The sequence below is a fragment of the Ruegeria sp. R13_0 genome, assembly GCF_017743995.1.
Taxonomy (GTDB): Bacteria; Pseudomonadota; Alphaproteobacteria; order Rhodobacterales; family Rhodobacteraceae; genus Ruegeria.
Genome location: NZ_JAGHRB010000002.1, coordinates 230,687 through 288,170, shown reverse-complemented (window position 1 = coordinate 288,170; position 57,484 = coordinate 230,687). Strand labels below are relative to the sequence as shown.

Genomic DNA, 57,484 nt, shown 5'->3' with positions numbered 1-57,484 from the left:
CTGACCGAAACCAACGTTCCGCGCACCGAGAATTTAAGCTATTTCGGCAATCGGAACGAGGCGCATGCGGTTTACAACTTTCCGCTGCCTCCGTTGATCCTGCACGCCATGCAGTCCGGCACGGCCCGGTACTTGCGCGATTGGCAGGCGGCCATGCCTCCGGCGCAATTGGGGTGTGCCTATCTGAACTTCACCGCCAGCCATGATGGTATCGGGATGCGGCCCGCAGAAGGGCTGCTGCCACCCGAAGAAAAGACGCGGATGATCGACACCGTGCGAAGGCTGGGCGGGCTGGTTTCCATGCGCGCTTTGCCGGATGGTCGCGAAGAACCTTATGAATTGAACTGCGCTTTCTTCGAGGCCATGCGCGCGACCTTTGACGGCGAAGATCAGTTTCACCTGGCCCGCTTCATCTGTTCGCAGACCATCGTCATGTCCCTTGAGGGTATTCCCGCGTTCTACATCCATTCCCTCCTGGCCACCCCGAACGACCATGAGGCGGTGGAACGTCGCGGGATGAACAGGGCGATCAACCGGCATCGCTGGCACTATCCGGATTTGTTGTCAAAGCTCGCCGACCCCGGATCGGATCAATCCCGAGTTTTGTCGGAGATGTCTCGCCGGTTGCGCATTCGCGCGCAGCAGTCGGCATTCCACCCGAATGCGACGCAGTTTACCTTGCGGCTCGACGAAAGGGTGTTTGGCATCTGGCGGCAGAGTCTGGATCGAAGCCAATCCATTTTCGCCCTTCACAACGTGTCTTCCGATCACGTTCAGATTAATCCGACAGAAGTGAACCTGATTGCCGAAGAAACATGGATGGACGCCCTGACCGGCGAGGTTTTTGGTGCCAACATGTCCGAATTCTCACTGGCACCTTACCAGTGTCGCTGGATCACGAACGCCCCTGCTGTGTGAACTCTTCCAGATCCAGCGCGACGGCTTCGCTCAGGTGGTGCAGGAACTCGGCATCTGCGGCATGGACCCGGTTCCATGTCGGGATAAACGGCGTCTCATGGGGGTTCTCCAAAAAGACCCGCCCGGCGCGGATGATGTTTTCGGCAAAGAGCTCGATCGACTTTTCCTCGGTATGGCGATCAAGCGCCAGGCCGTTCATCTTTGCATCGGTATAATACCCCTCGAGCAAATCCAGAGCCGAGCGATAATAGGTCGCCTTGAGGGTCCGGAATGTGTTGGTGGTGAACACTGTGCCATCTGCCGCCAGTTTGCGGAAGATGGCTTTGCAGATGTCGGTGGACATTCGGCTTAGCCCGGTGTTGGCATCCTCGGGCGACAGCTTCTGATGCTTGTGATCGTAATTGTCGGCAATCTCGACCTGGCAGACGGATTTGGGTGCGAGGTTCCTCCAGGCCTCAGATAGAACGCCGATTTCCAGCCCCCAGTCCGACGGGATGCGCAGATCGGGCAGGGTCGGTGTGCGAATAGCAAACTCGCCTGACAGTGGATAGCGGAAGCTGCGCAGGTAGTCGATGTAGTCCCGATCTCCGATCACCTTTTTCAGCGCGATTAGCAGAGGGCTGACCAGAAGCCGCGTGACACGGCCGTTCAGGTTGCCATTGCCGATGCGCGGATAAAAGCCTTTAGCCATCTGGAACGGGAAGGTTGGGTTGACTACGGGGTAGACCAGCCGATCGAGCATATCCCGTTTGTAGGTCACGATATCGCAGTCATGGATCGCCATGACCGAGCTGTCGGCGCAGGCCAGTAGGTAGCCGATACAGGACCAGACGTTTTTGCCCTTGCCGGGTTCCTGTGGTGCAAGGCCAAGGTCGCGCAGCCGTTCTTCCAGCTGCAACATCCGGGGGCTGCTGTTCCAGATCACAACATGCTTCTGGGGCAAACGGTCGAAAAACGCTCTGGCGCGTTGGTATTGTTCCGCGTCGGCCTGATCGAGCCCGATGATAATGCGATGCAGGTAGCTGACCTTGGACAGCTCGTCGATAATTCCCGCAAGGGCCGGACCTTCCAGTTCTGAGTAGAGACAGGGCAGGATCAACGTCACCTTGCGCGTTTCGGCAAAGACAGAGATTTCGTGCACCAGATGCTCGGCCGGGCGGCTTCGCAGGTTGTGAAGCGTGGTGATGTTTCCGTTCTGATGGAAGTCTGCCATTTGGGCTGCCTGTCTTGGTTAACTGTCTTTGTGATCGGGTGCAGTGAGGGTCAGAATGGCCTCGGCCCAGCCTTCGGAGCCTTCGCGTGTGGTTCTGAATATCCGCCGCTCGGCTTCGGGTGCCTGGAGTGGAATGGGTGCACCATACCGGTTTGCGACAACGACACCAGTGTCGGCGGCAAGGATCATTTCCAGATCGTTCGGTGCGTCGCCAAGCGCGATGGTTCTTTCCGGTTGCAACTGTCGGATCACGTCGGACATGGCGTCCGCTTTGGTCTTTCCGAACGACAAAGTAAGAAATCGACCGCCTTGCCTGGCCTTTAGACCGTACCGCCCGGCTTCGGAGATAAACGTACCTAGATCCTCTGGCGCGCCATCCCACACGCCCGGTTCGCTGAAATGCCGATCTTGGGCTTTCTCTGCCGCAACAAGATCAAGCCCGGTCCTGTCGCTCACCTCCTGCACGCTCATATCTGCGAAGCCACGAAAGCCGGGTGGGAGGTGTCGGAGGATATTCAGAATGTTCAGATATTCAGAGGGTCCGTCGGTTTCTGGGTGGCCGGGTGCCAGAATGCCAGCACCATTTTCAACGATCGACGGCATGTTCGAAAAGCCTATGGCTTGGCGAAACCCAACAATCTCGGCAGCGGTTTTGCTGCTGGCCAGCACAAGCCCCGCGCCAATGTCCCGAAGCCGTTTTAGCGCGGGTTGCGCCGCGTCCCAGCTATAGTCGTGATGGTTCAGCAGAGTACCATCGAGATCGGAGAAAACCAGAAGTGGCAGGCGTTGGAGCATGGCTTCTGACTAACATCCGAGACTGTGCGGCTACATCTCAAATCACAAGAAGATGCGAGTTTTTTGTTTAAAAAATCAGCATACATGCGAGAACGATTAAGAATTAGGCAAATTAGACCGGTAAAACCTGACTTAGCCCGCTCCCGAGCGCACTGGACGCGCGGGAAATGAAAACGGATAAAGCTAGGAAAGTGTATCCGGGCATCGAGCTTTGTGCCCGTTCCGGATCACCTGCACAAAAGCGCGAGCGAAGGAAGCCAACCATGCCCAGCAACGTAGAACCGAGCATTCGCCAGCTGAAAGCGCTTGAGGCGGTTGCCCGCACCGGCAGTTTCACGGCTGCGGCAGAAGAGTTGGGCGTCTCTCAACCCACGGTTTCCAACCTGATCGTCGCCTTGGAGCGGCAAACCGAGTGTCGCTTTTTGCGGCGGGGCAACAAGGGTATTGAAACCACCGAAATGTTTGAAACACTGCGTCCGCAGATCAAGGCTCTGCTGGCGTTGAAGTCTGAGGTCGATCTGGCGATTGGCGCGCGGAAAGACCTGAAGTCGGGCAGCTTTTGGGTGGGTTATTCAACCTATCAGATCGCCATGCCGCCTATTGCCCGATTTATCCAGACCTATCCAGGCGTCACCCTGAATGCGCGTGCCATGGCCAGCCTCGACCTGCTGCCTTTGCTGCGCACCGGTGATCTGGATGTCGCCTTTGTCACCGCGCGCGAACCGCTGGAGACGATGCATTGCCAAAAGGTCTCCTCGTTCCGGATCGGCATCGTCGCCCAAAGCGAAGGCGCGTTGCGGGACGTCGAAAGCCTCAGTTGGGCCGATGTCGCGAAACTGAGGCTGATACAGCGCGAGCCGAATGCCGGTACGCGTCAGGTGTTTGAACGCGCAGCTTCCGAGGCTGGTATCGCGCCGGATACCATTTTGGGCCTCGGCTCCTGGGGGTCGATCACCTCGCTGGTTCGGGCTGGCGTCGGCGAGGGGGTAGGCTTCGAATCGGAGTTGGTGACGGCCGACAAGGACCTGAAATTCATCCCGATTAACGATCAAAAACTAAGCGCTCATCAGTTTTTGGTTTCGATGCCCGCAATGGCTGCGTCGGCCACCGTCCGGCAATTCTATGAAATTACCCAAGAAACTTTGGCGAGCGTTAGCGAATAGCCGTACCATAGTTTAAAGCTATAATCTCGCATTTATTATTAAACTGTTACAATAGCCCCTTAAGCGGATCGTCGAACAAACCTGGAGGTTGTCATGACGATCCGTCATATCCTGATGTCCACTGCCGCAACAATGATTGCGGTTCCCGCGCTGGCAAATTGCCCGGTCGCCACCGTCGCTGATCCAATGGGGGTAGAGCCCGCGTTCCCGCAGCAGCTGGAACTGGCCGAGCTGCAATCGACCGCATCCTGCACCCTGGAATTCTCGGAAAACCCGGCGATTGCGGAACTGAACGGCAAAATCCTTGGCAACGCCGACCTGGCCGTTGTTGCAGACCGCTTGCCCGCCGAGCCTCTGGTTGTGATGCCCTATGAGAGCATCGGCCAATATGGCGGCGCGATCACCGGCATCTCGAAAGCGACGGAGTCGGGCACGTCGGACCTTCTGTCTGTGCGCCATGTGAACTTTGTGCGCTATGCGGATGACTTGCAGACGGTTGTTCCCAACGTCGCCAAGGCGTGGGACTGGAACGAAGACAAAACCGTTCTGACGATCACGCTGCGTGAAGGTCACAAATGGTCTGACGGCGAACCCTTCACCGCCGAAGATGTTGCCTTCTGGTACAATGACCTGCTGCTGAACACCGACATTCTGGAAAAAACTCCGGATCGCTGGCTGTTTGCAGGCGAGCCGATCAAGGTTGAGGCGGTTGACGACGTGACCGTCCGCATGACTTTCCCGGTGCCGACGCCGGGCATCCTGAACCGTTTTGCCGTCGACTATGGCCAACCGTTCCAGCCCAAGCATTTCCTGGGCCAGTTCATGCCCAAGTACAACGAAAACGCCGATGCGCTGGCGCAGGAATACGGTTTCGCCAACGGTGCCGAAGCGGTTGATTTCTACTATGGCGGTTCGGACTGGAAAGACGTTCCATCGCCGCTGCTGAAAGACGCCGACAAAGCCGCTGCCATCGGCCGTGCGGTTGTGCCGACCCTCGAAAGCCACATCGTTGTCGAAGAGACCTCGGAAGGCCGCAAGCTGGTGGCGAACCCGTATTTCCACCAGGTCGACACTGCAGGTAATCAGCTGCCCTATATCAACGAAATCGTTGAGAGCTATGTCAGCGACAAGGAAGTTCAGAACCTCAAGGTCATGAATGGAGAGGTTGTCTGGAAACAGCAGGCGATCTTCCTGGAGGACTTCCCGCTGCTGAAAGAGAACGAAGCCAAGGGCGGCTACACAATCCAGTTCGCGCCGACCCTGGGTGAAAACGTGTTCTTCTCGTTCAACCGCACCCACAACGACGAAGTACTGCGCGAAATCTTCAACGATGTGCGCTTCAACCGCGCCATGTCGCTGGCGATGAACCGCGACGAGATCAATGAGATCGTCTATCTGGGTCAGGGCACTCCGATGCAGGGTGTTCCGGCCGAGCCCAAGACCGTATCGTTCATCTCGGACGACGTGCTGACCAAGGACATTGCCTATGATGTCGAGGGCGCCAAGGCCCTTCTGGCCGAAATGGGCCTGAGCGACAGCGACGGCGACGGCACGTTGGAGCGCCCGGACGGCAAGCCTCTGGTCATTCGCCTGGTCTATTCCTCGCAGGGTGTGCCGGTGAAAATGATGGAGCTGGTGCGGGACTACTGGACCGCCGTGGGCGTGCGCGTCGATCTGAAAGAGGTTACCTCGGACGAATACCGCGCATCGGGCAACAACAACGATCTGGACCTGACGACCTGGAAGTATGACGGTAATGCCGGCCCGACCATCTCGCAGGATACCACCGTTTTCGTGCCGCCCTTTGGTGACTTCTTCAACCCGGGCACCGGTGCCAAATGGGCCACTTGGAAACAGACCGATGGGGCCGAAGGCGTCGAACCCCCAGCCGATATCCAGAAGCTGTGGGAGCTGAGCGAGCGCTTCATCCAGGCTGAGTTCGGCTCGGACACCAGCAACGAAATCGGTGCGGAAATCGTCAAGATCCACACGGACAACATGCTGAAGATCGGCACTGTCGGTGACATCGTTGCCCCCTTCCTGTGGCGCAACGACCTGCAGAACGTCAAACCCATCAAGTCGAAAACCTACGACTTCTACTGGACCTACCCCTACCGCCCCTCGCAGTGGTGGCTGGAACAGTAACCCCCATACGGGTTTGACACTTTCCTCCGGGGCGTTTGCAGCAGACGCCCCGGAGTTTGCAGTCCAAGCTGCAATTTCGGGACAGACGCATGCTCAGATTCACCGCCGAACGACTAGTAGGAATGGCCATCACGATGCTTCTGGTGTCGATGATGGTATTCCTGATCATGGAAATCCCGCCCGGAGACTACGCCGACCGCTACGCGTTTCGGAAATACTCGGGCACCGGGGTCAACGTAACCGAGGCCGATGTGCAAGCCATCCGTCAGGAGCTGGGTTTGGACAAGCCCATGTTGCTTCGGTATTTCGACTGGATTGGCGGTATCGTTCTGCGCTGGGATTTTGGGCAGGCCTTCGCCTTTGAAACCTCGGTCACCAAGGTGATCGGTGACAAGGTTTGGCTGACCGCGGGCATCCTGTTTGCAACGCTGATCCTGACCTATCTGATCTCAATCCCCGTTGGGATCTATGCGGCCGTGCGGCGCGGTTCGGCCATTGACTATGGTCTGACGATTTTCTCGTATCTGGGGCTCGCGCTGCCGAACTTTCTGCTGGCGCTGGTTATGCTGTATTTCGCCAACCGCTGGTTCGGGGCGGATATCGGCGGCTTGTTCTCGGCCCAATATCAAGACGCCCCGTGGAGCGCGGCCAAGGTCTGGGACATGCTGAAACACCTGTGGTTGCCCGCGGTGGTTCTAGCTTGGTCGGCAGTGGCCTACCAAATCCAGACCGTGCGCGCGACCATGTCGGATGAGCTGAACAAACTGTCTGTCACCGCAGCCCGCGCGCGCGGTGTGCCCGAGCGGAAGCTGCTGATCAAATACCCGGCCCGGCTGGCGATCAACCCGGTCGTCTCGACCATCGGGTTTGACGTGAACCGGATCTTTTCCGAGCTGCCGATCGTGGCCGTGGTTCTGGGCCTGACCGAACTGGGTGAGCTGCTGCTGAAAGCGTATCTCGACCTCGACATGAACGTGGCGGGTGCGATCCTGCTGATGCTGACCTTTGCCATCGTGTTCATGAATTTCCTTTCCGATCTGCTGTTGGCGTGGCTGGACCCGCGCATCAAGCTGGGGGCGTGACATGACCGATATGACAGATCCCGAAATGACCCCGGCCCAGCGTCGGGCTGCGGAAAAAGAACGTCAGCAGCTGCTGAAATACTATTCAGCCTCGCAATGGACCCTGATCTGGTGGCGCTTCAAAAAGCACCGCGCCGCGATGTATGCCTCGATCGTGTTGGGGCTGATGGCGCTGGCCGGATTGTTTGCCGAATTTGTCGCCCCCTATGGCCCAGTCACGCGCGATACCTCCTATATCGAAGGACCGCCGCAAATCCCGCGCTTTTGCGACGATAACGGATGCTCTGTCGTGCCCTTTATCAACGGCACCAAGACCGAGCGTGATCCGGTGACCCTGCGGGCCGTCTCGGTGCCCGACCCTGAGGTGCGCAACTATTTGGGGCTGTTCGTCAAAGGAGAACCGGTTAAAGCTCTGGGATTTATTCCAACCGACCGCCACCTGATCGGCTTGCAGAACCCCGACGCCAAAATCCATTTCTGGGGCACGGATGATCTGGGGCGGGATGTGTTCTCACGCACCATCTATGCCACGCGCACCTCTCTTTCGATTGGTGTGATCGGGGTGCTGATCTCCTTCGTGCTGGCGCTGTTCATCGGCGGGATTGCCGGGTATTTCAGCGGCCTCATCGACAACGTCATCCAACGTGTGACCGAGGTAATCCGGGTGGTGCCCATCATCCCGCTTTACATGGGACTGGCGGCCGCCATGCCCAAGGAGTGGTCGACCACGCAGGTCTATTTTGCGATGACATTGATCCTTGGCCTCTTTGGCTGGCCGACACTGGCACGGCGCATCCGGTCTCAGCTTTTATCGATTCGGAATGAGGACTACGTGGTCGCGGCCCGACTGGCCGGCGCACGCCCCAAGCGCATCATCGGTCAGCACATGCTGCCCAGCTTCACTAGCTTCATCATCGTCGATCTTGTGATCTCATTCCCCTACATGATCCTGTCGGAAACCGCGCTGTCTTTCGTTGGACTGGGCCTGCGCCCGCCGTCGGTCTCGTGGGGTGTTCTGCTGCAACAGGCGCAATCGGTGCGCGCGATCGAGCAAACCCCATGGCTGTTCATTCCCGCCGTGTTCGTGGTGGTGGCAGTCCTGGCCTTCACCGTGATCGGCGACGGGCTGCGCGACGCGGCTGACCCCTATGCGGAGGCAAAGTGATGGCAAACATCCTCGAGGTCAAAAACCTGACCCTGTCTTTCCGCACCGATGAAGGGCTGATTCAGCCGGTTCGCGATGCTTCGTTCTCGCTGGAGAAGGGTAAGACGCTTGGCATCGTGGGTGAAAGTGGCTCGGGCAAATCCGTGTCGACCAAGGCGGTGATGCAGCTGCTGCCCGGCATTGCCAGCATCGATCAGGGGTCCGAGATCAACTACGTCATGAAGGACGGCAAATCCGTCGATCTGGCCAAGGTGCGCCCCCATGATCCACGTATGGGCGTGATCCGCGGCGGTGAGATCGGGATGATCTTTCAGGAGCCGATGGCCAGCTTTTCGCCGATCTACACCATCGGCAACCAGATCATGGAGGCGATCCAGCTGCATCGCGGGCTGAACAAACGGCAGGCGCGCGAGTTGGCGATTGAGATGCTTGACAAGGTCGGCATCACCAACCCCTCCGCCCGCGTGGATCAATTCCCGCATGAGATGTCGGGTGGCATGCGCCAGCGGGCCATGATCGCGCTGGCCCTCTCGGCTGGTCCGCAGTTGCTGATCGCGGATGAGCCGACGACCGCTCTGGATGTGACCATTCAGGCGCAGGTTCTGCAACTGATGCGTGACCTGCAGGCCGAGCTGGGCATGAGCATGGTTTTCATCACCCACGATCTGGGTGTGGTGGCCCAAGTCGCGGATGACATCGCGGTGATGTATAAGGGCGAGATTGTCGAGCGCGGCACCGTACGCGAGGTCATCAACAACCCGCAACAGGCCTATACTCAGCGCTTGCTGGACGCGGTTCCGAGGTTGGACAAGGTCGTCCCGCCCGCGCCACTGAAGAAGGTCCGCAAGCTGATTGACGTTCACAATCTGGGCGTCGCGTTCGAGGTGCGAAAGAAGAAACTTTTCCGAACCGAGGTTGAAACGGTCCGCGCGGTCAGTGACATCACTTTCGACATCCTCAAGGGTGAAACCGTGGGTCTCGTTGGCGAAAGCGGATCGGGCAAAACCACCGTTGGCCGCGCGATGCTGCGCGCCATTGATCCCAGCGAAGGCGAGGTGATCTTTCACCGCAAGAAAAAGGGCGATATCGACCTTGCCCACGCCTCCGAGGCCGAGCTGCGCGCGGTGCGCAGCAAGATCAACATGGCGTTCCATGAAGGCCCGGTTCAGTTGCACACCCTTGGTGGCAACTTGCTACGCAGCTTCCGCCCGGAAATGAGCCTTGTTTTTCAGGACCCGTATTCCTCACTGAACCCGCGCATGACGGTGCGCGATATCATCGCCGAACCGCTGGTGGCTTCGGGTTTGATGACGGACCGGGACCAGATTGATGAACGGGTGCGCGAGATCGCGGCGCGTTGCAAGATCGACCTAGAGCATCTGCGCCGCTTCCCGCATGCGTTCTCCGGTGGTCAGCGGCAGCGGATCTGCATTGCGCGCGCTCTGGTGTCCAAGCCCAAATTTGTTGTCTGTGACGAATGCGTCTCGGCGCTGGATGTGTCGATTCAGGCCGAGATCGTCGCGCTTTTGAAGGACGTGCAAGCCGAACTGGGTGTCAGCTTCCTGTTCATCGCGCATGATCTGGCCGTGGTTGCACAGATCTCGCACCGGGTGGCGGTGATGTATCGGGGGCGGTTCATGGAATATGGCCCGACCGACAAGATCTTTTTCAACCCGCAGCACCCTTACACCAAGGCGTTGCTGTCCGCCGTACCGCATCCCGACCCCGACGCCGAATTCAAGCCGATCCGCTTTGAGGGCGACATGATTCATCCCGTTGCCTCGAATGGCCCGGACGGGGTGTCGCTGCGCATCCCGGATCAGCCTTCGGATGAGCCGATCCAACTGGTGGAAGTGGATGAGGGGCATTTCGTGGCCTGTCATCTGGATCAGCACGTGACCGCAGAAAGGATCAAGACGCTGGAACCCGCGTAGCCGGTCGAAATGCCCTTGCGGGGGTCACTGGAAAACTGTAGCCAAGCCATAGCTCAAACCTATGTTATGGATTCCTTCATATAGAAGATGAATGACATGATTGATCACACCCAAAAACTGCCCTCGCCGCATTTCGGCGAACCGTATCTGTTGACTCCGGGGCCATTGACCACGTCTCTGTCAGTGAAAGAGGCGATGCTGCGCGACTGGGGCAGCTGGGACGCCGATTTCCGCGCCATGACGGCCGAATTGCGTCGTCGCCTGTTGGATATTCTGGGGCAGGACAAAGACCGCTATGACTGTGTGCCTTTGCAGGGCAGCGGCTCTTACGTGGTCGAGGCGATGCTGGGTAGCTTTGTGCCCAAGGACGGCAAGGTTCTGGTGTTGTGCAACGGCGCCTATGGCAAACGGGCGGTGCAGACGTTGGGCTATCTTGGCCGCGACTGTGCCGTGATCGACATGGGGGACTATCTGCCGCCGCGCGGGAATCAGGTGGCCGCGGCTTTGCAGGCCGACCCCGCGATCACGCATGTGCTGGCCATCCATTGCGAGACAAGCTCGGGCATCCTCAACCCGCTGCAAGAGATCTCGGACGCCACGCAGGCGGCGGGCCGCAAGCTTCTGATCGATTCCATGTCGGCCTTCGGTGCTGTCCCGCTCGAGCCGCATGTGATCCCGTTTCAGGCCATGGTCAGCTCGGCCAACAAATGCATCGAAGGCGTGCCGGGCTTTGGGTTCGTGATTGCCGAAACAGATGCGATCAAGGCGGCGGAAGGCAACAGCCATTCGCTCAGCCTGGATGTTTACGCCCAATGGGCCGCGATGGAGAAGACAGGCCAGTGGCGCTTTACCCCGCCCACACATGTGGTCGCGTCCTTCATCGAAGCGCTACGCGCACATGAGGCCGAAGGCGGCGTCGCTGCACGGGGCGCGCGGTATCTTGAGAACCGCAAGACGCTGGTCAAAGGGATGCGTGAACTGGGCTTTGTCACGTTGCTGGACGATGAGTGGCTGTCGCCGATCATCACCACCTTCTTCTGCCCGGATCACCCGCGTTTTGCCTTCCCGGACTTCTACAACCGCATGAAAGCGCGCGGATTTATCCTGTATCCCGGCAAACTGACCGCAGCCGATAGCTTTCGGATCGGCCACATCGGACAGGTCGATGCGCATGTGATGCAAGCGGTCGTTGATACCTCAGCCGAGGTGCTGCGTGACATGGGGGTCGACAGTGCCAGCCCCTCGGACGAAACACTCAAACAGAAACAGGTTGAACCTGCCTGACGAAAGGAAAGACAATGAGCAAATTCAAAGCCGCCGTGTTTGATTGGGCGGGGACAATGGTCGATTTCGGGTCATTCGCGCCGATGGGCGTGTTTGTGAAGGCCTTCGCCAAGTTCGACATCGAAGCCACGATCGAACAGGCCCGCGCACCGATGGGCGCGCCCAAATGGGATCACATCCGCTCCATGATGGATATGCCCGAAATCGCCGCCCAGTGGGAGGCAAAATACGGCAACGCGCCCTCCGATCAGGATGTTGACAAGGTTTATGAGATCTTTGTGCCGATGAACGAAAAAGTCGCCGCCGACTACGCGGATCTGGTTCCGGGTGGCAAAGCTGCGATTGATGATCTGCGGTCCATGGGTCTCAAGATCGGGTCGACCACGGGCTACACCCGCTCAATCATGGAGAACGTCCTGCCGGTTGCCGCTGCTCAAGGCTATGAGCCGGACAATCTGGTCTGTTCCGACGACCTGCCCGAAGGCCGACCCGGGCCGCTGGGGATGTATAAATGCATGGTCGATCTGGTGGCCTACCCGCCTGCGGCGATCATCAAGGTCGATGACACCGAACCGGGCATCAAAGAGGGTGTCGCCGCTGGCTGTCTGACAGTTGGCGTATCCCTGTCCGGCAATGCGGTGGGCAAGACACCGGAGGAACTGGAGGCGCTATCCGCGGAAGAGGTTGACGTGCTGCGCCAGCACGCGACCAAGATTCTGAAGGACGCCGGTGCGGACTATGTGATCGACACGGTTGCCGATCTGCCCGCGCTGATCCGTAAGCTGGACAGCGCAGAGGCCTGACCACATGCTGAAGAAGGCTCCGCGCAATTTTCTGTTCATCGTCATCGATCAGTTCCGCGCGGACCTTCTGACGGGCGCTTTGGGGCGACATGTGCCGCTGCCCAACATTCGCGCTCTGGCCGCGCGGTCGGTGCATTTTCGCAATCATCATACGGTTGTGGTGCCTTGCGGTCCGGCCCGTGCAAGCCTGCTGACGGGCCAATACGCCATGAACCACGGATCGGTTCAGAACGGCGTTCCGCTGCGGCGCGATATCCCCAACCTTGCAACGGCGCTGCGGACCATCGGGCGAGAGCTGTTGCTGTTCGGCTATACGGACACGCAGCCCGATCCCAGGAACCTACACCCGAATGACCCGGCGCATCTGTCCTACACAGGGCCGATCCTGGGCATCACCGAGGTCACCGAGATGCGCGAGGAAGCTTGGGAGTGGCTCGCCCATCTCAGATCGCGTGGCTATGACGTGCCGGATGCGGGCGACCTGACGGCGCTTTACAGACCTCAGAACGACACTCTCGGAGGGCCGGCGCTTTATGATGCGCGAGACAGTGATACCGCGTATCTGACCGACCGGGTTTTGGCTCATCTTGACGTTCGCAAATCACAGCCATGGTCTGCCATGGTCACCTATATCCGGCCGCATCCTCCGTTTGTTGCCCCCGCGCCGTATAACGATTTGATCAACCCGCAGGACATCCCGCCTCCGGTTGAGGCCGCTTTTGAGCATCCGTTCTTTGAAGCCTATCATTCCCGCCCAAGCGGCACGGATATGTTCTGGGGTTTTGACGGGCAGCAAAATGCCATGGCGCCCGAGCAGATCGCGCTGTGCCGGTCCACATATCTGGGGCTGGCCGCCGAGGTCGATCACCATATCGGTCGACTTTTTGAGTGGTTGCGAAATGTGGGTCAGTTGGACGACACGCTGATCGTGTTGACCGCCGATCATGGAGAGATGCTGGGCGATCTTGGCCTTTGGGGAAAACAGACCCCGTTCCGCGCCGCGTCCCACGTGCCCCTAATGATCGGGCATCCGGATATTGAGCCCGAGGATATCGACGCATTGACCCAGTCGATTGACGTGGCCCCAACGGTTCTGTCGGTGCTTGGGGCTGCTTCGCCCTCCGAGATGCAGGGCTGTAACCTTTTGGCGCCAGACCGAGCCTACGGGCAAGAGGCCATGGTCGAGCTTGAGCTTGGATCAGAAAACGGCCAGGGGCGCTTTGAAACCGCATGGCAGTGCCCACCCGATCATTGCCGCGCTCTTGCGTTTGAGAAAGACGGATACCGGCTTGCGCATTTCGCGACGGATATTGAGCCGATGCTTTTTGATGTCGAAAATGATCCCGATTGCACCCGGAACCTCGCGCGGGAAGATCTGCCCCGACTGCATCACCTTCGGGCTGAGGCGCTGTCACACAGAATGAGAAAAGGCTCGGTCTGAGGTGACCTCGGGTCTAGACACCCAAAGCTCAAAACGGTTGGAAAAGCGAAGAAATTAACTCTGAGGTGGGGAATTCCGAAGCTTTTCAGAGATGCTTGCCGCAGTCTCAACAACTGACGCGGCCAAGGTTTCAAGCTTGTTGTCGGGGAATCTGGTGATGGGCCCAGACACTGAAACGCCAGCAACGACATTCTCCAACGAGTCGAAGACAGGCGCTGCAATACAGCGCAGGCCCGGAAAACGCTCTTCATCGTCGATCGCCCATCCTCTTTGCCTGGATGTCTGCAGCTCGTCTTTGAGCTGTTGTTTGTCCGTGATCGAATTGGGCGTCTGCTGAACCAGTGTCAGAGGGGCCAATAGCTTTTCCAGCGCTGCCTCGTCCATATACGCCATAATGGCTTTGCCGACACCGGATGTGTGAAAGTAGGCTGCAGTTCCATTCTTGATCGAAGCGCGGATCGGGTTTTCGGATTCGACTTGGATCAGGTAAAGCAGCTGCCCACCTTCCTCGATGGCGAGATTTACGGTCTCTCCGGTTTCCTTGGACAGCTTGCGCATCGCCGCTGGTGCGACCTCCAGCAAATTCGAGGCTTCCTCAAACGTGTTGCCGATCCGATAGGCCTGCGGTCCGACGCGCCACTTACCATGTTCGGCATCGTTAACCACCATTCCTCGCTGTTGAAGCGTGGTCAGAAGCCGGTGCGCCGTCGCCGTTGGAATGCCTGTCGTTCTTGCGATGTCGACAAGCGTCGCGCCCCGGGCATCTGCAATGGCAATCAGGACACGAATCCCACGATCCAGCGCCCCGACCAGAGAACCTGCGGGCTTTTCTTCATTCGCTTTCAGGCGTGGGCGCCCGCGTCTTGCAACTGTTTTTGGTTCGTTCATTTTTGGCGCGTTTGTCATCTGGCTTGTTGTGAAAAGAGTCTAGCTTGTTCGCAAGTGCAAAAAAATGAAAATAATAAATGGATTAAAAACAATAAATTGCGCCTATTTTGACGCTCAAAATGAAAGAGTTTCCAAAATATTTTGAAAAATCGCGAATCTGGCTTATCGTAGATTCTATCCGCTGGAGGGCGGGTTTGGTGCCAATGCCGAAGGGATATCGGCGACGGCCCAGTCTAGGGAGGAAACATGACAAAATCTTTGAACCGCAGAAACTTTCTGCGCGGCTCCGCTGTTGTAGGTGCTGGTGCGCTTGCTGCTCCGGCTGTCCATGCGCAGGAAGGAACGACAATGAAGATGCAGGCAGCCTGGGGCGGCGGCATCTTTCTTGAGAACGCGCAATCCTACGTCAACCGAGTCAACGAAATGTCCGGTGGCAAACTGACGATCGAACTTCTGCCTGTGAATTCGGTTGTGAAAACCAGCCAGATGCAGGACGCGGTCCACCGCGGCGTTCTGGACGCGGCGCATTACGTTCCGGCCTACTGGTACTCGAAATCCAAAACAGCATCGCTATTTGGTACGGGTCCGTGCTTTGGGTGGTCTAGCCAAGAGGTTCTGGGCTGGGTGAACTATGGCGGCGGTCAGGAACTGTTTGACGAGCTGATGGGCATCCTTGGCCTGAACGTTGTTTCATTCTTCAACTCGCCCATGCCCGCACAGCCATTGGGTTGGTTCAAAGAGGAAATCACAAGCTCGGATCAGATGAACGGTCTGAAGTACCGTACAGTTGGTCTTGCGGCAGATGTTCTGCTTGAGATGGGCATGTCCGTTGTGCAGCTGCCCGGGGGCGAGATCCAGCCCGCGATGAAGTCCGGCCTGATTGATGCGGCCGAGTTCAACAACCCCACATCCGACCGCGACTTTGGTATGCAGGACGTGTCCAAGCACTATCACCTGGCCTCGTTCCACCAGAGCCAGGAGTTCTTCGAGGTCACGTTCAACAAGGACAAGTTCAACGCGCTTGCGCCCGAGCTTCAGGCGATCCTGAAATACGCGTCCGAGGCCGAGAACTCGAACTTCTACTGGAACAACACCAAGCGCTACGCCGACGATCTGGTAACGCTGGCCGAAGAGCAGGGTGTCAACGTGTATCGCACGCCTGACAGCGTGATGCAGGCTCAGCTCGAGGCTTGGGATGTTGTGGTCGAAAGGATCTCGAACGAAGATCCGTTCTTTGCCAAGGTCGTCGACAGCCAGAAGGCCTATGCGAAGACTGTCATGAACTACCTCAACCTCAACCAGCCTGACTACAAGCTGGCGTATAAGCACTACTTCGGCTGAGGCCTGACACCTCATTGAAAACGGAAGGTCGCGCCGGTGCGCGGCTTTCTGAACTGCGGGCGGAACAGGCGAGGAACTGACCTTGATCAAGACAATCCACGCCATCGAAGGGCTAAGCCAATGGGTCGGCAAAGCCTTCGGTTGGTGCATCCTAATTCTGACACTTTCGGTGTCCTACGAAGTGTTCGTCCGGTACGTGCTGAACAAGCCGACCGTCTGGGCGTTCGATATGATGGTTCAGATGTATGGCGCCCTGTTCCTGATGGCCGGGGCCTATGCGCTGGCGCAAGACGCGCATGTGCGCGGCGACGTGCTGTACCGCCTTTTCTCGGTCCGCTGGCAGGCGCGGGTCGATTTCGTTCTGTATATCATCTTTTTCTTCCCCGGCATGTTTGCCCTGTTCTGGTACGGCTGGGAAATCGCCAAGGACAGTTGGCGCTATGAAGAAGTCAGCTGGAACAGCCCCGCCAGAATTCAGATCTATTTCTTCAAAACCCTGATCCCGGTCGCTGGTGTGTTGCTAATGCTGCAAGGGCTTGCCGAGATGGCAAGATGCTGGCTGGCGATGAGAAATGGCGTCTGGCTCGACCGTCTGGATGACGTGCGCGAGACCGAAGACATGCTGATGGAATCAACCGTCGATCGAATTCAGACAACAGGCACCAAGCAAGGAGGTCGCAGCGATGACTGACCCACAAGTCGCCATCCTGATGCTCAGCCTCTTTATTGTGCTGGTGCTGTTGGGCTTTCCGATTGCGTTCACACTGCTCGCCATGGGCGTCGCGTTCGGGTACTACGCCTATTACCAGTCCGCGCCCGAGAGCATTACGGACATCTTCAACAACAACATCTTCTACCTGCTGAACCAAAACACCTATTCGGTGATGGAGAATGACACGCTTGTTGCCATCCCCTTGTTCCTGTTCATGGGCTACGTTGTCGAAAGGGCGAATATCGTCGACCGGCTGTTCTTTTCGCTCTATATGGCAGCCCGCAACCTGCCTGGGTCTCTGGCGATTGCGGCGCTGCTGACCTGTGCGGTGTTCTCGACGGCGTCGGGGATTGTTGGTGCAGTTGTCACCCTGATGGGATTGTTGGCCTATCCGGCAATGGCCAACGCGGGATATCAGCGCAGTTTTGCCTCGGGCGTGATCTGTGCTGGTGGCACGTTGGGCATCCTGATCCCGCCGTCGATCATGTTGATCGTCTACGCCGCCATTGCCGAACTTTCTCCGCTGCGCCTCTATGCAGCGGCGGTCTTTCCGGGCCTCATGCTGGCGGGTCTCTACATCGTCTACGTCATGGTGCGCGTCTGGCTGAACCCGTCGCTTGCCCCCAAACCACAGGAGGATGACATTCCGCCAAAGCGGCAGATCTACATGGACCTGCTGATTTCGTTCGTGCCGTTGACGGTTTTGATCCTGCTGGTGCTTGGCTCAATCCTCGGCGGTCTAGCAACACCGGCCGAAGCAGCCGCGATGGGCGCATTGGGCGGGCTTGTGCTGGCAATGCTCTACCGGTCGCTCACCTGGGACAAGGTCAAGCAAAGCGTCTTCCTCACGGCCAAGGCCACCGCCATGGTGTGCTGGTTATTCGTGGGCTCGTGGACCTTTGCGTCGATCTTTTCATATCTCGGCGGGCATGACGTGATCGAGCATTGGGTTGTTGGTATGAACCTTCAGCCCTGGCAGTTCCTGGTGCTCGCGCAGCTGATTATTTTCCTGCTGGGCTGGCCGCTTGAATGGTCCGAGATTCTGATCATCTTCGTGCCGATCTTCCTGCCCATGCTCGAGACGTTTGGCGTCAACCCGTATTTCTTCGCGATGCTGGTTGCCTTGAACTTGCAGACCTCATTCCTGACACCACCGATGGCCATGTCGGCCTACTATTTGAAAGGGGTCCTCAAGAACCAGATCCAGCTGATGGAGATCTTCCGAGGTCTGATGCCCTATCTGGCCATCGTGATCCTGTGCATGGTGCTGATGTATCAGTTCCCGGGCATCGCGCTGTGGCTGCCTGACTACCTGTTCGGGGTCTGGGTGCCATGACCAAACACGATCTGTCATTGTTCTCGGCGGTTCAATCCGCCGAGGGCATTCGGGACGGGCGTATCTTGTCCGAAGCACTGGTTGAGGACTGTCTCAAACGCATCGAAGAGACCGACAGCACCATCGGCGCTTGGGCTTATCTGGATGCAGGCGTAGCGCTGGATCAGGCGCGTGAGCTGGATCGCATTCGCAAGGCCGGACGGGCGACAGGCCCCTTGCACGGCGTGCCCGTGGGGCTGAAGGACATTGTTGACACAAAAGACATGCCCACGCAGCGGGGCACACCGATCTTTTCGGGCCGACAGCCGGAGGCAGATGCAAGGCTGATTGAATGCCTGCGCGAGGCTGGCGCCGTCATCATGGGCAAGACCAAGACGACCGAGCTTGCCTTCATGCATCCGACCGATACCACCAACCCTTTTGATGCGAGCAGAACACCGGGCGGCTCGTCCAGCGGATCGGCCGCGGCCGTTGCGGCCAGACACGTGCCTCTGGCCATCGGCACTCAGACTGGTGGCTCGGTCATCCGTCCGGCCTCATACTGCGGCGTCTATGGTTTCAAACCCACGCGTGGAATGATCTCGCGACATGGGGTTTTCAGGACGTCGGTCTCTTTGGACCACGTTGGGGGGTTCGCCAACACGCTGGAAGATATCGCTTTGCTGACAGACGTGGTCGCCGGATATGACCAGCGCGACCCCGCCAGCTTTGCCCGGCCGCGAGCAGATATGCTAGCAGGTGCGCAGGCGGAGGTTCCGGTCGAACCGAACATTGCCTGGCTCGATTTTCCGTTCAACGGCCGCCTTGATGCAGATGCGCTTGAGGGGCTGAACGCCGTTATCGAGGGGCTTGGTGGAAGGGTCGAGCGTTTTTCGGTATCGCCGCAACTGGCCGATCTGATCACCGTTCACAAAACGATCTATGACTTTGAGATTCGCCAAAACATGGCCGAAATCTCGAACGCGCATTGGCCGGAGCTCAGCCCTGAGATGCAATCCGCAATCACCCGCGGCGGAGATATCAGCGAAGCGCAATATCAAGACGCCTTGGCCGTCATGGCGTCCGCTCAGGGCTTCTTTGCCGAGTATTTCAATGAATTCGACGCAATCCTGGCCCCGGCAGCAACCGGCGAAGCCGTTCCGCTGAGTGCGGGCCATACCGGAGATTCCGTTTTCTGCCTCACCTGGACGCTGGCGGGATTGCCCTGCCTCACGCTGCCTTTGTTGGTGGGGCAGAATGACCTGCCCATTGGTGTCCAACTAATCGGCGCGGTCGAAGAAGACGATCGGCTTCTTCGGACAGCTTTATGGGTTCAAAGAACCCTCAGAACGCAAGAATAGAAGGGAGAGCAATCCTATGTCACGACTGACAAATATTCTCATGGGCCTCATTGGCACCGGCCTGATGATGGTGTTCGTTCTCGGCCTTGCCCACAGTATCTCGACCGGTTTTGCCGGGTTCTGGGGCGGGTTTCCATTCTTGTGTATTGCGGTCTTCGTCATAGCCCTTGCGCTGTACAATTTCTGGGAAGACGCGATCAAAAAGGACTGACCCCATGAGCGATAGACCCGTACTCTGGCTACCGCGTCGGGTGTCCGATGCCACGATTGCGCGCGCGCGGCAAGGCTATGACGTGATCCTGAACGAGGCCGACACGCCGGGCACGGCAGACGAGATCATCGCCATGAGCGCGAAGGTCGACGCGATGATGCCCTGTCACTCGGAACATTTCTCGGCCGAGGTCGTCTCAAAGCTCGATCCACGGCTGAAGATTGTGGCGAACCATTCAGTGGGCGTAGATCATTGTGACCTTCCAGCCCTAGCGGCGAAGGGGATTGTCGTGACAAACACGCCCGACGTCCTGTCGGACGCCACGGCCGAGCTTGCTATGTTGCTGATGCTGGGTGCCGCGCGGCACGCGGTTCGAGGGGACCGCCTTATGCGCACCGGTGCCTGGGACAGTTGGAGCCCGTCCTTCATGGTCGGTAAACAGCTCACCGGCGCTCGGCTTGGGATTGTCGGTATGGGCCGCGTGGGCCGCGCGTTCGCAGAAAAGGCGCGCGGTTTTGATATGGAGGTTCACTATTTCAACCGCAGCCGCCTGTCGCCTGAACAAGAGCAAGGCGCGACATATCACGACAGCATCGACACGTTGTTGACGGTGGCGGATTTCTTGTCACTGCATTGTCCTGCAACACCGGAAACCGTGAACCTGATGGATGCCGAAAATCTGGCAAAACTGCCTGACGGAGCGGTTCTGGTGAACTCGGCGAGGGGCGCGCTTGTTGACGAAGACGCTTTGCTGGGCGCAATCGAAAGCGGCAAGCTGGCTGCTGCCGGGCTTGATTGTTTCAAGACCGAACCGGGTGGAAACCCAAAATTTGCAGCGCATGAAAACATCTTCATGTTGCCGCATATCGGCAGCGCCACAACCAAAACCCGAGACGCGATGGGCTTTCGTGCTTTGGACAATCTGGACGCCTTTTTTGCGGGTCAAACACCGCGAGACCTTTTGTAGTAGAGGATTTAACCAATGGCTAAACTTGCTTTTCTCGGCCTGGGCGTGATGGGCTATCCGATGGCTGGCCACTTGCAGGCCGCAGGCCACGACGTGACGGTTTTCAACCGGACGGCTGCCAAAGCCGAAGCCTGGGTTGCCGAACATGGTGGCTCGATGGCCGCAACCCCGCGCGAGGCGGCCGAGGGGGCAGAATTTGTCATGACCTGTGTGGGGAATGATGATGACCTGCGCAGCGTTTGCACGGGTGCGGACGGAGCGTTCTCCGGGATGTCGCAAAGCACCACGCTCGTGGATCACACGACCGTTTCAGCGAAAGTCACACGCGAGTTGTATGCGGCGGCGAAGGATCTGGGTTTGGGCTTTGTGGACGCGCCGATTTCGGGCGGTCAGGCCGGGGCCGAGAACGGTGTCCTTTCGATCATGTGCGGTGGGGATCAAGCTGTATACGACGCGGCCGAGCCGATCATGCAGGTCTATTCGAAGATCTGTCGTCGGATTGGCGAAAGCGGTGCGGGTCAGATGACGAAAATGAGCAACCAGATTGCGATCGCCGGTCTGGTTCAGGGCTTGAGCGAGGCCTTGCATTTCGCCGAGAAAGCCGGTCTGGACGGGCGCGCGGTCGTCGAGGTTATCAGCCAGGGCGCAGCCGGAAGCTGGCAGATGGCCAACAGGTACGAGACGATGCTGGAAGACCATTTTGACCACGGTTTTGCGGTGGATTGGATGCGCAAAGATCTGGGAATTTGTCTTGATACTGCAAATGAAACCGGGGCAAGCCTCCCGGTGGCGGCGCTGGTCGATCAGTTTTACAAGGATGTTCAGAAACTCGGCGGCGGCCGCTGGGATACCTCGTCTTTGCTAAAGAGACTTCGGGCCTTGGATTGAACAAAACGCCTGCGATTTCGAGGCCTACCGGCTGAACGCTTTCAATGCAAACCGAGATAGGGCGGCGATTTGCTTGAAATGCCGTTCAAGCGCCAGATGGTTCGCTAGCCCAGGCGCTTTTTGAACCTCAGCGTTGCTGCCAGCAATCCAAAAATGGCAAAGCCGATCATCCACAGGATCTCCGCGCGCAGATCATAGAGAGAGGCATCGCGCAGAACCACGCCCCGGATCATTTCCATGAAATGCGTGGCCGGCAACACCTGTGCGATGATCTGAACCGGTTGAGGCATGCCGTCGAACGGAAACATGAACCCGGACATCAGGATGGACGGCAGCAGGATAAAGAGGGTCATCTGCATCGATTGAAGCTGGTTCTGGGCCAGCGTGGAAATCACCAGCCCCAGCGAGAGGCTGGCGATGATGAACAGCAGCGTCACCACCAGCAGTGTGCCCAGCCCTCCGTTAATGGGGACGTCAAACAGAAGATGCCCGAGCCCCAGAATGATCGCGACCTGGATCAGGCCCAGAAAGATGTAGGGGATGATCTTGCCCAGCATCAACTCGATCGACTTGATCGGTGTGTTGATCAGCATCTCCATGTTCCCGCGTTCGCGTTCCCGAACGATCGCGGCGGAGGTGAACAGGATCATCGTCATCGTAAGGATCACCCCCACAAGACCTGGCACGATATTGACCGCGGATCGCTGTTCAGGGTTGAAGTACAGTGTCACTTCAAATGTCGGAACCTGCCGGTTGGCAGGTAGCCTCAGCAATTCGGTCAAGGGCATCGTTCGAAGGGATTTGATCGCGCTTGCAACCATCGTGTCCGAGCCATCTACGATCCAATGCGCAACGGGTCGACTGCTGGTTTGATCTGTTGAATTGGGCAAGCCCAGCCCGACAGACGGGCTGCGAGCAAGGCGCTGGCTGACGTCCCTGGGGATGATCAGCGCGGCCCGCACGCGGGATTGCGTGATCGCGCGCTCGGCCTCTTGTGGGGTTGTCAGGTGCTCGGTGACCGTCACGACCTGTGTGGCCTGAACCATCTGCGTCAACATGCGGGACAGCTCGGTTTGGGATTGATCGACAACAGCCACAGGCACGTGGCGCAGGTTGGTGTTGATCGCATATCCGAACAATAAAAGCTGGATCAGCGGGATCATGATGACCATGGCGAAGGTCATCCGGTCCCGCCGCAGCTGCAACAGCTCTTTCCTAAGGACGGCTGCGATACGGCGGGCCGAGATCATTGGTCTTCCCCCCGCGTGGCGCTGACAAAGACGTCTTCTAGATTTGGCCTCTGAGGTGTCAGGGACAGATCAGAGAACCCCTCAAGCCGGGCGCGCAGCATGTCCACCGGCTGAGGCTCGGCTTTGTCCACCAGAACCCGCAAGCGAGAGCCGACCTGAGCGGTCGACAATATCTTTGGCCTGCCGTCCAGCTCATGTTTAACCTTGCGCAGATCCGGGCCTTCGACCTCGACAACGTCAGCTTGAAGATCATTCATAAGCTGGCGCGGTGATCCGTCCGCTTTCTTGACACCATGCTGAAGGATGGCCAGACGGTGGCAGCGCTCGGCCTCATCCATGAAATGGGTGGAAACGATCATGGTGGCACCCTGATCGACCAGATCGAACAATTGCTCCCAGAACGTGCGGCGTGTTTCGGGATCGACGGCCGAGGTCGGCTCATCCAGAAATAGCAGTTTGGGTCGGTGCAAGATCGTGGCCGCAAGGGCCAGCTTTTGCCGCTGCCCTCCGCTCATGCTGCCGCTGAGTTGATTTACGTTTGTTATCAGGTCGTAGGTGTGTAGCAGCTCGTCGATCCGATCTTTCGCTGCTTTTGCCGGGATACCGTAGATTTCCGCCGCGAACCTGAGGTTTTCCAGCACGGTCAGGTCGCGGTAGTAGGAGAAGATCTGGGTCATGTACCCGATCTCATTCTTGAGCGGTTCTGCCGCTTCGGGCATGGATCGACCCAGAACCGAGATGGATCCGCTGGTCGGCGTCAGTAGCCCGGTCAGCATACGCAGGGTCGTTGTCTTGCCGCAGCCGTTAGGGCCAAGAAACCCGTAGATCTGGCCTGTTCTGATCTCAAGATCCAGATCGTTGACGGCGGTGTTTGTTCCGAATTGCCGGGTCAGGCCGCGTGTCGACACAACGACATCTGTCATGGCATGGGAACCTGCACTGGAACGCCGGCAGGCAGGTCCGGCGACGCGGTGGGCAGGTCAATCTCGGCCAGATAGACAAGCCGTGTCCGGTCATCTTGGTTCAACCCATAGTAAGGGGTGAAGGACGCGTCGTCACTGATCCACCGGACCACGCCGTCCAGCGGGGCATCCAGCCCATCAACATTCACCTCCAGCGTATCGCCGGGTTTCAGTTTCACGCGATGCGGTTCGGGTACATAGACGCGGGCATAGGGTGTCTGCCCCGTGACCAGAACGGCCACGGGGCTGCCGGTCGTCACCCGTTCACCAAGGTTCCAGGGCAGTGAGTCCAGGACGCCATCGCGCGTCGCGACAACGGTCAGATCCTCCAATACGGTCTGTTCCGCGTCAACCGACGCTTCGGCTGCGCGGACGTTGGCTTCGGCAACCGCAAGATCTTCGGGGCGAGTGCCGTTTTGAAGCTCTTTTAACGTTTCCTGAGCACCGACCAATTCAGCCCGCGCCGAGTCCCGCAAGGCCAGATCATTTGCAACCTGCGCCTCGGTCACGACCGAATTTTCCACCAAACGGGCATTGCGTTCATAGATTGCTTCGGCATCTGCCAATCGCGCGGTAGCTCCGGCGACCTTGGCTTCGGCAATCGCTATCTCTTCGTCGCGCGGTCCGACCTGCAGCTTCAAAAGGGTGGCTTTTGCTTTTTCCAGTTCCGCCTGAGCCAGGTTCAGCTTTGCGGTCTGCAACGTGGGATCAAGTTGAACCAGCGTGTCTCCGGCCACTACAAGCGAGCCTTCGGCAATGGGCAGATCGACGATGATTTCGCTGGCCGTCGCGGTCAATGCGACGCGGTCGCGGGCCAGAACACCAAGGGCCACGCTCGTATCCGAGGCAGAGCATCGGTCCAGAACCGCAGGCAGCATTGCCGCCAATATCAAAGGTACGGGGATCGACAAATTCAGCACGGGGTCCCTCCGAGTGTTAACCTCTGGTCGCGTTGGACGGTTCGTTGAACCATACAATCATGAAATCAGACTTGTATATATTTTCCAGTCTTCCACAGAGACCGCACCGATCATGCAGTGCGTCGCGCCGGATTCAAGCCTTAGGCTTGTCCTGACACACCATTTCCCTGCCATGCCATCGGCAGTGTTGGATCAATGGGGTTCTCAAGAGCATCAAAAGTCAAAACGCGCGCTGTCATAGCGGGCGAATAGAACGTCACAGTCATCAGACTCCGGTCGAATGGGTCTAGTGAAATCCAGAATTTCAAACCCGTTCTGACCCATGAAAGAGACCAGCTCTGAGAACCCGTATCCACCCAAATAGCGCCGTTTCACGTTCGCTTCGGCCAAGACAAATTCGGTTCGTTTAGCGGAAGAACGACCCTCAGCCCGCTTTGTCAGGCTGGCGGCGGCGTCCCGGATGCGCTCCGCCCCTTTTTCCCCTCGAATCACTCCGAAGAACATAATCGTGGTTGGGCTGCGATCCGGCATGGGGCGCGCCAGTGTGATCTCATGCGGTTCGTTCGACACGAGAAAACTTGGATGGGAAATCACATGAATGCGGCTCGGGTCAGCCCCGTATTCCGAGATCATGTGATCGCGGGCATGGGGGGCGTGAACGTGGATGGCGTCGGTTCGTTTGACCAGCGATTGGCGGGCCTCGCGAAATCCGTCAAGGTTGATCACATCGTGCGGTCGGGCGTTGTGAATGGTCCAGACCAACCGACCGCCACGCATGCATCGATACATCAGATTGCGCTGATAGAGGTTTCCTCCGGCAGTCGGAATGTACGGTATCCGAGCAGACTGTCAAGCGCAGGGGAGGTCGTATTCAGCTATGGCAATGTTGGCCGTCGAACAGGGGCTTTCGGTTTCCCTGGTGACGTTCAACAAGTTTCGCCATCCACTTGCCCTTTTCAGGCACCAATCTCGCGGTCAGCGGCTGAAAATCAATCGCTGCACATTCCGGGAACAGCTCTTTGATCTCTTGCCGCGCTTCGGGCGAGATGGCCTGCATGGTCAGTGGCCCCAGAAAGAGGCTTTCCGTGGGCGTACCGTTCGACCAGATGATCTCATGCTGATCGAACAGGATGTGATGATACCGAATTCCATCAGACAGGTCGTCCAGAACATCGACCCCGCTCAACGGCAGCAGTTTCTTCGCGGGCAGCAGGACATCCTGACAGTTGAACATGCGCTTAGCAATGGCTGAAGAAACCAGAATTCGGTGCTGAGGCGACACGATCAGATCGCGCCGAGGATAGCCCGGCCCCAACGCGTCTGCTCGGATCACAATGGGCTTGAGGTGCGGTTTGGCATCAAGCTGGGCTTCGCTCAGGTCACGAGCGCCAATCCAGCAAACCGGCCGCATCCCGTTGTCATATGTCAGAACCTGATCGCCGACTTTCAGGTCCTCAACCCGAACAAGCCCTTCTGACGTTTCGATCAGTGTTCCTGATGCAAAACAGGGCACATCCTCGAATTCACCGCTCGCATTGGTCGGGCCAGTTACGATCTGATCGATTTCGATGGTGTTGTCACCGTCATCGTTCCACGCGGACGCGATTGCGGCGGTGTTGACCGTCATGCCGTTGAACAATTCCAGCGGGACAAGGGCGCCATCGTTGGACTTCACGCCGAACAGAGCGATTGTCCCGTCCGGGTTCACTTCCAGCCGGACGATTGGATCTGTGTCCGAGTTTTGAAGCTGCCAGACGGCGGGCGTGTTCACCTCATACCGGTCGCCATCGGCAAATCGTACGGTTTGGCCAGCGGTTGAGGGTGCCTGAAACTGCAGTTCATTGGGTGCTCCGGCGGGGCCGCCGACAAAGAGATCCACACCGTTGATCTGCACGCTGAAACTGTTGTCGAGCAGCCGGAAGTCGATGACAAACCCCCCGCCGGGAGTTGTGTCGACAAACGTGGTGGAGGCACCGCCGTTGATACTGAAATCTGGCATTCAAGTCTCGTTTCAACCTGTAAGCTGTATTCCTTAGGTAGAGGCGCAAAACCTTGTCTCTTCAAGACAGAAATTCGTTCATTTTGTGAAAAATTCGCCCCTGACGTCAGGTCCTTTGGGTTTGGTATCATCTTTTGCTGATGTGGGAAACTGCATGTGGCGAATCCCGTCGCATAAGCTCGGCGGGCACGCGTTTGTCATGGCTTGCTGCTCTCAGTTGGCCTCGTCCAGAGTGCGTAAAATCCAATCTCTTACCTTTCGCGCATCATCGGACAGAGGGGTTTTCTTGGACCAGACCAGATAGAACCCTTTGCCCGTCGTCCATTGCCAATCGGATCGGGCGGCCAGAAGACCCTGATCGACAAGACGGTCAGTCAGGTGTTTCCAGCCGAAGGCAAACCCCTCACCGGCCATCGCCGCCTGCAGGACAAGCGCATAGTCATTCAGACGCAGCCCCGTGTTCGGAACTGCTGTCCTGATCGAGAAATTGGCGAACCAATCGCTCCAACTTGGACGCTGACGAATGGGTTCTTCCAGATGAATAAGGCGTTGGGACAGGAGATTGGGCAGGCTTCGCAGATCAACTGCGGCGGCCATGACGCGGGGCGAGGCGACGGGATAGATCGCCTCGGGCGCGATCAGGGCGCTTTCGCAATCCGCCCAGTTTCCATCCCCCAGACGCACCGCAAGGCTGATGTTTTCCGCGTCGATATCCGGTTCGCGGTCACTGGATTGCAGGCGCAAGTCGATCTTTGGGTGTTGGCTTTGCAGATCGGCCAGTCTCGGCATGATCCAATAGTTGTTGAAGGCCGTCGATGCGCTGAGGGTAACGTAGCCCGCCTGTTTGGTCTGTCTGATGGACTCAACCGATAGGGCCAATTGCTCGAATGCCCGTGAGACATCAGCCAGCAGCCGCTCGCCTGCTCCGGTCAGGACGACCTGACGGTGACCGCGGGTGAACAGAGGCGTTCCCAAGCCTTCTTCCAGTCTGCGAATGGCGACGCTGACGGCGGGTTGCTGCACATTCAACTCCTGCGCCGCGCGGGTAAAGGACTGAAGACGTGCAGCAGCCTCGAATACGACCAGATTGCGGGGGGAGCCAAGCTGTTTCCAGAGTTCTTGCATAATCTGTTTTTATGCTAAGCATTCAAATTTTCAAGCGTCACATGCGTTTTCTTGGTGATTAATATGCATCCAAAAAATGGAGTGCTTTTAATGGCTCGGCGCGTACGTCAATCCCGTTACCGCGGTTCCGAGGCCGGTTCTGTCCCGGCCTCCCCTTATATCCAACGAAAGTTGGCGTTCTTTGACCCTCTGAACGAGGAAGATCTGGTCCGCCTTGAGGCTCAGGTCGACTGGATTTTCCAGGACGTGGGCATCGCCTTCCGCGACGACCCCGAAGCGCTGGAGCTGTGGCGCCGTGAAGGGGCGCGGGTTGAAGGCGATATCGTACGGGCGGACGCGCAGTGGATTCGTAGCCTGTGTGCCCGGGCACCCAAAAGCTTCACTCAGGTGGCGCGCAACCCCGACCGTTCGGTGGTCATCGGTGACGGCAATCAGGTTTTCGCGCCTGTCTACGGTGCACCTTTCGTGCGTGATCTGGAAGGCGGTCGACGCTACGGCGATATCGAGTCGTTCGAAAAGCTGGTGAAACTGACCTACCTGCATCCGAACATGCACCATGGCGGTTTCGTGACCTGCGAACCTTGCGACGTGCCGGTCAGCAAGCGTCACCTCGACATGATGTTCGCCCATATGACCCTCAGCGACAAACCGCATCTGGGCGCCATCACCGAGATGAGCCGCGCGCAAGACAGCGTCGACATGGCCGAGATCGTCTTTGGCGCGGATTTCGTGGAAGACAACTGCGTCATCATGGGCAACGTGAACACCAACTCGCCGCTGCTGGTGGACCGCGTGGTGACCGAAGCAGCGCGGGTCTATTCGTCGCGCGGTCAGGGCCTGATCGTGGTTCCGTTCATCCTGTCGGGCGCAATGGGTCCGGTCAGCACCGCCGCCAGTGTCGCACAGGCCATGGCCGAGGCGATGATGGTCTGCGCCTACGTCCAACTGCTGCGCCCCGGCGCGCCCTTTGTTCTGGGCAACTTCCTTTCGTCCATGTCGCTGAAATCCGGGGCACCGACCTTTGGTATGCCCGAACCGGTGATCTCGAACTACGCCATCGGCCAATTGGCCCGCCGCGCTGGTCTGCCGCTGCGCTGCGGAGGCTCTCTGACCGCCTCCAAGATCGAGGACGCGCAGGCCGCCTATGAATCGGCGGATTCGATGCACTCGACCATGCTGGCCGGTGCAAACTTTGTTCTTCACTCGGCCGGTTGGCTCGAAGGTGGCCTGTGTACCGGGTTCGAGAAACTGATCATGGACGCTGACCGTCTTGGCTCGTACCAAAAAGTCCTCAGCCAGGGGCTGGACACCAGCGACGACGCCTTCGCTCGTGACGCCTATGAAGAGGTCGACGCAGGCGGTCACTTCCTGGGCTGCGCGCACACTATGCGCAACTACCAAACCGCATTCTACGAACCCAAGCTCAGCGACAGCGAAAACGTCGAAAGCTGGGAAGAGGGCGGTTCCAAGGACATGCGCTGCCGCGCCTATGAGCGCTGGAACCAGATGCTGAACGAATACCAGCCCCCCGCGATGGACGAAGCCAAAAAAGAAGAACTGGCCGCCTATGTGGCCAAACGCAAAGAAGAGATTCCGGACGCCTGGTACTAAAACCGGGATCCCTTCATCTGGCCAGAAATATCCTCGGGGGTGAATTGAGCCACAGGCTCAAGAGGGGGCAGACAGCCCCCTTCCCCCATCACCACAAGAAAACGACACAGGAAATTCTCATGCCTGAGATTCAAAAAGACGAAACCACGTCTGGTAAAAAGCTACCTTCCCACGCCAAGGTCGTTGTCATTGGCGGCGGCGTCGTCGGCTGTTCGATCCTCTTTCACCTGGCCAAGTTCGGCTGGAAAGACGTTGTCCTGCTGGAGCGTGACGAGCTGACATCCGGCTCCAGCTGGCACGCGGCGGGTCAGATCCACACGATCAGCTCGGACCCCAACATCTCGCGCCTGCAGAGCTATACCATTGATCTCTATAAAGAGATCGAGGAAACCTCGGGCCATTCGGTCGGCATGCACATCACCGGCGGTTTTTACGCGGCGTCGACCAAGGAATGGTACGACTACCTCAAGCGTGAACGCTCGAAAGCGCGCTACATGGGCCTGCATCAGGAATTCATTAGCCCGCAGGAACTGGCCGAGCGTCACCCGCTGATCGACCCCAAACACTATCACGCCGCGCTCTGGGACGAACAAGACGGCGACGTCGATCCCTCGGGCGCAACCTACGCTTTCGCGAAATCCGCCCGTCACCACGGTGCGCAGTATTTCACCCATTGCGGTGTAACCTCGATGAGCCAGCGCCCCGATGGCAGCTGGGATCTGACCACACCCAAAGGTGTCATCAACGCTGAGCAGGTTGTGAACTGCGGCGGCCTCTGGGCGCGCGAAGTGGGCCACATGTCAGGCATCCACCTGCCCGTACAGCCGATGGAGCACCACTACCTGATCACTGACGCGATCCCGATGATCAAGGACAGGATGGAGAGCATGGGCGAAGCCGGTCGTCTGCCCGCGGGCATCGACTATGAGGCCAACATCTATTTCCGTCAGGAACGCCACGGCATGCTTCTGGGCACCTACGAACCCAAATCGACCCCGTGGAAGGTCGACGGCACGCCATGGGATTTCGGCCACGAGCTTCTGCAACCCGATCTGGACCGGATTGCCGACCGCCTGGAAATGTCGTTCGAGCGTATCCCCGCCATCGGCGAATCCGGTATCAAGGACACCATAAACGGCCCGTTCACCTTTGGCCCCGATGGCAACCCGATGATCGGCCCGGTTCCGGGCATGAAGAATTACTGGGTCGCTGTGGGTGTCATGGCGGGCTTCTGTCAGGGTGGCGGCGTTGGCTTGACGATGGCCGAATGGATGATCGACGGCGAGCCCTCGATCGACGTCTGGGCAATGGACGTGGCCCGCTTTGGCGAGTTCGCAACGCCAGACTGGGGCACCATCAAGTCCTCGGAAAACTACGAGCGCCGCTTCGTGATGACCTTCCCGAACGAAACGCTGCCCAAAGGCCGGATGCAGAAAACCACCGCGCTCTATGACCGTCTGGTCGAAAAGGGCGCCGTGATGGGGCAAGGCTTTGGTCTGGAAAACGCTCTGTGGTTTGCCGACAACGCCGAAGACGCGCATGAAACGCCGACTTTCGAGCGGAACCGCAGCCACGATTATGTCGCGCGCGAAGTCAAAGCCGTGCAAGAGGCCGTCGGTGGTATCGAGATCGCGAACTTTGCCAAGCACGAGTTCAAGGGCGCCGGTGCGCGTGACTACCTGAACCGCACTCTGGCAGGTTACGTGCCGAAACCGGGCCGTCTGGCGCTGACCCCGATGCTGACCGAAAAAGGCCGCCTGTATGGAGACCTGACCGTGGCCTGTCTGGGCGACGATCACTTCATGCTGTTCGGCTCGGGCGCGATGCAGGACGCACACAGCCGTTGGTTCCAAAAGGACCTGCCTGCGGATGTGAGCTATGCCAATGTCTCGGATGACTGGCACGGGATCGCTCTGTCGGGCCCCAAATCGCGCGAGCTGCTGGCCCGTATCACCCGCGACGACGTCAGCGCCGAGGCGCTGAAGTTCCGCGATCTGCGCCAGACCTTCGTGGGCGGCGTGCCGGTGATCCTGAACCGCATCTCGTTCTCGGGCGAGCTGGGCTTTGAGATCTACTGCAAGCCGATGTACCTGCTGCGTCTGGCCGAGGCGATCGAAGAGGCCGGGGCCGATCTGGGGTATCGCTGGTACGGCGCACGCGCGCTGATGTCGCTGCGCCTTGAAAAAGGCTGGGGCGTCTGGACCACCGATTTCCGTCCCGACTTCAACGCGGTCGAATCCGGCATGGATGTCTTCATCAACTGGAAGAAGAACTTTGTCGGCAAGGATGCGACGCTGAAGTTCAAGGAAGATGGTGTTGCCCGCAAGCTGGTCACCATGACCATCGACGTGGACGGCATCGATGTCTCGAATGACGAAGCGATCCTGAAAGACGGCGAAGCGGTCGGCTATGTCTCGTCCGGCGGCTACGGCCACCGCGTCGGCAAGTCGATGGCGATGGGCTATGTCGCAACCGAGAGTGCCGCACCGGGAACCAAGCTGCAGGTGGAAATCCTGGGTGAGTTCTACGACGCCGAAGTTCTGGGTGCGCCCGCCTATGACGCCAATGGCGCCAATATGCGGACGTAAAAAAGGAAAGCCGGAATGGGTCGTCCCGAGATCAATTTTGCAGATACAAGCACACGGGTGAATGAGCTGAACCGCTTCATTTTCCTGCTGACGCCAGGGTTCTCTGCTTTGGACCTTGGGGCCGGGATCGATTCATTGGGGGCGGCGAATGCCGCCTCCGAGCAGGCTGTTTTCGAATGGAGTATCGTCAGCGAAACCGGCAAGGCGGTGACCTCATCCTCAGGGATGACGGTTGCTGTTGATGGAGGTTTGCTCAAAACCCGCCGGGGCGATTGCATCGTCATTTGCGGGCCGATGACCGTGGATCGGACGATCTCGACCGAGTTGAAATCCTGGTTGAGGCAGGCGCGTCGGTTCGGCGTTCAGCTGTGCGGCATCGGGGGAGGGTCCGGCATTCTGGCCATGGCCGGAGTGGCCAGCGGCCAGAGCCTGAGCGCGCATTGGAAACAGCAACCCGTTATGGTTGAGCTGTTTCCGACGGTGGAATCCAACTGCTCGGTCTTTGTGGATGAAGGCCCGATTGCGACCTGCGGCGGTGGTGTCACCACGCTCGATCTGTTCTCATCGCTGATCGGTCAGGCCTGTGGTCAGACTGTTGCCTCCCGCGTGGCGGATCAATTGCTTTATGCGTCGGTGCGTCCGAAGGACGGCAGGCAGACGCAGACGGATCTGTTCCGCTTTGGCCGCCGTCATGAGAAACTGGCAACCGCCATCATGATCATGCGCGAAAACCTTGAAAACCCATTGTCGCCCAGTGTCGTGGCCGAAAGCGCGGGCCTCTCGACCCGGCAGCTTGAGCGCCTGTTTCAGCGCTACGTCGGCACAAGCCCAAAGAACTATATGACGCGTCTGAGGCTCGAGCGTGCGCGCACCCTGTTGCAGCAAACCGATATGCGGGTGCTGGATGTGGCCATCGCCTGCGGATTTGGCTCAGCCAGCTATTTCTCCAAATGCTTCCGCAGGTATTTCGGAACCTCTCCGCATATGCAGCAGAAGTCGGTCTGAAAGACCGAGCTTTAGTCCGAAAACCTGCTCTTACCGCGCGTTGGGCGAACCTTTGTGGTGCAGAATACGCCCAATTGTGTTCATGAGGATCTGTGCCGCCAGAATGGCGGTGCTGCCCGTGTGATCATAATCCGGGGCCACTTCGACCAGATCCAACCCCATCACATCCCCGCGCTGGGTCAGACCGTCGAGCAGTTCCAGCACTTCATAGTACAGGAAACCACCGTGGCTGGGTGTGCCGGTACCGGGCGCGATGGAGGGGTCGAACCCGTCAATGTCTATCGTGACGTAGTATCTGGCGCCCTCCGGGATCCGGTCCAGAACAGCCTCGGTCCCAAGTTTGCGCAATTGCCGGACGGACAGGATGTCTGAACCCATACGACGGGCGTCCTCATAGCCTTCTTTTGCGGTCGATGAGACGTTGCGGATGCCGACCTGTGTCAGGCCCGAGACATAGGGTTTTTCCGCTGCGCGCCGCATCGGGTTTCCGTGGCCGAACCGAACCCCGTGCCGTTCATCCACAAAATCCAGATGCGCGTCGATCTGAACAATGTGAATGGGGCCGTTCTTTTCGCAATCGGCAGCAAAGCCATCAATGCAGGGGATGTTAACCGAGTGATCTCCGCCCAGAACCACGGGCAGGGCCCCGGCCTCAAGGCATTTTTCGACGCCGAATTTTATGTTCTGGTGGCTTTTTTCGGTACTAGTATGCACGATATCCGCATCGCCCAGATCCACGATCCGGGTGGTTTCCGACGGAAGGTAGGTGATGTCATCTTCGTGGTCGTATGCGCCGCCATGCCCAAAGGAAAACAGGGTCGAGGCTTCGCGAATGGCCCGTGGGCCGAACCGCGCGCCGGGCCGAAACTGTGTGCCAAAATCGAACGGGGCGCCCAGGATCGCGACATCAGCGTCGATCGCATCCCAGTCGCTGACATAGGGATATTTGCCAAAGGTCGAAATCCCGACAAATGGCAAATTTAACCGACCGCCTTCATATCCATGTGCGCTCATTCTACAGCCTCCAACCACTATACTTGCGCCATAGTGTGGGATATTTTTCCGAAGGGCCATAGGGTTGTGATGAAGGAGGCGAAATCTGTCGCCCCCCTCAGCGCATCACAAACGGGTTCGACATGGGTTGATCAGAGGTGTTCAGCCACACGGTCTTGGTGCGCGTGAAGTCCTGAATGGCCTCGATCCCGGCTTCGCGGCCATAGCCGGACTGGTTGTAGCCGCCAAACGGCGCGATGGGCGACACCGCACGATAGGTGTTGATCCAGCAAATACCGGCCTTCAATCGCGACGACACACGATGCGCGCGGGCGACATTTTCGGTGAACACGCCCGATCCCAATCCGAATGGGGTATCGTTGGCCAGAGCGATTGCTTCTTCTTCGGTGTCGAAGGGCAACAGGGACATAACGGGCCCGAACATCTCGACCTTCAGGGTCTCGGTCTCGGGCGATGCACATTCGACCAGAGTGGGCGCCATGAAGTTGCCGGGCCGGTCGAGGGGGGCGCCGCCAAACCGGATGTGCGCGCCTTGATCGGATGATTTTGCCAATACCGTCTTGATATTGGCGATCTGCGCATTGGTGCAAAGCGGCCCGATATGGGTCGAGGCGTTCAACGGGTCACCCACGATGACGTCTTTCATCTTCTCTTCGATCCTGGCTGCCAAGGCGTCCAGAATTGGACGATGTATCAAACCGCGAGATCCGGCGACGCAGCTTTGGCCGGAGGCTCCGAAATTACCTGCGATCAGGCCATTGGCGGCGCCGTCCAGATTGGCGTCGTCAAACACCAAAATCGGGGATTTTCCCCCAAGCTCCAGCGTGGTTACGGCGAAGTTTTCGGCCGAGTTGCGAACCACGTGGCGCGCGGTTTCCGGGCCGCCGGTAAAGGCGATGCGATCCACGTCGGGGTGCCGGGTCAGGGGGATTGCGCAGTTTTCTGCGTCGCCCGTGATAACCGAGACGACGCCGGGCGGGAAACCGGCCTCCTCAACCAGACGCGCGAATTCCAGCATCGGCGCGGGCGCAATCTCAGAGGCCTTCAGCACCACCGAACACCCGGCGGCAAGGGCGGGCCCCAGCTTGGTTGCCGTCAGGAACATCTGCGCGTTCCAGGGGACAATCGCGACGACGACGCCGATCGGTTCGCGGCGGGTAAAGACATGCAGGTTGGGCTTGTCGATCGGAAGCACCGCACCTTCGATCTTGTCGGCCAACCCGGCATAGTAGCGATAATAGTCGCCGACATAGCCTGTCTGGCTTGCGGTTTCGGCCAGAAGCTTTCCGCTGTCTGTCGTTTCAATCTCGCCAAGGCGTTCGGCATTTTGTTCAATCAGCTCTGCAAGCCTGAACAACAGTTTGCCACGCGCGGTCTGCGTCAGATCCCGCCACGCCGGGTCATTCAAGGACCGACGCGCCGCCGAGATGGCGCGATCCACATCCGCGGGCGCGGCGCAGGCGAAACTGGCCCACGCCTCGCCTGTAGCAGGGTTTTGCGAGGTCATGACCTGCCCGTCGGCGCCCTCGGTCCAGGTTCCGTCGATGAAAAGCTGATAGTGTGGGTTCTGTTGCATCACGGGTCCTTATTGAAACTTAGGCATCACGTCGTCGATGAACCGGGCCAGCGAAGCGCGCTTGCGCTCAAAGCTCATTCCGCTGTCGATCCAGAACGAGTATTCATCATAGCCGAGGTCTTCATAGTGCTTCAGGCGATCCGTGACCTGCTCAGCCGTGCCAACTGTCAGATCACGGCCGATGTTTTCGGGGGCCATCATGGTGTTGGCGGCCATTTCCTCATCCGTCAGAGTTTGGATCAGCCCCTGATGTACGGGTCGCTTGTTCTGAAACCACGCACCGAAATAATTGTAAAAACGCGAAAGCTCTTGCGTGGCCTGATCCACATCAGCGGCGTCCTGCCCGACATAGGTGTGGTGAAGCAGCATGATCTTCGGGCGCGGTCCGTCATAGTTGGCGCAGGCATCGTTGAAGCGGCCCATCAAGCTCTCAATTTCTGCGTTGCCTTGCCAGAGCGGTGTGACCTGAATGTTAAAGCCGTTCTGGACGCCGAATTCATGGCTGTTCGGGTCGCGGGCGGCGATCCAGATCGGCGGCCCTCCGTCCTGAACGGGTTTCGGGGCAGAGGTGGTGGCGGGGAATTGGAAATACTCTCCCTCATGGGCGCAATCGCCTTCCCACAATTTGGGCAACAAGGGGGCGATTTCCCGCATGCGCTGGCCCGCGTCCCAGGCATCCATGCCGGGGATCAATCGCTCATATTCATAGGAATAGGCCCCGCGCGCGATACCCAACTCGATGCGTCCCCCGGTCATCAGGTCGGCTGCGGCGGTTTCACCGGCCAATTTGATCGGGTGCCAGAAAGGCGCGATGACGGTGCCCGTGCCAAGGCGGATGTTTTTGGTGTGATGCGCGATATCGACCAGGGACATCAATGGATTGGGCGCGATGGTGAAGTCCATCCCGTGATGCTCGCCCGTCCACACCGCGCGCATACCGGCGTCATCGGCCACTTTGCACAGCTCGATAAACTCTTCATACAGTTTCTCGTGAGACTGTTCAGGGTTGAGCCGCTCCATATGAGCAAAGAGGGAAAACTCCATCATTCAGTCCTTTCTGAGAGAGTATGTACATCGCCCCGCTGTGCGTCGCCGAGATAGAGGGAAAAATCGCGGGTAAGGCTTTCGAACGCAAAGCGGGACATCATGGTGGAGATGGCCGGGGTTGCGAAAGTCAGGTTTGCAAGGTTTTCGATGGCAACCGCTTCAAGGGTGCTGTTGAGCGGCAAAGCCGGTGCCGACGCGAGCGTGTAGACATGATGCGTCGTGGCATCGTCGTAGACAGAATAGACCGCACCTAACTGCGCTGTGATCCCTCGCGCTGCCAAGTCTTGCTGCAGGCTTTCGCGCAGGGCTTGATGATCCGACAAGCTGATCTGCGGCGGGCGGTATCCGGACGCGGTTTTCTCCAACAGCACTTTTTCGTCGCATTCGATGATCGCGCCGCAGACAACAGTTCGGTCTGCGGCCTCGAATGCGCCGCGTTCAAGGCCGAGGCTGAAATACTGCCCATTGGCATATCCGAGCCCTCGGGTTTCGGTATAGGTATACGCCTCAACCTCTCCGATCAGAATACAGTGATCTCCGGCGTCGATGGCCTGATGCGCCCGGCAGGAAAACGTCGCAACCGCGCCGTCCAGAAGAGGGACACCATGGGCGTCCAGCTGATGCGCGGTTTTGGCAAACCGATCGCCTTCGAACCCGGCGAATGTGTTTGAGACATCCTCTTGCCCCTCAGCCAAAATGTTCACCGCGAAATGCACGCAGCTCGCGAAGGCATCGTAGGAGGACAGGTTCTTGCCCGGGCAAACCAGCAAGAGAGGCGGGTCCAGAGACACGGATGAGAAGGAGTTGGCAGTAAACCCCAACGGCGTGCCAGAAGCATCCCGCGTCGTCACAACAGTGACACCGGTCATAAAGCTGCCAAAGACGCGCCGCAGGTCGCGAGGGTCGAGACTGGTCATTGCTGCACCTCGTTCAGAAAGGTTGACAGGGCGGTGTTAACCTCTGCGGCGTGGGTCATCGGCATCATATGAGCGGCACCCTTGACGATCTGCGCCCGCCCGTTTGGAACAAGCTCCGCCATGGCGCGTGACATGGCGGGGGTCGAGTTGGGCTCAAGATCACCCGTTATAAACAAGGCAGGGCAGGTGAGCGTCTTCAAATCGTCCCAACGCGGGATCGGGCTGTTGGCAAACACTGTATAGGCTTGCTTGTAGGCCGCAGGATCTGTCGCCGTCAGCCAGTTTCGGCAGGCAGCGCATTCGGGCGGATCAGTATCACCAAACCAACGCTGCAGAGTGCCCGTCGGATCACTTGGTGTTTGACCGTCAAGCGCTGCGGCTCGGGTTGTGATGGCCTGTGTGGCCTCGGCACTGCGTTCGAAAATGGCGTTAAGTGCGACGACACCGGCAACCTGTTGCGGCGCCCTAGCCGCAAGATCGAGCGCGATCATTGCGCCCATGGAATGACCAACAACTACCGTTGGTTCGCTCAGTTGATCCAGAACGCGCAATGTGGCTTCGGTGTATCCCGAAAGCTCTGCACGCGTGTTGCCTATTGGGCTTTCGCCATGACCGGGCATGTCCGGTGCGGTCAGACGCGCCACCGATGCCAGCGCGTCTAATTGGGCGCCCCAGGCCTCCGCGCGCAATCCGACGCCGTGTAGCAACAGGACATTGGGTCCCGCGCCAGTTTGGATCGCTGCGAGCCCGCCGATCTCAGACCGCGGCCGGGTTGTCCACGTCATGGCCCAAATCCTTGAGGTCCTGATAGCGGTCGCCAATGCGGTGATGCGGCCTGCCTGAGGTTGCCGCGCCAAGCACCACAACGATCTCGTCGTCTCGTGGCGCGTCGGGAATCGCAAACTGGATGGTCAGATAGTGCGAGCGCCGCCCGGTGTCGTTCTTGTCCATCAGCGGCACCATGATCGGAGCGTTCGCGGGCCCTCGGGTGTTGGTAAAGGCCAGATAAGACTTTGCGTCAACGGCCTGCCGGTAGTGGTTGCCAAAGCGCAGAGTGTGAATGAGGCCCGAGGCATGCTCGACCTCGCCATTCAGACCAACCACTGCGGCCTTGCCATAGGCCTCGATCGCATCGCCGCTGCCGGCCAGCGCAATCATGCGCTTGGTCATCATCTCACCCAGAACGGGGCCATAGGCCTGAATCTCGGGTTTCAGGTCTTCGACATATCGCCCGGCCCACGGGTTGGTGACCACGGCGGCCACCGCAAACATGCGCCATGGGGTCTTTGCGGGGCGAAACCCTTCGACTAGAACCTCTTCGTCATAGGTTACGATTTTGCGTATTTCCGGCTGCATAAAACCTCTCCTGTCGCGCGGGCCGACGTTAGAAACGGGGCTGGTTTTTGACAAATGATAGAATTATGTGCTTTGACATTAATAAGACTAATGATCAGCTTGGCCTATGGCGAAATCACTTCCCCCTCTGACCTGGTTTCGATCCTTCGAGGCCGCCGCCCGCACGCTAAGCTTCACTTCTGCGGCCGAGGAAATCGGTCTGACCCAATCGGCGGTAAGCCAGCAGGTGAAATCACTTGAATTGCGATTGGGCGCGTCCCTTTTCGTGCGCCATCCGCGCAGTCTGGCGCTGACGGATGCAGGGCGAAAGCTGCTGCCCGAGGTCGGCAAGGCGCTTGAGGCGCTGGCTGTTGCCGCCGGACAGGTCGACACGAACGCATCCGGAGACGTTCTGACAGTCGCGACTTCGGTCAGTATCGCGCAATGGGTCATCGCCCCACATCTGCCCGCGTTTGCCCGTCAGCACCCGGATATCCGCGTGCGGCTGCTCAGCGCAATTTGGCCGGACGATTTCAATGCCTCTCAAGCGGATGTGCAGGTACGGTTCGGATCGAAGAAACAGGTAGGGCAGGGCGCTGTTCGCCTGATGCCGGACCGGCTTGTGCCATTTAAATCTCCGGCCTTGTCCGGTGACATATCGGACCTGCCTCTGATCGAAGCTGTGGGGACATCTGGTGGCTGGGGCCGGTGGTTGGAGAGTCAGGGGTTGCAAAGCCAGCCCACCGTTTTTGTGGACACTTTTGGCATGGCGCTTCAATTGGCGGCGCATGGGGGTGGCGTGGCCTTGGTGAGTGAGCTTTTAGCGAAACACGCGCTTGATAAGGGCTTGGTCGAGCGTGCGCATGACGGCTCAATCGACAGCAATGAGGGGTATTTTCTATCCGCGAATACCTCGAACCCGGCGGCGGGGTTGTTTCATGACTGGCTGTTGGATCAGGTCGGCTGACGATCAGAAGAGTTGACAGATCAGGAGCGATCAGATCACGTCAGGCAAAATGGCGGAGAGACACATGAAGATCGTTGCGAATACACACAGGGCAGGTCCCAAACTTGCGCCCTCGGCCCCTTATCCGTCGACAGATGCGGCCCGCGTTGCGGCCTTGTTGTCCATGTGTCCGGCGGCGAAAGAGACGCCTTTGGTGGATGTCGCAGGCCTCGCCCCGGTTGCGCATCTTTGGGTGAAGGATGAGCGCGCGCGCATGAATTTGGGCTCGTTCAAGGCCCTCGGCGCGGCCTATGTGATTGCGCGCCACGCTGCCGAAGCCTCGGACGCGCCGGGTGTAGACACGTTGGCAGGGTCAACCTATGTGACCGCCAGTGCCGGGAACCACGGGATGAGCGTTGCGGCGGGCGCGCGGATGTTTGGCGCAAAAGCAGTTGTCTATATCGCCGAGACGGTGCCCGAGAGCTTTTCTGCCCGATTGAAAGGCCAAGGTGCCGAGGTTGTGCGCAGTGGGCTCGATTATGCAGCCAGCATGCAAGCCGCAAGCGACGCGGCTGAGGAAAACGGGTGGACCTTGCTCTCGGACAGCTCATGGGACGGGTACTATGATCTGCCGTGGACCCTGATGGAGGGGTATCTGCAAATGGCGTCTGAGGCGGTTGACCAATGCCCCGAAGTTCCGACTCACATCATGTTGCAGGCCGGTGTTGGCGGTCTGGCCGGGGCTGTGGCTGCCTATGCGCGCAAAGCTTGGGGTGACGCGCCGAAAATAGTCGTGGTCGAACCTGAAGCCGCGCCCGCTCTGCAGGCCAGTATTGAGGCAGGCTCCTGTGTCTTCGCCGATGGGCCGGACAGCATCATGGGGCGTCTGGACTGCAAGGAACCTTCGCTGATCGCGCTGAATGGATTGGCGCGCGACGCCGACCTGTTCCTGACGCTCTCGGATGAGGACGTGTCCGGGAAACTGCCAGACATGGCCGCAGCGGGGTTGGAGACAACAGCCTCGGGCGGCGCTGGGCTCGCAGTCGTTCTGAATGACCGGGCACGGGTTGAACTGGGAATGACCGAGGCCTCGCGCGTGCTGTGCATCCTCTCCGAGACCGCGGAATGAGGGGGTTTGCGCCATCCGAGTTTGAAGCGCGCACCAGACGCGCGCAGCAGTTAATGGATGCGGCGGGCCTGTCGGCGCTCTTGCTGACAACCGAGGCGGATCTACGCTATTTCACCGGTTTTCTGACCCGGTTTTGGGAAAGCCCGACCCGCCCGTGGTTCCTCATTGTGCCAGTCGCGGGTAAGCCGATCGCGGTGATCTCGTCGATCGGAGCAGCCCTTATGGCGCAGACATGGATCGACGACATTCGCACGTGGAGTGCGCCTGATTTGCAAGATGACGGTGTCTCTTTGCTATGCGATACGCTGGTCGAAGTGACACCCACGGAGGGGCGAATTGGGATACCGGATGGGCATGAGACGCATCTCCGTATGCCTTTGGCAGACCTTGAACGATTACGAGGCCTGCTTGGAACAAGGGCGCTCACAGGCGACAGTGGCATCCTACGCCAGTTGCGTATGGTCAAGTCCGAGGCCGAGATTGCCAAGATCGAAACCGCCTGCGGTATTGCCGGGCGGGCATTCGCCCGAGTCCCCGAGATCGCCGGGGAGGGTGTGCCACTGGATGAGGTGTTCCGCCGCTTTCAGATGCTGTGCCTGGAAGAGGGCGCCGATTGGGTTCCCTATCTTGCCGGCGGGGCCGAACAGGGCGGCTATGCGGATGTGATTTCACCGGCCTCTGGCGTGCCGCTGGCGCTGGGCGATGTGTTGATGTTGGACACTGGTTTGGTTTGGGGCGGATATTTTTGCGACTTCGACCGAAACTGGTCAATCGGCCCGCCTCGGCCTGATGTGGCAAATGCTCATGCTCGGTTGATCGAAGCCTCGGATGCTGCGTTCGAAATCGCCCGGCCGGGCGCAACCGCGGCGGATTTGTTTCATGCCATGAACAGGGTTCTCACGAAGGACGCAGAGGGAACGGATGCGGGGCGCTTGGGCCATGGTTTAGGAATGTCCCTGACCGAATGGCCGTCGCTGATCCCGACGGACAACACCGTTTTGGAACCGGGCATGGTTTTGACACTGGAACCGGGCATCGCTGTCGGTGACAAAATTCTGGTGCATGAGGAAAACATCGTCATCACTGACGGCACCCCACGGTTTATCAGCCCAAGGATCGGGCCGGAGATGATGCAGCTATGACCCATGTCCCTTACACTCTGGATGAAGACGACCCAAACGCCTCGCCGCTTGGGTTGATCGTTTTGCAGGTCGATGAGACGCTTGAGCCTGAGTTCGGTGCGTATTTCGCGGACCGCAAGTACCCTCTGCACGTCACGCGCATTCCCAGCGGGATCGAGGTGACGACCGAAAGCCTTGCCGAGATGGAGAAGGCGCTGCCCGCGGCGGCGGAATTACTTCCCAATGCGCGTCCCTACAATGTTGTGGGTTATGGCTGTACCTCGGCCAGTTCGGTGATCGGGTCAGAGCGCGTCGCGGAACTGGTCAAACAGACATGCAATACCCGTGAAGTCACGAATCCCCTCCGAGCAGCGACCGCTTGCGCCGCCGACCTAGGTGTTTCGAAATTTGCCCTGCTGTCGCCTTACATTGAAGAGGTCAACATACCGCTCCGTACTGCGTTTCAAGCCAATGGCATAAGCATGGATGTGTTCGCAAGTTTCGGGCAGGCAGAAGAGGCCAAGGTGGCGCGGATCTCGACGGAATCCGTGGTCGAGGCTGCCTCTGAACTGGGAGCAGATTCAGCGGTCGAAGCGGTGTTCCTGAGTTGTACCAACCTGCGAACTCTCGACGCGATACCGAAAATCCAGGAGCGGATCGGAAAACCTGTTTTGTCGAGTAATCAATGTCTTGCATGGCATATGCGGTGCCTAAATGATGTGCGGTAGCAGGCAAGTGTGAACTCAAATTTGGAAAAAGCACCATAACGTGTTGCCAAGTGCGTATCGCTTGGTCTTAACTGTGGATCACAGATCAATGAAATCCGAAAGCCTCGGGTAATCATTTGACGAAACAGGGGGTCTTGTGACCGGTACAACGAACGACGCCGCGTTTGTCGAATTTCAACGCGTTCAGAAGTCTTATGATGGCGAGAATCTCGTCGTTAAAGATCTCAACCTTGCAATGCCGAAGGGCGAGTTTCTGACAATGCTCGGGCCGTCAGGTTCAGGCAAGACAACTTGCCTTATGATGCTCGCCGGGTTTGAAACCGCTACCCATGGTGAAATCCTGCTGGATGGAAGTCCAATCAACAATATCCCGCCGCACAAACGTGGGATTGGCATGGTGTTTCAGAATTACGCTCTGTTCCCGCACATGACGGTGGCCGAAAATCTTTCCTTTCCTCTGGAAGTTCGCAAGCTGGGCAAGTCCGAGCGTGACGAAAAGGTCAAGCGCGCTTTGGACATGGTGCAGATGGGTGCCTTTGGCGGGCGTCGTCCGGCGCAGCTGTCCGGAGGTCAGCAACAGCGGATCGCCCTGGCGCGGGCCCTGGTGTTCGAGCCGGAACTGGTGCTGATGGACGAGCCGCTGGGCGCGCTCGATAAGCAGCTGCGTGAGCATATGCAGTTCGAAATCACCCGACTGGCGCATGAGCTGGGCATCACCACAGTCTATGTGACCCACGACCAGACCGAGGCGCTGACGATGTCAGACCGTGTCGCCGTGTTCGATGATGGCCGCATTCAGCAGCTGGCGCCGCCGGATCAACTCTATGAAGAGCCGGACAACAGCTTCGTCGCGCAGTTCATCGGCGAGAACAACACGCTGGAAGGTGTGGTCAAATCCATCGACGGCGACAGCTGTGTGGTGCAGCTGGATGACGGATCAGAAATTGATGCGGTACCGATCAATGTGCACAATCCGGGCGAACGGACCAAGGTTTCGATCCGTCCGGAACGCGTCGAATTCAACAAGGATCGTCTGCATGCCGACGCTCATACGCTGAAGGCGACGGTCAAGGAATTCATCTATATGGGCGACGTGTTCCGCTTCCGCATGTCTGTGGCGGGCAATGACGAGTTCATCGTCAAGACACGGAACGCCCCCGATGCTATTCGCCTGCAACCCGGTCAAGAGATTGATATCGGTTGGCTGGCAAAGGATTGTCGTGCGCTTGACGCATAGACCAAGCCGCGCGGCACAAGCGCGGTTACACTGAGGGACCGGCTGGCGAAAACCCGTGCGTCGGCTGACCATACAACAAACGGGAAATACTGGGAGTTTTACATGAAACCAACAAAGACACTGCTGACTGCAGCGGCTCTGGCAACAGCGGCCGGTGGCGTTTCCGCCGAAGAGATGACCATCGTCTCATGGGGCGGGGCCTATTCCAAATCGCAGCTCAAGGCCTATCACGAGCCCTATTCGGAAAAAACCGGCGTCACCATCCTGAACGATGACAGCTCGGCCGAAGCGGTTGCCAAGCTGCGCGCGATGAACGAAGCCGGGAACATCACCTGGGACGTGGTTGACGTTGTTGCGGCGGACGCGATCCGTCTCTGCGACGAAGGTCTGGCGATGGAAATCGATCCCGATACTATGCTGGCCCCGGCACCTGATGGCACGCCCGCATCCGAAGACTTCGGTGATCTGCTGGTCAGCGACTGCTTTATCCCGCAGATCGTTTACTCGACCACGTTCGGCTATCGCACCGACTTGGTCGGTGACACGCCGCCGACAGACGTCTGCGCTGTGTTTGATCTGGAAAACTACCCGGGCAAGCGCTCGCTGGAAAAGCGTCCGATCAACAACATGGAATGGGCTCTGATCTGTGACGGCGTTGCCAAGGACGACGTTTATGACGTGCTGGCGACTGCAGAGGGTCAGGATCAGGCTCTGGCCAAGCTCGACACCATCAAGGACAGTGTTGTCTGGTGGTCGGCCGGCGCGGATACTCCGCAGCTGCTGGCTGATGGCGAAGTCATCATGGGCTCGACCTACAACGGTCGTCTGTTCAGCGTGATCGAAGAGCAGAACCAGCCCGTTGCCATGCTGTGGGACGCGCAGGTGTTCGATCTTGACGGTTGGATCATTCCGGCCGGTCTGAGCGAAGAGCGTCAGGCACGCGCACTGGACTACATCATGTTCGCGACCGACACTCAGCGTCTTGCGGATCAGGCCAAGTACATCTCGTACGGCCCGGCCCGTGCCTCGTCGGCTCCGCTGGTGGGTCAGCACGCCGATCTGGGTATCGACATGGCACCGCACATGCCGACCGATCCGAACAACGCCAAGAACACGTTCCTGTATAACTACGAGTTCTGGGCTGACTACCGCGACGACATCGACGCCAAGTTCCAGGCGTGGTTGGCGCAATAAGCGTCTGATTTCATGACAAAGTCGGGGGCGGTGCGCCGCCCCCGGACCAAAGAAAACCCAAGGGGCACTGATGACTGACGCAAGCCAAAACGCCGGACCCATGCTGGCAGCGGATGGAACGCCGCTCAAGCAATCACTGGCACGTTCGTTGAGGCGACAAAAGCTGCGGGCGCTGATGCTGGTGGCCCCTCTGCTATTGTTCGTGCTGTTCTCGTTCATCGTGCCGATTGCATCGATGTTGTTCCGGTCGGTGGAAAACAGCATTGTGCAGGAAACTCTGCCCCTAACGGTCGAAGCCTTGCAAAGCTGGGACGAAAACAGTGGCGAACTGCCTGACGAGGCCGTCTATGACGCCTTTGTCCGCGACATGGTCGTGGCCGTCGACAACAAGACACATACCCGGCTGGGCTCGCGTCTGAACTATGAAGAGACAGGCATGTCCTCGATGTTCCGCCGCTCGGGTCGGAAAATGGGTAAGCTGGACCCCGAAACCGACGGGCCGTTCAAGGATCAGGTGATCGAAATCCACGAGGGCTGGGGCGAACCGCAGACTTGGGCGGTGATCAAGACTCACTCGCCCGCTGTGACGAACGGCTATTTCCTAAACGCGGTCGATATGCGCCGCACACCCGAAGGCGCGCAGGCGCAGCCCGAGGACAAGCAGATTCTGATCAAGCTCTTCGGGCGCACCTTGTTCATGTCACTGGTGATCACCGCGTCCTGTATCCTGTTGGCATATCCGGTCAGTTACCTGCTGGCGACCCTACCGATGCGGGTGTCAAACTTACTGATGATCCTTGTTTTGTTACCCTTCTGGACCTCGCTATTGGTGCGAACGTCGGCGTGGAAGGTCATGTTGCAACAACAGGGTGTGATCAACGAAACGCTGGTTTGGCTCGGATTGGTGGCCGATGACGCCCGACTTGTCATCATCAACAACCAGATCGGTACGATCATCGCGATGACGCATATTCTGCTGCCGTTTATGATCCTACCGATGTACTCGGTGATGCAGACAATACCCGAGTCCTACACCCGCGCCGCGAAATCCATGGGCGCGACGAATTGGACGACCTTCTGGCGCATCTATTTCCCGCAATCCATTCCGGGCATCGGCGCGGGGTCGATCCTCGTGTTCATTCTGGCCATCGGCTACTACATCACGCCCGAGATCGTGGGCGGCACCAAGGGCGTGTTCATCTCGAACCGGATCGCCTACCACATCTCGTCCTCGCTGAACTGGGGACTGGCGGCGGCGCTGGGTACGATTCTGTTGGGCGTCGTGCTGCTGCTCTACTGGTGTTACGACAAGATCGTCGGCATTGATAACGTGAAGCTGGGATAATCGACATGGCCGCACTTACTCCGATTTCCCGCAAACCAATGTCCATGGTCCTGCCAAGCGTTGCATTGGCAGGGGCCTTCGCCGGTATGTTTGTTGGCGCAGGCAACAGTTCGATCCCTCTGGGCATCATTGGCGGAGCCGTCCTGATCGCGGCGCTTGCCTGGATCTACATTGCTGTTTTGAAGAACGAGAAACTGGCCCGCTGGATCACCATCCTCGGCTTCGGAATCGCCGGGCTCCTGTTTTCAGGTCCGATGGGCGGCGTTCTGGGCCTGCTGGGCGGCTGGTTCTTCGCATGGTTCATCTACTGGCTCTATGAGGGCCGCTATCGCCGCAAACTGCTGCCCTATCTGACTGCGAAACAGGTGTTCTACCACTACCTGTTCCGAGTGATCTGCGGTGCAATCTTCGTCTTCCTGATCACGCCGATCCTTGTGGTTCTGCCACTGTCGTTCAACGCGCAGGACTTCTTTACCTTCACGCCCGAGATGCTACGGCTAGACCCCGAGGGGTATTCGCTGAAACATTACCGCGACTTCTTCACCAACAATGAATGGCAGCGCAGCTTCAAGAACTCGCTGATCATCGCTCCGATTGCGACGGTGATCTCGGTCTCGCTGGGCACCCTGGCGGCCATCGGCCTCAGCCAGAGCCATGTTCCAGGCCGCCGTGCCATCATGGGTATCCTGATCTCACCGATGATCGTGCCACTGATCATTTCGGCCACCGGCATGTTCTTCTTCTACAGCGATATCGGTCGCTTCATGGAAGGCACGCTGGGTATGAACAAGAATTTCGTTGGCTATGTGAAGGTCATCCTCGCGCACGCCGTTTTGGGCATCCCGTTCGTCATCATCACCGTGACCGCCACGCTGGTGGGCTTTGACCGCTCGCTGACGCGAGCGGCGGCGAATATGGGCGCAGGGCCGGTGCGGACCTTCTTCAAGATCCAGATGCCGCTGATCCTGCCGGGCGTGATCTCGGGTGGTTTGTTTGCCTTCATCACTTCGTTTGATGAGGTTGTCGTGGTGCTGTTTGTCGGTTCGGCCAGCCAGAAAACCCTGCCTTGGCAGATGTTCACTGGCCTGCGCGAACAGATCAGCCCGACCATTCTGGCGGTGGCCACGATCCTCGTGGTGATCTCGATTGCGCTGCTGACTACGGTCGAATTGCTTCGTCGCCGGTCCGAGCGTCTGCGGGGGCTTTCCCCCGCTTGACGCAAGCGCGCGCCTGATCTAACGATTCACCTGTTCATCCCAGCCGCGATGGCGTCGCGGGCGCACTGGGATGATCGGCTCTCGGACCCCGAGACCGCCTGTCCTGAACGCCGGGACAAGTGGCCGGGTTTGCCGCCCGGCAAAGATGAGAGACCTGAACATGACAAATCGCCCCGAATTCTTCACCTGCCACAATGGCGACAAGGCCCCGCTGCCGTTCAGCAAAGGCGAATACGACCGCCGTCTGGGCAAATTGCGCGCCATTATGGCCGCGCGGGATATTCCCGTGGTGCTGCTGACGTCGATGCAGAACATCGCCTATTACTCGGGCTTTCTGTACTGCGCCTTTGGCCGGCCCTATGGCTGCGTAGTCACGCAGGACGCCTGCACGACCGTTTCGGCCAATATCGACGCGGGCCAACCGTGGCGCCGCTCGGTCGAGGACAATGTGATCTACACCGATTGGAAGCGTGACAATTACTGGCGCGCGGTGGCTAGCCTGATCGGCAGCGCGAAACGGATCGGGGTCGAGAGTGATCACATGACCCTCGCCGCGCGCGATACGGCTTTGGCGATGCTGGACCAGCCTGAACTGGTCGACATCGCGCCCGACACGATGGCGGCCCGTATGGTGAAATCCGCCGAAGAGATCGAGTTGATCAAAGGTGGTGCCCGCACCGCTGATGTGGGCGGAGCCGCCATCCACACCGCCATCCGCGAAGGCGCAACCGAAATCGAGATCGCCATGGCCGGTCGCGACGCGATGGAGGCAGAGATCGCCCGCGCCTATCCCGACGCAGAATATCGCGACACTTGGGTCTGGTTCCAATCCGGTCTCAACACCGACGGCGCGCATAACCCGGTCACCAAACGGGCGCTGCAAAAGGGCGATATCCTGTCGCTGAACACTTTCCCGATGATTTCGGGTTACTACACGGCACTGGAGCGCACCCTGTTTCTGGGCGAACCCGACGCCGACAGCCTGCGCATCTGGAAGGCCAACGTCGCCGCGCATGAGCTTGGCCTGAGCCTGATCAAACCCGGCGCGACCTGTTCCGGCATCACCGCCGAGATCAACCGCTTCTTCGAAGATGAGGGTCTGCTGCAATACCGTTCCTTCGGGTATGGCCACTCCTTCGGCGTGCTCAGCCACTACTACGGGCGCGAGGCGGGTCTGGAGCTGCGTGAGGATATCGACACGGTGCTGGAACCCGGCATGGTCGTCTCGATCGAGCCGATGCTTTGGATACCCGAAGGCCAGCCCGGAGCCGGAGGCTACCGTGAGCATGACATCCTAGTGGTCGAAGAAGACGGCGCCGAGAACATCACCGGCTTCCCCTACGGCCCGGGTCACAACATCATCAACGCGTGATATAAAAGAGGGTGGGGCGTGTGCCTCACCCTTTGCCACAAACACGCAGAGTACGGTCTAGGCTTGATAAAACGGATCCAGCTTGGCCTTGGCTTTTTCGTTCACGATCGGGATATAATTCAAGCGCCCACCGGCAGATTGTGGAATGGCCTGCTTGAGAGCGTCAAGGTCCCACACTGCCAAAACGACAGCATCGCCGGTTTCTCCTCCGAAGGCTTTGATCTCTTCTTCGGTGAACCCAAGACCCAGCGCCGTGTCTTTGGCAAAGAACACTTTCGCCTCAACCGATTGAGATAAATTGAGAATTTTGTCTTTCAAGCGCTGAGCTGTCTGGGCAGGCATGGTAACAATGGCCATGTTCGATCCTAGTTGGTTGGGTGCTACTGCACGCGTTTAAGCCGTTGAAAACGTAACTTGAAGCTTGTCAGATTAACTTCGCGTTAATACGCCGTGAGTAGAGTTTCGATATTGTAGTCGGTTTAGTTGGTTTAGGGGAAGCAGCAATGCCGTTCCTGTTTGATTGGGCAAGTTTGGGTAGTGCGAACGGATCGACCGGGCTGACGGATGGTGCGAATTCGTCGACGCTGACTGTGGCTTCTGATCCAGAAGTGTTCTTCAGTGGGTTTTTCAGTGGTAATCAGTTTGTTGCAGGAATACCCGGACCCGCGACATCGGAAGTGTTGTTCTCCACAGCAGTAAAGAATGCGACTTTTGAAATCATCGACCTCGATAGTAACGAATTCTCTTTCGATGAAAGGGTGACGGTTCTGGCCTTCGACGTGAACGGCGATCCGGTTCCGGTTGTTTTTTCAAACCTCGGCCCATTTCACGTTCAAACGGGCAATACGGTCGAAGCTGACGGAAATGCGTCGCCTTTTGTCAACGGGCCAGGGTCGTCCGACTCTCTGACGGTTTCCATCGCGGGGCCTGTCTCCAGGATTGAAGTGATCTTTGAAGGCGGGCTTTCGTCTGGTGCGAATACCGGCTGGATCGGGTTTGGCGATATCTCGGGTGACATCGTGTGTTTCTGCGCGGGCACTATGATCGAAACACCGAACGGCCCAACCTCTGTCGAGGCGCTTTCTGCTGGTGACATCGTTCTGACCAAGGGCAATGGCCCGCAGTGTTTGCGGTGGGTTGGGTCGAAAAAGCTGGATTTGGCGGCTTTGGAGGCCGCTGCCGAAAAACTGCGACCTGTTCGGATTTCCGCTGGTGCACTTGGGCAGGGGCTTCCAGCAAAGGATCTATTGGTGTCGAGACAGCACCGTATGTTGGTGTCCTCCAAAGTGTCCGAGCGTATGTTCGGCAGTCCCGATGTCCTTGTGTCGGCGATAAAGCTGGCCGCGCTACCGGGTATCTATGTGGATGAAGAGATCACCGAGGTCGCCTATTTCCACCTTCTTTTCGATCAGCACGAGGTCATTTTTGCCGATGGTGCCCCCTCGGAGAGCTTGTTCACAGGCCCGGAAGCAATCAAGGCAATATCTGAGGAGGCGCGAGAAGAAATCTTCGCCCTCTTTCCGCATGTGAAACGTCAGGATTACGTCCCTGAAACGGCCTATCCCGTGCCTGTGGGGCGCTTGCAGAAGAAATTCGTCGAGCGTCATCTGAAGAACGGAAAGCTGGTTCTCGAGGGCGCACCCGTGCCATCAAACCGCCTGCATTGAGCGTTCACAACTCGGTCACTCCGCTATTCGTCTCGAAAATCTGAACTGGAGTGGTTTTCTTTGGCCTCTGCAATTGGCCAAGATACATTCAGCTGGCGATCGCTTCGGAGAATGCAGTCAGGCGATCGCTCAGATCGCTCTGACCATCGGCGCCGATGATCATGTAGCCATAGCCGTCTTCCGCCCAAGTGGCCGTTGCCAGACCGCTGAGAACGGCAAGGTTCACATCCTTGTCCGGGGCCCCAGGCCCTTGACGGATCACGCAAAAGGCGAAAGGCCGCCCCTGATCATCCGCAAAGACGACCTGAACCAGTGGCTTTCCCTTGAAAGACAGAACCTGAGCCCGCTTCAGCTCAGCCCCGGGCAAGGCGCTCAGGGCTTCGCGATTCAGGGGCCGGCCCAGCGTGGCCTCGGCCTGAGCGAACTGGGCCTCGAGCGCCTCGGGAGCGGTGTCCAGAGTGGCAATTGTTTCAGGCACATAGAGCGATTGGTAGATTGCCGCCTGTTGCGCCCAGCCCAACGGCGCGGGTCGTGTTGCCCACAACGTCGCCGACACCGCCACAATCGCGACCGAGGCCGCGACGGCCAGCAATCGAAAAGGTTGAGACGCGGGCTGAGACCTCGCGCGATCCGGCAAGGTGATCTGAGGCGCATCCTGCGGAACATCCTTGAAGACCGAATGCACAACAGGTGCAAACGGATCAAGCGCCATCAGGCGCTGTTCCAGTTCTGGATCGGCTTCGACCGCGCTCTCGATCTCTTGCGCGTCGGTCCCGTCCAGATTTCCATTCAGATACGCCAGCAGCGTTTCATCGGAAAACGTCATTTGCCACCCCGTCGAACGGCGTCCGCAGCCTCGTGCTGCATCACGGTTTTCAGTTTCTGCCGAGCCGTAGAAAGCCGGCTCATGATTGTTCCAATCGGCACCTCAAGCAAGGCTGCTGCCTCGCGATAGCTATACCCTTCCACGAAGACAAGCATCACGGTCTCGCGCTGCGCTTCTGGCAGGTGCATCACTTGAGTAAACACTTCAGCCGCGAAAATATTCGTTTCTGAATCCGGTCCTGTTGCAATTAATTCGGTTTCTGGGGTCACAGACAAGGCCTGCGCCTTGCGAACGGATCGCGCGCGCACCTCATTCAGCCAGATCGAGCGGCAGATCGTCATCAGCCAGCTGTCCAGCCTGTCGTGGGATGTCACCTGATGGTGACGCTCCAGCGCGCGCAGGCATGTGGATTGCAAAAGGTCGTCGGCCACATCCCGGGCCCCCGACAGGGCAAGCCCGAACCGCCACACGCGTTTCGAATGCGTCTGGATCGCGCCGCGCACGGCCTGTTCCGAGCTGATTTCACCACTCATCGAATAAATCGCGACCTGTGTGTGTTTGTCTTTCACGGACCGGGCCCGCGGGGTCAGGATTTACATAGCCTGAGGAGAAAAGAAATGAAACTTCTGTTGAAAGCAGTCACGATTGCGTCTGCAATTGTTGCAACCCCGGTTCTTTCGGAAAGTTGGACTTTGTCCTCGGATGCCTCGCACCTGGCTTATGGAACGATCAAGAAAGACACCGTGGGTGAGGTCAATTCCTTCACCGGGCTGAGCGGTCATGTCAGCCCTGATGGCAAGGCCGAGATCGAGATAGATCTGTCCTCGGTAGAAACCAATATCGACATTCGAAACGAACGGATGATCGAATATGTGTTCCGCAAAGCAGGCACCGCTGCCTTGACCGCTGAATTCGACATGGATGAGGTCTCAGGCCTTGCCGTGGGCGCCTCGTCGATCATCGATGTCGAGGCCGCGTTGTCTCTGGTCGGGACGGAGATCGAGTTCGACGCTGAGATGTTCGTGGTGCGACTGACCGAGACGTCGGTGATGGTTTCCACCAATGATATGGTCTTCCTCAGCACCGAGGATGCAGGCGTGGATGCGGGTGTCGACAAGCTGATGGAACTGGCCGATCTGCCCGGCATCACACGGACCGTACCGATCACCGCGCGGCTTGTGTTTACCATGGACGATAACAAGGCCGAAGCCGCGCCCACCGCTCCGGTTGCAATCGCCGCAGTGGACGGAGACCTCAAAGCGGGTAAGAAGGTCTTTCGCAAGTGCAAAGCCTGCCATCAGCTGAAAGAAGGCCGCAATGGCGTAGGGCCCTCGCTGTTCAAAGTGGTGGGTGCATCTGCGGGGCAGGTGGACGGGTTCAAATATTCCGGCCCGCTTGCCAATGCCGACCTCGTCTGGACGCCGGAAAATCTGGCGGCGTTTCTGACCGAACCCAAAGGGTTTCTGCCCGGGAACAAAATGCAGTTCCCCGGCCTGAAGAAAGAGGCCGATATCACCAATGTCATCGCCTACATGCAGGATGAGGCACAGGGCTAAGGGAAATCAGAGGGAGTGTGGCAGGCCCTGCCACACCCGCTGATATACGCAATGTTTACTGCACGAATTGTTCTGCAACGACCTCGCCAAACTTGTCGAAGAACTTGGCCGAAAGCTTTTTGGCCGTCCCTGCAATCAGGCGGCTGCCCAATTGCGCGATCTTGCCCCCGATTGTCACCTTGGCGGTGTAGGACAGAACCGTCTCATCTCCGTCAGCGGTCAGGGATACATCCGCGCCGCCCTTGGCAAAGCCCGCAGCACCGCCTTTGCCTTCGCCGGACAGCGAAAACGCATCTGGCGCCTGGGAGTTGTCCAGCGTCACCTCGCCGCTAAAGCGGGCTTTGACCGGGCCGATTTTCAGGACGACCTTGGCCTCGAGATGTTCGGGGGAATGTTGGATCAACTCTTCGCAGCCCGGAATACACTCGCGCAACACATCAGGATCGTTGAGCGCGCGGTAAACGGCGTCCTTGGGGGCAGCGATGCGGATTTCGTCAGTGAGTTCCATCTCGGGGGTCCTTTTTCAACAACATTTCGGAAAGACACGGAGGGCTTTTTCGGTCGCCTCCTCCGCGGTCAACTCGGGCTGCGCGGGTTTCAAAGCGTGCAGCCAGTTAAGCCATTTTCTCATCATGGGATGTCTCCTGCGATTTGTCAGAATTGCGCCACATGATGATTTCAGCCAAAATCGAAAGCGCGATTTCATGCGGGTCGATGGCGTGGATATCCAACCCGGCGGGCGATTTCAGGCGCTTGGTCTGTTCAGTGCTCAGCCCTTGCGTTTCCAGTTGGGCACACAGCACCTCGGCCTTGCGGCGGCTTGCAACCATCGACACGCGGCGCGCGGGTGATTGCAGCGCGGCTTTCAATGCCGCTCCGTCGTCTTTGCCTTGTGACGCCACCACAACAAAGTCACGCGCTTCAACGCCCAATGCGTTCAGATCGTTAGGATCAAAGGGGGTGAATTTCACCGTGTTTTCGGCGCCTTCAGGCAAACACACATGCAAACCCGCCAGTGCCGCATGGGACGCCAACGCCTGTGCGATCGGAGAGTCTCCGAATATGATCAGGCGTGGGGCGTGTTGATAGGGTTCGATCAGCATGTCCACTGTCCCTCCGGATGGGCACCCGCTTTTGTAGGTCTGAACACCGTCCGGGTCGGCCATTGACACAACCTTATTCGAGGGTTTGACGCGGATCATTTTCGGCTCACCCGACACCAGCGCCTCTTGCGCTGCGGCGCGTACGGCCCGTTGTACGCAGGCACCCCCCAGATGGCCCAGAACCGTACCGTCGCGGGTGATGGCCGCCTTGCCTCCGGCCTTGGCCGAGGTCGCATCGGCAGTGCGCAGAACTGTCGCCACGCAAAAGGCATCGCCGGTACGCCGCAGCTCTTCAATCGTGTCGAAAATGTCGAAACCTGCCATCGGTATATCCTTTCACAGTTTTCTGAATTCAGCTTCCAGCGCCGCAAGCGCCTCAAGCGTATTGGCGGGCAGATGGGCGTCCAGATGGGGTTCTGCGGCCTGCATGGCAGCCGCAACTGGTTGGTAATTTTGCCAGCCTTTCAGCGGGTTCAGCCAGACGACCCGGCGCGCTTTACGTTGAATCCGTTCCAGAACCTGCCCCAACGCCTGCGGTGCAGTGCTGCAATACCCGTCCGAAAGGATCAGTACGATTGTCCGCCCGTTCAGCGCCCGCGCGCCGTAGCCGTCCAGAAAGCTTTCGAGACTGCCAGAGATGTCGGTCCCGCCGCCAAACCCCTCGGCCATCAGTGAAAGCCGTCCCGCAGCGCGGATTGTGTCGTGATCGCGCAAAGCGTCTGTCACGCGCATCAGACGGGTGTGGAACAGAAAAGTGTCGGCTTCGGTTCCGCTGCCGATCAGGCCCTTGAGGAACGCCAGAAAAACACGGGAATAGACGGTCATCGACCCACTGACATCGCATAGCGCAACGATCCGCATCGGTCGCGGCGGTCGCGCACGGCGATAGAGGTCCATCGGCTCTCCACCCCGCGCCAGACTGGCCCGCTGTATCCGCCGCATGTCCAGCGTCCGGCCACGTGATGCTTGTTTACGTCGGCGAGATCGGCGGTCGCGGATCGCCCGGGCCAGCTGTGTTGCGGCCCGTTCGGCCTGTCTCAGCGACTCGTCATCCATCAATTCACGCAGATCCCGACGCGACAGGTTGGCCGTTCGGGTCGCAATCAGCTTCCCATCCATCCCTTCGGCCTCCCCGTCGCCCGGATCAGGAGTGGCGGCTGCCTGATCTGTATCCGTTTGCGGATCCTGTTCGTCTTGTGTTTGCTGCTGCCAGATCTTCGGTTTCGCCGACTGCACCCGTACATGTGCGGTCTGCGCTGTCCCACTGCGCTGCTTGCCGACATTGAACCAGTAGGCGTCGAACAGCTCATCAAAGCGTCGCCAATCCTCGGCGCTGCCTGTCAACAAAACGCACAAGGCCTGCCTGGCCTGTGTCGCGTCGGTTGCCTCGACCGCCGCCAAGGCGGCCAGCGCGTCACCGGTTTCGGCGGGACCCACGCGCAATCCGTTCATCCGCAGATGGGCCATGAAGCCGCTCATGCGGTCCGCCAAGCCTGCCGCGCGGGAAGGGAACCGGGTGGCCTGCATCACGCAACCTTCCCGATCAAGCGATCCAGAACCTCAGGCGGCGCGGCATCATAGTCGGCTGCGGTTTTCAGCAGGCAGACAAGCGTCGCCTGTACCTCGCCCCGAGACTGGGCCATGTCGTTCACACCTAAGCCCGACAGGGCGGCGGCCCAGTCCAGCATTTCGGCAATGCCCGGCGTTTTCTCAAGGTTTTCCTTGCGCAGGGCCTGAACAACCCCGACGATCTGACGTGCCAGCAACCCTTCAACAGAGGGCATACGCGCCTTCAAGATGGCCATCTCCGTCTCCCGCGAAGGATAGCCGAGATAGCTATACAAACACCGCCGCCGCAACGCGTCGGACAGGTCCCGCGTGCCATTGGCCGTCAGGATAACAATTGGGCGGGAGCGCGCCTTGATCGTCCCAAGCTCCGGAATCGTGATTTGAAAATCAGACAATATCTCAAGCAGATAGGCCTCAAACTCCTCATCTGCGCGGTCAATCTCATCTATCAAGAGAACCGGAGGGCTGTCTTCACTGATCGCCTCTAAAAGGGGCCGTTTCAGAAGGTAGTCATCCGAGAACAACCGCGCTTCGCTTGTGCCGCCTTGCGCTTCGCTCGCGCGGATGGCCAGCAATTGGCGCTGATAGTTCCATTCGTAAATGGCGTGGCTGGCATCCAGTCCCTCATAACACTGCAAGCGGATCAAACGCGCGTCGTGTTGGGCAGCCAGAGCCTTCGCGACTTCGGTCTTGCCAACGCCTGCCGGACCTTCCAGCAGCAAGGGCCGCCCCAAAGCCTGCGCCAGATGCAGCGCCATCGCCAACCGATCATCAGCAACATAGCCCTGCGCGGCCAACCCGTTCTGCACATCACTCAAAGTCAAAACCAGGATCCATTCTTCATCTGGCTAAAAATATCCCGGGGGTTCAAGGGGGCAGAGCCCCCTTGCCTCGGTCGGATCGGTCAAGCCGATCCGAACCCAATTACCCATGCATCCCCAACCCGTTGGCGATCTTCCAGATCCGCCAATGGTCATGCGGCATGTGGCTCTGCACCAACCCAAAAGGCCGGAACGCATCATGCACCGCATTCGAGAAACAGGGCACGCCACCCACATTCGGGCTTTCGCCCACACCTTTCGCGCCAATTGGATGGTGCGGGGAAGGGGTCACCGTGTAGTCGGTGATATAGTTCGGCGTCTCCCACGCGGTTGGCAGGAAAAAGTCCATCAGCGTACCGGTCTTCACGTTGCCCATCTCGTCATAGGCAATCTCTTGCCCCATCGCGATGGCCAGCGCCTCGGTCACGCCGCCATGGACCTGTCCGTCGATGATCATCGGGTTGATCCGCGTGCCGCAATCATCCAGCGCATAGAATTTCCGAACATCCCATTCACCGGTATCCACGTCGATCTCCATGACACAGATATAAGCCCCGAACGGATAGGTCATGTTCGGCGGGTCGTAGTAACTGACCGCCTCCAGACCCGGCTCCAACCCCGGAATGGCCTGATTATAGGCAGCAAAGGCGATTTCCTTCATCGTTTTGAACCGCTCGG

The 57,484-nt window shown here is 58.6% G+C and carries 53 protein-coding genes (2 of these 53 cut by a window edge); 30 read left to right on the top strand and 23 right to left on the bottom strand.

Annotated elements, in window-relative coordinates:
• Positions 1-918 carry the 3' portion of a sugar phosphorylase gene (locus J7394_RS03740; RefSeq protein WP_209251056.1) on the top strand. The gene continues 825 nt to the left of window position 1, outside the view, so only the last 918 of its 1,743 coding nucleotides appear in the window; the start codon falls outside the window, past its left edge; it ends in the stop codon at positions 916-918.
• On the opposite strand, the gene J7394_RS03735 is transcribed toward J7394_RS03740, so the two are convergent.
• Entirely contained in the window at positions 896-2,131 is a 1,236-nt protein-coding gene (locus tag J7394_RS03735) for a glycosyl transferase (RefSeq protein WP_209251055.1), read from the bottom strand. The genes J7394_RS03740 and J7394_RS03735 overlap by 23 nt on opposite strands.
• Positions 2,132-2,149: 18 nt before the next feature.
• Positions 2,150-2,926, bottom strand: coding sequence for a mannosyl-3-phosphoglycerate phosphatase (locus J7394_RS03730; protein ID WP_209251053.1), 777 nt, complete (start codon positions 2,924-2,926; stop codon positions 2,150-2,152).
• A gap of 263 nt (positions 2,927-3,189) precedes the next feature.
• On the opposite strand from J7394_RS03730, the gene J7394_RS03725 reads away from it, so the two are divergent.
• The 8 genes from J7394_RS03725 to J7394_RS03690 all read left to right on the top strand — a co-directional run bounded on the left by J7394_RS03725 (position 3,190) and on the right by J7394_RS03690 (position 13,943).
• A complete protein-coding gene (locus J7394_RS03725; protein ID WP_209251052.1) occupies positions 3,190-4,089 on the top strand; it encodes a LysR substrate-binding domain-containing protein in 900 nt (299 codons plus the stop codon).
• Positions 4,090-4,182: 93 nt separating this feature from the next.
• Positions 4,183-6,234, top strand: a complete 2,052-nt coding sequence (locus tag J7394_RS03720; RefSeq protein ID WP_209251051.1) for an ABC transporter substrate-binding protein — start codon at positions 4,183-4,185, stop codon at positions 6,232-6,234.
• A gap of 89 nt (positions 6,235-6,323) precedes the next feature.
• On the top strand, positions 6,324-7,316 hold the full coding sequence (locus J7394_RS03715; RefSeq protein ID WP_247748031.1) for an ABC transporter permease: 993 nt from the start codon (positions 6,324-6,326) through the stop codon (positions 7,314-7,316).
• A 1-nt stretch (position 7,317) separates the two neighbouring features.
• A complete protein-coding gene (locus J7394_RS03710) occupies positions 7,318-8,481 on the top strand; it encodes an ABC transporter permease (RefSeq protein ID WP_209251050.1) in 1,164 nt (387 codons plus the stop codon).
• Complete coding sequence (locus J7394_RS03705; protein ID WP_209251049.1) at positions 8,481-10,415, top strand: ABC transporter ATP-binding protein; 1,935 nt, start codon at positions 8,481-8,483, stop codon at positions 10,413-10,415. Before J7394_RS03710 ends, J7394_RS03705 begins: the two co-directional genes overlap by 1 nt.
• A 96-nt stretch (positions 10,416-10,511) precedes the next feature.
• Positions 10,512-11,699, top strand: a complete 1,188-nt coding sequence (locus tag J7394_RS03700) for a 2-aminoethylphosphonate--pyruvate transaminase (RefSeq protein ID WP_209251048.1) — start codon at positions 10,512-10,514, stop codon at positions 11,697-11,699.
• A 14-nt stretch (positions 11,700-11,713) separates the two neighbouring features.
• On the top strand, positions 11,714-12,502 hold the full coding sequence (gene phnX / locus J7394_RS03695; protein ID WP_209251047.1) for a phosphonoacetaldehyde hydrolase: 789 nt from the start codon (positions 11,714-11,716) through the stop codon (positions 12,500-12,502).
• 4 nt (positions 12,503-12,506) lie between these two features.
• Entirely contained in the window at positions 12,507-13,943 is a 1,437-nt protein-coding gene (locus tag J7394_RS03690) for a sulfatase-like hydrolase/transferase (protein ID WP_209251045.1), read from the top strand.
• A gap of 54 nt (positions 13,944-13,997) precedes the next feature.
• On the opposite strand, the gene J7394_RS03685 is transcribed toward J7394_RS03690, so the two are convergent.
• Entirely contained in the window at positions 13,998-14,831 is an 834-nt protein-coding gene (locus J7394_RS03685; protein ID WP_170768251.1) for an IclR family transcriptional regulator, read from the bottom strand.
• Positions 14,832-15,077: 246 nt separating this feature from the next.
• On the opposite strand from J7394_RS03685, the gene J7394_RS03680 reads away from it, so the two are divergent.
• The 7 genes from J7394_RS03680 to J7394_RS03650 all read left to right on the top strand — a co-directional run bounded on the left by J7394_RS03680 (position 15,078) and on the right by J7394_RS03650 (position 21,626).
• On the top strand, positions 15,078-16,172 hold the full coding sequence (locus tag J7394_RS03680; RefSeq protein ID WP_170380352.1) for a TRAP transporter substrate-binding protein: 1,095 nt from the start codon (positions 15,078-15,080) through the stop codon (positions 16,170-16,172).
• An 82-nt stretch (positions 16,173-16,254) separates the two neighbouring features.
• Entirely contained in the window at positions 16,255-16,863 is a 609-nt protein-coding gene (locus J7394_RS03675; protein WP_170461795.1) for a TRAP transporter small permease subunit, read from the top strand.
• A complete protein-coding gene (locus J7394_RS03670) occupies positions 16,856-18,220 on the top strand; it encodes a TRAP transporter large permease subunit (RefSeq protein WP_209251044.1) in 1,365 nt (454 codons plus the stop codon). The genes J7394_RS03675 and J7394_RS03670 overlap by 8 nt, the downstream gene beginning before the upstream one ends.
• Positions 18,217-19,560 carry an amidase gene (locus tag J7394_RS03665; RefSeq protein WP_209251042.1) on the top strand — a complete coding sequence of 448 codons (1,344 nt, stop codon included), beginning with the start codon at positions 18,217-18,219 and terminating at the stop codon, positions 19,558-19,560. The genes J7394_RS03670 and J7394_RS03665 overlap by 4 nt, the downstream gene beginning before the upstream one ends.
• A gap of 16 nt (positions 19,561-19,576) precedes the next feature.
• Positions 19,577-19,771 (top strand): hypothetical protein, encoded by a 195-nt coding sequence (locus J7394_RS03660; RefSeq protein WP_170380356.1) that lies wholly within the window; start codon positions 19,577-19,579, stop codon positions 19,769-19,771.
• A gap of 4 nt (positions 19,772-19,775) precedes the next feature.
• Positions 19,776-20,738: a D-glycerate dehydrogenase gene (locus J7394_RS03655; protein WP_209251040.1), complete on the top strand. Its 963-nt coding sequence runs from the start codon at positions 19,776-19,778 to the stop codon at positions 20,736-20,738.
• A gap of 15 nt (positions 20,739-20,753) precedes the next feature.
• On the top strand, positions 20,754-21,626 hold the full coding sequence (locus J7394_RS03650; protein ID WP_209251038.1) for an NAD(P)-dependent oxidoreductase: 873 nt from the start codon (positions 20,754-20,756) through the stop codon (positions 21,624-21,626).
• 104 nt (positions 21,627-21,730) lie between these two features.
• Here the strand turns inward: J7394_RS03650 and J7394_RS03645 are convergent, their stop codons facing one another.
• From J7394_RS03645 to J7394_RS03620, 6 genes are all read right to left on the bottom strand, one after another.
• Complete coding sequence (locus tag J7394_RS03645) at positions 21,731-22,876, bottom strand: ABC transporter permease (protein WP_209251036.1); 1,146 nt, start codon at positions 22,874-22,876, stop codon at positions 21,731-21,733.
• A complete protein-coding gene (locus J7394_RS03640; protein ID WP_209251034.1) occupies positions 22,873-23,799 on the bottom strand; it encodes an ABC transporter ATP-binding protein in 927 nt (308 codons plus the stop codon). The genes J7394_RS03645 and J7394_RS03640 overlap by 4 nt, the downstream gene beginning before the upstream one ends.
• Complete coding sequence (locus J7394_RS03635) at positions 23,796-24,758, bottom strand: HlyD family secretion protein (RefSeq protein WP_371811925.1); 963 nt, start codon at positions 24,756-24,758, stop codon at positions 23,796-23,798. The genes J7394_RS03640 and J7394_RS03635 overlap by 4 nt, the downstream gene beginning before the upstream one ends.
• Before the next feature lie 213 nt (positions 24,759-24,971).
• The gene (locus J7394_RS03630) at positions 24,972-25,547 is read right to left on the bottom strand and encodes a glycosyltransferase (protein WP_209251033.1); all 576 of its coding nucleotides are present in this window, start codon (positions 25,545-25,547) and stop codon (positions 24,972-24,974) included.
• Between the two features lie 82 nt (positions 25,548-25,629).
• Positions 25,630-26,757, bottom strand: coding sequence for a Hint domain-containing protein (locus J7394_RS03625; protein ID WP_209251031.1), 1,128 nt, complete (start codon positions 26,755-26,757; stop codon positions 25,630-25,632).
• 213 nt (positions 26,758-26,970) lie between these two features.
• Positions 26,971-27,882 carry a LysR substrate-binding domain-containing protein gene (locus J7394_RS03620; RefSeq protein ID WP_209251029.1) on the bottom strand — a complete coding sequence of 304 codons (912 nt, stop codon included), beginning with the start codon at positions 27,880-27,882 and terminating at the stop codon, positions 26,971-26,973.
• 90 nt (positions 27,883-27,972) lie between these two features.
• Here J7394_RS03620 and J7394_RS03615 point away from each other — a divergent pair, with 90 nt between their 5' ends.
• From J7394_RS03615 to J7394_RS03605, 3 genes are all read left to right on the top strand, one after another.
• On the top strand, positions 27,973-29,493 hold the full coding sequence (locus J7394_RS03615; RefSeq protein WP_209251027.1) for a trimethylamine methyltransferase family protein: 1,521 nt from the start codon (positions 27,973-27,975) through the stop codon (positions 29,491-29,493).
• A 119-nt stretch (positions 29,494-29,612) separates the two neighbouring features.
• Positions 29,613-32,081: an FAD-dependent oxidoreductase gene (locus J7394_RS03610; protein WP_209251025.1), complete on the top strand. Its 2,469-nt coding sequence runs from the start codon at positions 29,613-29,615 to the stop codon at positions 32,079-32,081.
• A 15-nt stretch (positions 32,082-32,096) separates the two neighbouring features.
• Positions 32,097-33,086, top strand: coding sequence for a GlxA family transcriptional regulator (locus tag J7394_RS03605; RefSeq protein ID WP_209251021.1), 990 nt, complete (start codon positions 32,097-32,099; stop codon positions 33,084-33,086).
• 30 nt (positions 33,087-33,116) lie between these two features.
• Here the strand turns inward: J7394_RS03605 and speB are convergent, their stop codons facing one another.
• The 6 genes from speB to J7394_RS03575 all read right to left on the bottom strand — a co-directional run bounded on the left by speB (position 33,117) and on the right by J7394_RS03575 (position 38,996).
• Entirely contained in the window at positions 33,117-34,100 is a 984-nt protein-coding gene (gene speB, locus J7394_RS03600; protein ID WP_209251019.1) for an agmatinase, read from the bottom strand.
• A gap of 97 nt (positions 34,101-34,197) precedes the next feature.
• Positions 34,198-35,676 carry an aldehyde dehydrogenase gene (locus J7394_RS03595; protein WP_209251017.1) on the bottom strand — a complete coding sequence of 493 codons (1,479 nt, stop codon included), beginning with the start codon at positions 35,674-35,676 and terminating at the stop codon, positions 34,198-34,200.
• Positions 35,677-35,685: 9 nt separating this feature from the next.
• On the bottom strand, positions 35,686-36,720 hold the full coding sequence (locus J7394_RS03590; protein ID WP_209251229.1) for an LLM class flavin-dependent oxidoreductase: 1,035 nt from the start codon (positions 36,718-36,720) through the stop codon (positions 35,686-35,688).
• Complete coding sequence (locus tag J7394_RS03585) at positions 36,720-37,640, bottom strand: flavin reductase family protein (protein ID WP_209251015.1); 921 nt, start codon at positions 37,638-37,640, stop codon at positions 36,720-36,722. The genes J7394_RS03590 and J7394_RS03585 overlap by 1 nt, the downstream gene beginning before the upstream one ends.
• The gene (locus tag J7394_RS03580) at positions 37,637-38,425 is read right to left on the bottom strand and encodes an alpha/beta fold hydrolase (RefSeq protein WP_209251013.1); all 789 of its coding nucleotides are present in this window, start codon (positions 38,423-38,425) and stop codon (positions 37,637-37,639) included. The genes J7394_RS03585 and J7394_RS03580 overlap by 4 nt, the downstream gene beginning before the upstream one ends.
• Positions 38,397-38,996 (bottom strand): amino acid synthesis family protein, encoded by a 600-nt coding sequence (locus tag J7394_RS03575; RefSeq protein ID WP_209251012.1) that lies wholly within the window; start codon positions 38,994-38,996, stop codon positions 38,397-38,399. The genes J7394_RS03580 and J7394_RS03575 overlap by 29 nt, the downstream gene beginning before the upstream one ends.
• Positions 38,997-39,102: 106 nt before the next feature.
• Between J7394_RS03575 and J7394_RS03570 the strand changes: the two genes are divergently transcribed.
• The 9 genes from J7394_RS03570 (at position 39,103) to J7394_RS03530 (ending at position 49,264) form a co-directional block, all read left to right on the top strand.
• On the top strand, positions 39,103-39,942 hold the full coding sequence (locus J7394_RS03570) for a LysR family transcriptional regulator (protein WP_209251011.1): 840 nt from the start codon (positions 39,103-39,105) through the stop codon (positions 39,940-39,942).
• Between the two features lie 64 nt (positions 39,943-40,006).
• Complete coding sequence (locus tag J7394_RS03565; RefSeq protein WP_209251010.1) at positions 40,007-41,050, top strand: pyridoxal-phosphate dependent enzyme; 1,044 nt, start codon at positions 40,007-40,009, stop codon at positions 41,048-41,050.
• Positions 41,047-42,192, top strand: coding sequence for a Xaa-Pro peptidase family protein (locus tag J7394_RS03560; protein WP_209251009.1), 1,146 nt, complete (start codon positions 41,047-41,049; stop codon positions 42,190-42,192). Before J7394_RS03565 ends, J7394_RS03560 begins: the two co-directional genes overlap by 4 nt.
• Complete coding sequence (locus J7394_RS03555; RefSeq protein WP_209251008.1) at positions 42,189-42,899, top strand: aspartate/glutamate racemase family protein; 711 nt, start codon at positions 42,189-42,191, stop codon at positions 42,897-42,899. The genes J7394_RS03560 and J7394_RS03555 overlap by 4 nt, the downstream gene beginning before the upstream one ends.
• Positions 42,900-43,035: 136 nt before the next feature.
• A complete protein-coding gene (locus J7394_RS03550; protein ID WP_209251007.1) occupies positions 43,036-44,136 on the top strand; it encodes an ABC transporter ATP-binding protein in 1,101 nt (366 codons plus the stop codon).
• Positions 44,137-44,238: 102 nt separating this feature from the next.
• A complete protein-coding gene (locus J7394_RS03545) occupies positions 44,239-45,330 on the top strand; it encodes an extracellular solute-binding protein (RefSeq protein WP_170380379.1) in 1,092 nt (363 codons plus the stop codon).
• Between the two features lie 70 nt (positions 45,331-45,400).
• Positions 45,401-46,675, top strand: coding sequence for an ABC transporter permease (locus tag J7394_RS03540; protein ID WP_209251005.1), 1,275 nt, complete (start codon positions 45,401-45,403; stop codon positions 46,673-46,675).
• 5 nt (positions 46,676-46,680) lie between these two features.
• Positions 46,681-47,892 (top strand): ABC transporter permease, encoded by a 1,212-nt coding sequence (locus J7394_RS03535; protein ID WP_209251003.1) that lies wholly within the window; start codon positions 46,681-46,683, stop codon positions 47,890-47,892.
• Positions 47,893-48,052: 160 nt separating this feature from the next.
• Entirely contained in the window at positions 48,053-49,264 is a 1,212-nt protein-coding gene (locus tag J7394_RS03530; RefSeq protein ID WP_371811924.1) for an aminopeptidase P family protein, read from the top strand.
• Positions 49,265-49,321: 57 nt separating this feature from the next.
• Here the strand turns inward: J7394_RS03530 and J7394_RS03525 are convergent, their stop codons facing one another.
• Positions 49,322-49,621: a hypothetical protein gene (locus J7394_RS03525; RefSeq protein WP_209251000.1), complete on the bottom strand. Its 300-nt coding sequence runs from the start codon at positions 49,619-49,621 to the stop codon at positions 49,322-49,324.
• A gap of 146 nt (positions 49,622-49,767) precedes the next feature.
• Here J7394_RS03525 and J7394_RS03520 point away from each other — a divergent pair, with 146 nt between their 5' ends.
• A complete protein-coding gene (locus J7394_RS03520; RefSeq protein ID WP_209250998.1) occupies positions 49,768-50,931 on the top strand; it encodes a Hint domain-containing protein in 1,164 nt (387 codons plus the stop codon).
• Positions 50,932-51,019: 88 nt separating this feature from the next.
• On the opposite strand, the gene J7394_RS03515 is transcribed toward J7394_RS03520, so the two are convergent.
• Positions 51,020-51,757 (bottom strand): hypothetical protein, encoded by a 738-nt coding sequence (locus J7394_RS03515; RefSeq protein WP_209250996.1) that lies wholly within the window; start codon positions 51,755-51,757, stop codon positions 51,020-51,022.
• Positions 51,754-52,326, bottom strand: coding sequence for an RNA polymerase sigma factor (locus J7394_RS03510; protein WP_371811923.1), 573 nt, complete (start codon positions 52,324-52,326; stop codon positions 51,754-51,756). Before J7394_RS03510 ends, J7394_RS03515 begins: the two co-directional genes overlap by 4 nt.
• Before the next feature lie 48 nt (positions 52,327-52,374).
• On the opposite strand from J7394_RS03510, the gene J7394_RS03505 reads away from it, so the two are divergent.
• Complete coding sequence (locus J7394_RS03505) at positions 52,375-53,313, top strand: cytochrome c family protein (protein WP_209250994.1); 939 nt, start codon at positions 52,375-52,377, stop codon at positions 53,311-53,313.
• 55 nt (positions 53,314-53,368) lie between these two features.
• On the opposite strand, the gene J7394_RS03500 is transcribed toward J7394_RS03505, so the two are convergent.
• The 5 genes from J7394_RS03500 to J7394_RS03480 form a co-directional block, all read right to left on the bottom strand.
• Positions 53,369-53,821: a CoxG family protein gene (locus J7394_RS03500; RefSeq protein ID WP_209250992.1), complete on the bottom strand. Its 453-nt coding sequence runs from the start codon at positions 53,819-53,821 to the stop codon at positions 53,369-53,371.
• Positions 53,822-53,927: 106 nt separating this feature from the next.
• On the bottom strand, positions 53,928-54,740 hold the full coding sequence (locus tag J7394_RS03495) for an XdhC family protein (RefSeq protein WP_209250990.1): 813 nt from the start codon (positions 54,738-54,740) through the stop codon (positions 53,928-53,930).
• A gap of 12 nt (positions 54,741-54,752) precedes the next feature.
• Positions 54,753-55,943 (bottom strand): VWA domain-containing protein, encoded by a 1,191-nt coding sequence (locus J7394_RS03490; RefSeq protein ID WP_209250988.1) that lies wholly within the window; start codon positions 55,941-55,943, stop codon positions 54,753-54,755.
• Positions 55,943-56,809, bottom strand: a complete 867-nt coding sequence (locus J7394_RS03485) for a MoxR family ATPase (protein ID WP_209250987.1) — start codon at positions 56,807-56,809, stop codon at positions 55,943-55,945. The genes J7394_RS03490 and J7394_RS03485 overlap by 1 nt, the downstream gene beginning before the upstream one ends.
• Before the next feature lie 100 nt (positions 56,810-56,909).
• Positions 56,910-57,484: the final stretch of an aerobic carbon-monoxide dehydrogenase large subunit gene (locus J7394_RS03480; RefSeq protein ID WP_170473686.1), read on the bottom strand. The gene runs 1,843 nt beyond the window's last position; only the last 575 of its 2,418 coding nucleotides appear in the window; the start codon falls outside the window, past its right edge; it ends in the stop codon at positions 56,910-56,912.

Bases quoted from the DNA above. Each gene is read 5' to 3' on its own strand.
- J7394_RS03615 (WP_209251027.1), top strand. From the start codon at position 27,973: ATGGCTCGGCGCGTACGTCAATCCCGTTACCGCGGTTCCGAGGCCGGT.
- J7394_RS03655 (WP_209251040.1), top strand. From the start codon at position 19,776: ATGAGCGATAGACCCGTACTCTGGCTACCGCGTCGGGTGTCCGATGCC.
- J7394_RS03505 (WP_209250994.1), top strand. From the start codon at position 52,375: ATGAAACTTCTGTTGAAAGCAGTCACGATTGCGTCTGCAATTGTTGCA.
- speB (WP_209251019.1), bottom strand. From the start codon at position 34,100: ATGAGCGCACATGGATATGAAGGCGGTCGGTTAAATTTGCCATTTGTC.
- J7394_RS03490 (WP_209250988.1), bottom strand. From the start codon at position 55,943: ATGCAGGCCACCCGGTTCCCTTCCCGCGCGGCAGGCTTGGCGGACCGC.
- J7394_RS03735 (WP_209251055.1), bottom strand. From the start codon at position 2,131: ATGGCAGACTTCCATCAGAACGGAAACATCACCACGCTTCACAACCTG.
- J7394_RS03575 (WP_209251012.1), bottom strand. From the start codon at position 38,996: ATGCAGCCGGAAATACGCAAAATCGTAACCTATGACGAAGAGGTTCTA.
- J7394_RS03530 (WP_371811924.1), top strand. From the start codon at position 48,053: ATGACAAATCGCCCCGAATTCTTCACCTGCCACAATGGCGACAAGGCC.
- J7394_RS03585 (WP_209251015.1), bottom strand. From the start codon at position 37,640: ATGACCAGTCTCGACCCTCGCGACCTGCGGCGCGTCTTTGGCAGCTTT.
- J7394_RS03650 (WP_209251038.1), top strand. From the start codon at position 20,754: ATGGCTAAACTTGCTTTTCTCGGCCTGGGCGTGATGGGCTATCCGATG.
- J7394_RS03605 (WP_209251021.1), top strand. From the start codon at position 32,097: ATGGGTCGTCCCGAGATCAATTTTGCAGATACAAGCACACGGGTGAAT.
- J7394_RS03670 (WP_209251044.1), top strand. From the start codon at position 16,856: ATGACTGACCCACAAGTCGCCATCCTGATGCTCAGCCTCTTTATTGTG.
- J7394_RS03690 (WP_209251045.1), top strand. From the start codon at position 12,507: ATGCTGAAGAAGGCTCCGCGCAATTTTCTGTTCATCGTCATCGATCAG.
- J7394_RS03610 (WP_209251025.1), top strand. From the start codon at position 29,613: ATGCCTGAGATTCAAAAAGACGAAACCACGTCTGGTAAAAAGCTACCT.
- J7394_RS03580 (WP_209251013.1), bottom strand. From the start codon at position 38,425: ATGACGTGGACAACCCGGCCGCGGTCTGAGATCGGCGGGCTCGCAGCG.
- J7394_RS03640 (WP_209251034.1), bottom strand. From the start codon at position 23,799: ATGACAGATGTCGTTGTGTCGACACGCGGCCTGACCCGGCAATTCGGA.
- phnX (WP_209251047.1), top strand. From the start codon at position 11,714: ATGAGCAAATTCAAAGCCGCCGTGTTTGATTGGGCGGGGACAATGGTC.
- J7394_RS03590 (WP_209251229.1), bottom strand. From the start codon at position 36,720: ATGGAGTTTTCCCTCTTTGCTCATATGGAGCGGCTCAACCCTGAACAG.
- J7394_RS03535 (WP_209251003.1), top strand. From the start codon at position 46,681: ATGGCCGCACTTACTCCGATTTCCCGCAAACCAATGTCCATGGTCCTG.
- J7394_RS03665 (WP_209251042.1), top strand. From the start codon at position 18,217: ATGACCAAACACGATCTGTCATTGTTCTCGGCGGTTCAATCCGCCGAG.
- J7394_RS03625 (WP_209251031.1), bottom strand. From the start codon at position 26,757: ATGCCAGATTTCAGTATCAACGGCGGTGCCTCCACCACGTTTGTCGAC.
- J7394_RS03685 (WP_170768251.1), bottom strand. From the start codon at position 14,831: ATGAACGAACCAAAAACAGTTGCAAGACGCGGGCGCCCACGCCTGAAA.
- J7394_RS03570 (WP_209251011.1), top strand. From the start codon at position 39,103: ATGGCGAAATCACTTCCCCCTCTGACCTGGTTTCGATCCTTCGAGGCC.
- J7394_RS03540 (WP_209251005.1), top strand. From the start codon at position 45,401: ATGACTGACGCAAGCCAAAACGCCGGACCCATGCTGGCAGCGGATGGA.
- J7394_RS03730 (WP_209251053.1), bottom strand. From the start codon at position 2,926: ATGCTCCAACGCCTGCCACTTCTGGTTTTCTCCGATCTCGATGGTACT.
- J7394_RS03560 (WP_209251009.1), top strand. From the start codon at position 41,047: ATGAGGGGGTTTGCGCCATCCGAGTTTGAAGCGCGCACCAGACGCGCG.
- J7394_RS03495 (WP_209250990.1), bottom strand. From the start codon at position 54,740: ATGGCAGGTTTCGACATTTTCGACACGATTGAAGAGCTGCGGCGTACC.
- J7394_RS03710 (WP_209251050.1), top strand. From the start codon at position 7,318: ATGACCGATATGACAGATCCCGAAATGACCCCGGCCCAGCGTCGGGCT.
- J7394_RS03645 (WP_209251036.1), bottom strand. From the start codon at position 22,876: ATGATCTCGGCCCGCCGTATCGCAGCCGTCCTTAGGAAAGAGCTGTTG.
- J7394_RS03630 (WP_209251033.1), bottom strand. From the start codon at position 25,547: ATGTATCGATGCATGCGTGGCGGTCGGTTGGTCTGGACCATTCACAAC.
- J7394_RS03515 (WP_209250996.1), bottom strand. From the start codon at position 51,757: ATGACGTTTTCCGATGAAACGCTGCTGGCGTATCTGAATGGAAATCTG.
- J7394_RS03520 (WP_209250998.1), top strand. From the start codon at position 49,768: ATGCCGTTCCTGTTTGATTGGGCAAGTTTGGGTAGTGCGAACGGATCG.
- J7394_RS03565 (WP_209251010.1), top strand. From the start codon at position 40,007: ATGAAGATCGTTGCGAATACACACAGGGCAGGTCCCAAACTTGCGCCC.
- J7394_RS03525 (WP_209251000.1), bottom strand. From the start codon at position 49,621: ATGGCCATTGTTACCATGCCTGCCCAGACAGCTCAGCGCTTGAAAGAC.
- J7394_RS03700 (WP_209251048.1), top strand. From the start codon at position 10,512: ATGATTGATCACACCCAAAAACTGCCCTCGCCGCATTTCGGCGAACCG.
- J7394_RS03545 (WP_170380379.1), top strand. From the start codon at position 44,239: ATGAAACCAACAAAGACACTGCTGACTGCAGCGGCTCTGGCAACAGCG.
- J7394_RS03660 (WP_170380356.1), top strand. From the start codon at position 19,577: ATGTCACGACTGACAAATATTCTCATGGGCCTCATTGGCACCGGCCTG.
- J7394_RS03715 (WP_247748031.1), top strand. From the start codon at position 6,324: ATGCTCAGATTCACCGCCGAACGACTAGTAGGAATGGCCATCACGATG.
- J7394_RS03500 (WP_209250992.1), bottom strand. From the start codon at position 53,821: ATGGAACTCACTGACGAAATCCGCATCGCTGCCCCCAAGGACGCCGTT.
- J7394_RS03705 (WP_209251049.1), top strand. From the start codon at position 8,481: ATGGCAAACATCCTCGAGGTCAAAAACCTGACCCTGTCTTTCCGCACC.
- J7394_RS03620 (WP_209251029.1), bottom strand. From the start codon at position 27,882: ATGCAAGAACTCTGGAAACAGCTTGGCTCCCCCCGCAATCTGGTCGTA.
- J7394_RS03555 (WP_209251008.1), top strand. From the start codon at position 42,189: ATGACCCATGTCCCTTACACTCTGGATGAAGACGACCCAAACGCCTCG.
- J7394_RS03595 (WP_209251017.1), bottom strand. From the start codon at position 35,676: ATGCAACAGAACCCACACTATCAGCTTTTCATCGACGGAACCTGGACC.
- J7394_RS03720 (WP_209251051.1), top strand. From the start codon at position 4,183: ATGACGATCCGTCATATCCTGATGTCCACTGCCGCAACAATGATTGCG.
- J7394_RS03725 (WP_209251052.1), top strand. From the start codon at position 3,190: ATGCCCAGCAACGTAGAACCGAGCATTCGCCAGCTGAAAGCGCTTGAG.
- J7394_RS03680 (WP_170380352.1), top strand. From the start codon at position 15,078: ATGACAAAATCTTTGAACCGCAGAAACTTTCTGCGCGGCTCCGCTGTT.